The organism is Planomicrobium sp. CPCC 101110, from assembly GCF_007859395.1.
In the GTDB taxonomy this organism is placed as follows: domain Bacteria; phylum Bacillota; class Bacilli; order Bacillales_A; family Planococcaceae; genus Planococcus.
In genome coordinates, this window is sequence record NZ_VOHD01000009.1 from 228,301 (window position 1) to 284,886 (window position 56,586).

Consider the following 56,586-nt stretch of genomic DNA (forward strand, 5'->3'; position numbering starts at 1 on the left):
GCTGCCGCTTCCGCCACGATTTCAACCAATTCCGGACTTGGCTTGCTGCTGCGCGCTTCACCGACAATGTCCACTTCCACTTGCGTATCGTACATTGCAGCAGCGCCGTTCAAGACATTCAACGCTTGCGTGCGTATATAATCGTTGATTTCGGAAGTTTCCCCCCGCGTTTCAATTTTCAAAAGAGCGCGGGAAGGAATGATATTGCGCCCGCTTCCAGCTTGAAGCACTCCGACATTCACCCGGGAAGCGCCGTCCGCATGGCGAGGAATCCCATATAAACCGAGCACGGCAGTGGAAGCCGCCATCAAGGCATTTTTCCCTTCATGCGGACGGCCTCCCGCGTGTGAAGCTTTTCCTTTGAATACAACATCCATTTTTGTTGTGGCTAAAAATCCTGCATTGCCCGCAACAATCTCGCCTGCCGGCACACCAGTCCCCAAATGGGTCGCGATAAAGTAATCCACATCATCGACCACGCCTGCTTCTGTCATCGACTTGGCGCCGCGCGTCCCTTCTTCAGCCGGCTGAAAAATCAATTTGAAAGTCCCGCTAAACCGGTCTTTTTGCTGCATAAGAAGAGATGCAAGTCCTAGGCCGATGGCAGTGTGGCCGTCATGGCCGCATGCGTGCATCATATTGGCATTGACCGAGGCAAACCCTTCCGCGAACGGGATATGCCCTTCGCTCAACTCTTCCTGAATATCAAGGGCATCCATATCGACGCGAAACGCCACAACCGGCCCTGGCCTTCCGGTATCGAGAACTCCGACAACTCCAGTCATCCCGCCAGTCAATTTCGGAAGCCATTTTTCATCGGCGCCGTTCTCTTTTGCCCATTGCTGGTGTTTCTCCAATACCGTTGCATCCGGAACGCCCATGCGCGCTTCCGCCTCCATCACTTCACTGCCTGCCTTTACTTTATAGCCTAACTTTTCCAAATAGGCAGCGACAATAGAGGCAGTCCGCATTTCAAGAAACCCTGATTCTGCATATTTGTGGAAATCGCGTCTCCAAGTCTGTAGCTGCGGGCGCAATTCTTCAACCGCCTGCTGTAAATCCGTAGCCATTCAATCCCTTCTCTCTTTTATAGATATGGTGTAATTCCCGGTCCAAATGGTATTCCTGCATAGAAGAAAATCAGCAGTAAGATGATCCACGTAAGGAAAAATAGAAGCGAATACGGAATCATCAGTGAAATCAGTGTGCCAAGACCCGCTTTTGCATCATACTGCCGCATGAATGACAGAACAACGATGAAATAAGGGTTCAAAGGCGTTATGATGTTCGTTGATGAATCGGCTATCCGGTAAGCTACTTGAGTGAACGCCGGGTGATAGCCGAGTTGCATAAACAGCGGAACAAATACAGGAGCTTCCAGTGCCCATTTTGCAGAACCAGATGTAATCAAGAAGTTCAGCAAAGCAGTAAAAATACTATATCCGATGATTACTGTAATGCCAGTCATGTTTATGCTTGTCAAAAATTCTGCGCCGTTCACTGCAATCCAAGTCCCGATATTGGACCATGTGAAATAGGCGATAAATTGGGCAGCGGCGAAAATGAGCACAATATAGCCTGCCAAATCTTTTATGGATTCGGTCATGTATTTTGATATGTCACTTATCTGCTTGATAGCACCCGTAGTTGCTCCGTAAGCCACACCTAATACCAAGAAGAAAATTAAAATGATAGGGACTATGCCACTTAAAAATGGCGATGGTATCATGCCCCCTTCTTCATTGCGGAGCGGTGAATCCGGAAGCAGGATAAGAGCAAGCAGGGCACCAAGATATAGGAGTCCCGCAATTGCTGCATTGCGGAGCCCTTTGTTGGCTTTTGGATGTTCTTCCCCAACGTCCGCTTCAACCGCTTCCCCTTTGTATGTACCAAGTTTGGGTTCGATTATTTTCTCTGTTATAAGCCCGCCCACCAGGGTCAGGACAAACACAGAAACGATATTGAAATACCAGTTGTCAACCGGGGTTACAACCATGTTCGGGTCCAGGATCTGCGCCGCTTCTGTTGAGATGCCCGACAGAAGTGCATCTGTCCCGACAATCAAAAGGTTGGCAGTGAATCCGGCTCCCGCACTTGCGAATCCCGCTGCCAAACCCGCAAGAGGATGGCGGCCGATTCGATAGAAGACCATAGCGGCCAAAGGCGGAATCAAGATGGTGGCAGCATCAGAAGCGATATTTCCCATTATCCCTACAAAAACAATTGCATAAGTGATAATGGCCTTCGGCGCTTTTAATACTGATTTTTTAATCGCTGTTTCAAGAAGGCCGACTTTGTCGGCAAGCCCGATGCCAAGCATCATCGCTAACACTAGGCCGAGCGGTGCAAAGCCGGTGAAGTTTTCGAGCATCGATGTCAATATGAATTGAAGCCCTGCTCCCGACAGCAGATTTTGAATAGCCAAGTTTTCACCTGTTCCTGGGTGAATAACCGATGCATTAAACTGGGCAAAAATAAATGATGCAATCATGACAAGAACCGCTAAATAAACAAATAACATGAATGGATCCGGCAACTTATTTCCGATCCGTTCCACTCCATTCAATATGCGGATAAACATTCCTGGCTTCTTTGCATTTTCCATCTTCCAGCCTCCTCTTATTAATAAAATTTATAATAACATAAAAATTCTGTATTTTTATTGACAATATTCATTTTTTATAGAATTTTCTTTCAAGTTCGTTTGGCAAAGACCCATAAACTTTTGCTTTACCTATTGTCCATTGCAAAGAGACTATTTTAAACTAAAAACAGGAGGCGAAATTATGACAAAAAAAATGTTCGCAAGCGATAATAATTCCGGTATTCATCCCTCGATTCTAGAGGCGATTTCACAGGCCAACGACGGGCACGCGCCGGCGTATGGCGATGATTCTTTCACCTCAGATGCAGCAGCCAAGTTTCATGATCACTTCGGAAAGGAAAGCGATGTACTGTTCGCTTTCAACGGAACCGGCGCCAACGTCATCGGCCTAAAAGCGATGGTGCGCTCTCATCAAGCCATCATTTGCACGGAAGGGGCGCACATTCATGCAGACGAAGGCGGGGCTGCCGAAGGGTTTATCGGCGGCAAATTATTGACCGTCCCTTCAGTTGACGGCAAATTGACCGTCGCGCAAATAGAACAGCAGCTGCACCATATCGGTTCGCAGCACCGCAGCCAGCCAAAAGCCATCTCCATTTCCCAATGCACAGAACTCGGCACAGTGTACACAATCGATGAGATACAGCAGTTAACTTCGTTTGCTCATGCCAACGGCTTATATGTCCATATGGACGGTGCGCGAATCAGCAATGCTGCCGCTTTTCTTGGATGCAGTTTAAAAGAGATGACTGCGGATGCAGGCATTGACATGCTGTCGTTTGGCGGTACAAAAAACGGCATGATGGCCGGTGAAGCCATCGTGTGCTTGAACAAGCAATTCGCGCCGGATCTCAAATACATCCGCAAGCAAGGGATGCAGCTGGGGTCTAAAATGCGTTTTATTTCCGTTCAATTTGAGCGTTTGCTGCAGGGGGATCTATGGCTTGAAAACGCCGCCCACGCAAACCGCATGGCCCTTCGGCTTGCAGAAGGACTGCAAAAATTGCCGGGCATCGCACTCACGCAGCCAGTCGAATCCAACGCCGTCTTCGCTAGTGTTCCCGGTGAGCAGATTCAGCACTTGCAAAAATCTTACGCTTTCGCCATCTGGGATGCCAAGAAAAGCGAAATCCGTCTCGTCACTTCATTTGATACAACCGAAGAAGATGTAGATCTCTTTTTATCAGCGGCCCGAAAAGTATTTGCTTAATAAAAAACACTTCAGGCTCATCGCCCGAAGTGTTTTCTCAAATATTCAACTGTCATCATACGGCATGGTTCCGAAAGCGGTGATTTAGCGGGATGCACCAATTCACCGTACAGAAGATCATACAAAAACCGGACTTCCTCCCGGAAATGCCTATCCGTCTCTGCATCAAACACTTCCACTTTTATATAAATCGAACTTCCTTGTTCTACAAAATCAACGACAGTTACGTGATGGTTTTCAGCCATTCTTTTCTCCTTTGAACAAAGAATGCCCAAAAGCAGAGCTTTTGGGCTTCTCGTTATTAAAACAATCCGATCGCTTCTCCATTGGCCCCGACATCCATTTTCAAAGCTGCCGGCTGTTTCGGCAAGCCCGGCATCGTCATGATATCGCCTGTCAAACATACCAAGAAGCCTGCGCCAAGTTTCGGCATAATTTCCCGGATTGTAATGGTGAATCCTTCAGGCCGGCCTAATAATTTAGGCTTGTCTGATAACGAATACTGCGTTTTTGCCATGCAGATCGGCAATGTATCCCAACCATATTTCTTAATATCAACCAATTGTTTTTGTGCTTTGTCGGAAAGAAGAACATCCGCTCCACCGTATACCTTCTGGACGATAGCACGCAGCTTTTCTTCAACAGAATCGGTTTCATCATAAAGAAACGCAAAGTTTGTCGGCCGCTCCAGCTCCGCTTTTACAAGTTTCGCTAATTCCACGCCGCCTTTTCCGCCCTGCTCCCATACATTTGTCAACGCGATTGCCACACCGTGGTCTTTCGCCCAATTCATGATTTCCGCAACTTCTTCCGCTGTGTCAGTGACAAAACGGTTCAATGCTACGACCGGCTCTATGCCAAACTGGCGGATGGTGTCAACGTGCTTCGCCAAATTGACCATTCCTCGCCGGACTGCTTCGCTGTTCGCTCCGCCAAGCTGGTTTTTATCAATTCCGCCATGCATTTTCAAAGCGCGGACTGTCGCAACAATCACAACTGCATCGGGATTGAAGCCGCCTTTTCTCGACTTGATGTGCATAAATTTCTCAGCACCCAAATCAGCGCCAAATCCCGCTTCGGTTACAACTACATCAGCCAGCTGACGCGCTGTATTCGTTGCCATCAAGGAATTGCAGCCATGCGCAATGTTTGCGAACGGCCCTCCATGGATAATGGCGGGTGTCCCTTCGATCGTTTGCACCAAATTCGGCTTGAACGCATCTTTCAGGAGCAGGGCAAGCGCCCCTTCAACTCCTAAATCACGTACAAGCACCGGTTCTTTATCATACGTATAGCCGATTACCATTTGGGCAAGGCGTTCTTTCAAATCCTCCAGCGAGCTGGCCAAACACAGGACTGCCATAATCTCAGAAGCTACAGTTATGTCAAATCCATCTTGCCTTGGAACGCCTTGTGCCGGCCCTCCAAGACCAATCGTTACTTGTCGAAGCGCCCGGTCATTCATATCCAAAGCGCGTTTCCATGTGATTCGACGCGGATCAAGATTCAATGGGTTTCCTTGGTGCAGCTGATTATCGATAAATGCGGCAAGCGCATTGTTGGCTGAAGTAATGGCATGGATGTCGCCAGTAAAATGAAGGTTAATGTCTTCCATCGGCAATACTTGTGCAAAACCGCCGCCGGTCGCGCCTCCCTTGACTCCCATGACAGGCCCCAGAGAAGGTTCGCGCAGCGCTACAATCACTGATTCACCGAGCTGATTGAACGCATCAGCCAGTCCTACCGTCACTGTCGACTTCCCTTCCCCGGCCGGCGTCGGGCTAATCGCCGTGACAAGCACCACTTTCCCTGTTTTTTCAGCTGCCGGCAATAGGTCCACATTAATCTTCGCTTTGTATTTTCCGTATAACTCGAGAGCTTCTTCCGAAATTCCTGCCCGTTTCCCAATGTCTTGTATCGGTAAAATTTTCGCATCTTTCGCTATCGACAAATCCGTAAACGCCATCAATCGCCCAACTTTCAGTTTTTCTTTTTATTATAACGTGTCGGCCGCCAAATGAAAGAAAAACCGCCCTTCGCGGATGCGAAAGGCGGTTATTTTGTGAACTTTATTTTTTCTTTTCGATGACGACTTTGTCTTTGTCGCTGTCTTTTTTATCGTCTGCCTTAAATTCTTCAGTTACATCTTCTACGATTCCTTTTGTGGAATCTTTGAATTCTTTCAAGGTTTGGCCGACTGCTCTTCCCAATTGCGGCAATTTAGCTGGTCCAAAAATGATCAAAGCGATAACAAGAATTAAGATTAAACCTGGTACACCGATATTTGGCATGGGTTTCCCTCCTGAGGATCCGTTTATTTTGCAAGCTCTTCGTACTGTTTTAATGTCCGCTTATATGTCCAACTTGATACGAAGATGCTAATTTCAAACAATATAAATAGCGGAATGATGATCAATATATCTGAAACAAAATCAGGCGGTGAGATGACAACGCCGACTACAACCAATACGAAATACGCGACTTTCCTCATTTTCCGCAATGTATATGGAGTAACAATGCCTAATTTCGTCAAAAACATAATGACGACCGGCATCTCGAACACAATACCCACCGGAATGATCAAGTTGAACATAAACGTAAAATACTGGTTCATCCCGTACGTTTCTGTTGCGCCAATGGACTGGTTAACGTCCGACATGAAATTCAGCATCAATGGAAACAAAATAAAATAGCTGAAACTCACACCTGCTATGAACAACAGGAAAGATATCGGGATAAAAAGGAAAGTCCCTTTTGCTTCCTGTTCCGATAAACCCGGTTTCACAAATAGCCAGATTTGATGCAAAGCAATCGGCAATGTAATCAACAAGGCCAATATCAACGCACATTTGAAGTAGATCAAGATTCCATCTGTAAACCCGAATACGTTCCATTCTACATTAACTGCTGTCGGCTGCGATTTGATGTACTGCAATGTTCTGGCAGCAGTTGCAAAACCGACTCCCAAGGAAATGATAAATGCTGCCGCAATAATGATAAGCCGTTTCCTTAGCTCCGCTAAGTGTTCGACAACTGTTTCTTCCTTATCCATCTCTTTAACCACCTACTTCATTAACTCGGGAAACATGTCAATTCCAATAGCGAAAAAAACCATCATCTTTCGTCAAAAGGCTTGTATCATGTGGAACACAATGAACAAATTTTTGATTGTTGCTCATTCCACTTGTAATTATACTCCTCATGCACAATTTGTAAATCATATAGACATTCCTATTATTAAATTGTGAAGAGCTAGTGAACAAAGAAGACAAAATCCTTCTGTAACGAACTGCAACAGCAATCAGCCAAGCTCTTGGCAAGCTCCTGCTGAAAAAAAGAGCTGTAAAGCATTTGAAAACAAGCAATCCTCTGTGCAATGGAGTTTCTTCTATATAACCTGTTTCCATCAAAAGAAGGCGAACTCTCTTAACTGGGCGAGAATTGCCTTTTTTACTGCGCATCAAGATTCAAGATAACTTATCAACGGCTTGTTTATCAGAATTTTCTTCAGATCGGGATTCCGGTGCGGCTTCGTCCACGATTTCTTTTGCCGAGTTTTTAAACTCCCTCAACGTTAAGCCGACCGACCTGCCGAGCTGCGGCAATTTCGCCGGTCCGAATATGATCAAAGCGATAATCAAAATCAAGATTAAGCCTGGCACACCGATATTTGGCATGACTTATTCCTCCTTGCAAGCAGTGGCCTTTTCTTCTTTTCCTGGTTTCCACTGGAAAAGAAGGATTGACGTTTGTTTCTATTTGTTATTATACTCGTGAGTAGTATTTTGTAAATCATATATTTTAGGTTATTATTCTAAAAGGCAGGTGAATAAAATGACGCAACATAGCAACGAGGAATTGAGATTGATCAATCAATTGCTCTTAGCCATATTCCTAGTAACAGATTTTGGCTACTTCTTGTTTTTGAACCATCCCGTCTTTCCATGGTTTGCCTTAGCAGGATCGGCTGTAGGATTGACTATTATCGTATATTGCTGGTCTGGCACAAAGTATTGGCTGTTCAACACCATATTACTGCTAAGCACAGTGGTTTTCTCAGTAGTGTACAACTTCAATGTTATCCTTTAGATTTCCGGTTTAAAAAGAAGGCCTTCATTTCCGATGAAGGCCTTCTTTTTATTCGACATCTTTCATAACCTATAGGTTATACGTTTTTATATAAATTGGTATTATATTTTTTATTGCTATCGGAGTATAATTTCGTTTTGTATGTATGCTAGTTAATGCTCAAATTTTATATATCTGCTTTACACTGTTTTTCTCAGCTTTTTAACAAATCTGGAGGTTTTACTTATGGAAGAAACAGAAAACAAAGAAATTACCAAAAAAGGGACAACTAGACGAACCTTTTTGAAAAATACAGGAATGACAGTAGGCGGGATTGTATTAGGAGGGGCCGTCGGCAGTTTGTTTGGCGTCAATGCTGAAACCACATCAAAGTCACCATCCCATTCCTCATCTCCCGCATTAACAGTGAATCCAGCGGAAGCTTTAATGTTCTTCACACCCGAACAATATCAATTGACCCAAGCGGCTGCCGAACGTATTTATCCGAAAGATGAAAACGGGCCTGGCGCCATGGAATTGAATGCGGCAATCTATATCGATCACCAATTGGCAGGTTCGTGGGGCATCAACGCCAAAGAATACATGTCCGGTCCATTTTACGAAGCGGAAGAAACTCAAGGAAGCCAAATCCGGATTTTGCGCAAAGACCTATTTTTGCTGGGGTTGAAAGCTTTGGATGCATATAGCACCAAAAAATTCGACACAAGATTTGTCGACTTGGAAGCTGAACAGCAGGATCAGATCTTAACAGACTTCAGTGAAGATAAAGCCCCTAAAATCTCTTCAGTCAGATCAAGCAATTTCTTTAATTTATTGCGCACACTGACAATCGAAGGGGTGTACGCTGATCCTTTATACGGCGGCAACAAAAACATGGAGGGCTGGGCAATGCGGAAATTCCCTGGTTCCCGGATGAGTTATACCCAGGAAATCCAAAAAAAAGAATTTGTAAAATTGGATCCACAAGGCCTTAACAGCCATATGGGTCATTGATGATAGGAAGGATTGAAAACTAATGGCAAAAAAATTACCTAAAGTTCCCGTTGTCATCGTCGGCATGGGTTGGGCCGGCGGAATCGTAGCATCTGAACTTACAAAAGCAGGAATCAACGTGGTTGGACTGGAGCGCGGAAAAGAGAGAAAAACCGCCGACTATGCCATGGGACATGACGAATTGCGTTATCAGCACCGCGAGGAGTTGATGCAGGATCTTTCAAAAGAGACAATTACTAGCCGAAACAATGAAAAAATGCGTGCTCTTCCAATGCGTGATTACGGTACGTTTATCGTCGGAGATGGCGTTGGCGGTGCCGGCAGCCACTGGAATGGCCAAACTTACCGCTTCCTCCCATACGATTTTGAAATCAAAACCAAAACAGTCGAACGATACGGAGCAGATAAAATCAGCAAGGATATGCCGCTTCAGGACTGGGGCATCACATATGATGAGATTGAACCGTATTATGATACATTCGAGAAAATGGCTGGGATTTCCGGAGAAACCGTCGAAGGGTTTGGCTATGGCCCCCGCCAAAACCCATATCCGACCGGTCCTATGTTGAAAACACCAATCATGAAAATGTTTGAAACCGCGGCTAAAAACCTTGGCTATTCACCATATGTCATCCCATCCGGCAATTTATCTGAATCCTACAAGAATCCAGATGGCATTTCACGCGGCGCCTGCCAATACTGCGCATATTGTGAAAACTTCGGATGTGAGTACGGAGCAAAAGCCGATCCCGCCGTTACGGTCATTCCGGTAGCGCAGCAAACAGGAAACCTGGATCTTCGCACCCACTCGAATGTCATTGAAATTTTAAACAATGGCTCCAAAGCGACTGGCGTCCTCTATGTAGATACGATTACCGGCGAAGAATTCGAGCAGCCGGCGGAAGTTGTCGTTATAGCAAGTTACGTATTCAACAATGTAAGACTGTTGTTGAACTCCGGTTTAGGCCGCCCTTATGATTCAGCCACTCAAACCGGGGTAATCGGCAAAAACTACTGCTATCAAGTAAGCTCAGCTTCATCGATGTTGTTCTTTGAAGATAAAGAATTCAACTTGTACGGTGGAGCCGGAGCGCTTGGCATCGAAATTCCTGATTATGTCGGAGACGCTTTTGACCATACCAATGAAAAGTTCCTTCATGGCGCCGGCATTCGCGTAACCCAATATGGCAACCGCCCGATTGCCAATAATGTGGTTCCAGGCGATACGCCAAAATGGGGGGCGGAATTCAAAAAAGCTTCTATTAAATATGCAAATAGCTATTTCCCGGTCAAATCTCAAGGGGCGAGCATGCCCTATCGCTACAATTACCTGGATTTGGATCCTGCTTATAAGGATGCTTACGGCAAGCCGTTATTGCGCATGACTTTCGATTATACAGAACAAGACAAAGAACTGGTCAAATTCATGGCCAAAAAGACCCGTGAAATTGCGGAGGAAATCGGAGCTGATATTATTCAGACCAATGACGTCCAAAATGATTTCAATGTCAACAAAGATACGAACACCCATAACACAGGAGGCGTTATTATGGGCGCAGATCCGGAAACGTCTGCAGTCAACACTTACCTTCAAATGTGGGATGCAGAAAATGTTTTTGTGGTGGGAGCATCTGCCTTCCCTCACAACAGCTCGTTCAATCCGACTGCTACGCTTGGCGCCCTTTCTTACCGGGCATCGGAAGGGATACAAGTGTTCCTGGAAAAAGGCGGCTCTCTTGTTTAATCAGTTATCAGATTTCTTTGCTGCAGGTTTATAGAACCTGCAGTTTTTTTATATTCCCCTGTTCCATCTAGAAAGCCTTTTGCTCGCTGCTGGTTTACTTGTTTGCGAAACCCGGCTCATATCGACTACAATAGGAGAATTGGTTCTATGTTTCGAAAGGGGTAGCCCGCATGGATTTGTTGCAATTAAAGTATTTTCAAGAGGTGGCAAAGCATCAGCACTTAACGAAAGCCGCACAGGAATTGAATGTTTCACAACCCGCTTTAAGCAAAATGATTTCTAAACTGGAACAGCGCTTGGGCTATCAGTTGTTTGATCGCACCGGACGCCAAATCAGGTTGAATAAACTAGGGAAAGCCTATTTGAAAATAGTAGAGAATGTCTTTTTGGAGCTGCAAAAAGGGGAAAAAGAACTTGCGTTTTTAACCGAAAAACAAAACGAGCTCATCTCAGTAGCGGTAACCATTCCAACGATTCTGCCCCAATTGCTGGGGGGATTTCTGGAACATCGCCCCAAAGCACGATTCCGCCAGTACCAAGCTTTCGCCGACCGGATGAAGACGCAGCTTGAGACAGGAGAAATCGATGTCGGCATCTCGACTTTCCCTATCGAAGGAGACAATATCGAATGGTATCCCATCATAGAAGAAGAAGTTCTGCTGGCGGTTCCATTGTCCCATCCATTAGCTGAGCGAAAAAGCATCTACTTGCATGAAGTGGAGAATGATCCATTCATTGTCATGCCTCCCGGCTACGGATTCCGGCAGATGACGGAAAACTTTTGTGCTGAAGCAGGCTTTTATCCGGATTTTGCTTTTGAGGGAGACGAAACCGGGGTCACTTATGAACTCGTAGAAAAAGGGCTGGGCATCGCCTTTAGCCCTTCAATGATCAGAAGCCAGCGCCTCTCTTCTTTGAAGCTGGCCGAACTCAGTATTATTGAACCTAAATGCACGCGTTCCGTCGGATTAATATGGCATAAAGAACGGACCCAAACCAAAACTGCACAAGAATTCATTGCATATACCATCAACTTTTTAGAAAAAGCGAAAAACAGCTTAGAGAAACATTGAATGGCCTCAAGGATTTCCCCGTCAAACCCCATTGTCTTCCGCAAGGGTAAGTTCGGGGAAATCCTTTTCAATTACTTCGAACATATCGTTTTCTGCCAAGTATTCGAACAGCTCTTCTTCTCCAGCTTTGAAGAATTTACGAAAATCTTCGGGGTTGTGGAATTCAACGATATACTTTTTTCTTCTATTTTTCGCAATCACATAAACATCCATATCATGATACTTTCTCACGGTGTGCAAATTTTGGTTTTCAATGATTGATGCGGCATCCATTTTATCCAAATGTGTATAGAGGAAAGCCTCTGAACGTTTTTGCTCCGCTGAGATAAAACTCATTTTCTCATGATGCTTATTGATAAAGCGCTCTGTCAACTGTTGATGGAAAGAGATAGTTCCCCATTCCACTTTGTCCCTGTGTTTTTCAATAAATCTTTCTGATAACACCTGTACCCGGGTAATTTCGTGCCAATCCACCTGGTGCTGATGCCGATCAATCAATTGCATGGGCAATCGCTGGAACTTTGATAGGCAACTCCATGACAGCTTTTCTTGGTGACGTTCCATAAATGCAGGCGACAACCCTTTGCCATTGGCCAATTGATTTTTCATCGAGATAATTGTCCAATATTCATGCTCGTCAAATGGCGTTCCTTCCTTTTCGTATAAGGTTTTCTGGCGCCTGCTCCAATTTTCATCATCCGTTTGCCATTTTTCAGCTGCAGCAAACTCTTCGATAAACCCTTCCGAAACTTTCTGATGCCGCATAACTTCTTTCCAATACAAGCGGCCGCTAAAGTCCCGGATAAACGGTTCAGGCAGCACCTGAAATTCAGAAACCAACCTCCAGTTTATTTGGTCACTATTTTCCCTCAAAAAGCTTTCTGACAGTTCTTCATCTTTACAGATAGCATTCCACGATACGGAACGCTTGTCTCTATACCCTTTCTCTTCAAGCAATTCCGCCAAAGAATCAATCATAATTCACACTCTCTTTTCCAATAGATGTCATTGCTTTTTTATTCCCTCTATAAAAACGATAAAACGGATAATTTTTTCGTTTGCCCAAAAAGTTTCGTTTTCTTGCTTTTTCATTCCTGAAATGTTGATATATCAATTCTTAGATGTATACTTCGAGTAGAGGTGATGGAATGATAAAAAAGCAAAAAACGGCCTGGGTCCCAGTTGTTTATTGGAAAGCCATCACGGAAAACGATAGAGCATTTGATGACCAATTTTTCTATGGTGTGCAAACAACCGGTATTTTTTGCCGCCCTTCCTGCAAATCCCGCTTGCCCAACAAAGAAAACGTCCGTATTTTCAAAAATGCCTTTATCGCGCTTGAACAAGGTTACCGTCCTTGCAAACGGTGCAAACCAGATGGATTGAAGCTGCCGGCGGAAGAATGGAGCCAGCACATCAAGGAATGGCTGGATACCCATTATACTGAAAACGTTACGCTTGATATACTTGCAGACATTTTTCATGGCAGCCCTTATCATTTACAGCGGTCGTTCAAGAAATCGACAGGGCTGTCGCCTTTGTCCTATCTTCAACAAAAGCGCTTGGAAAAAGCCGCACAAGATCTTTTAGCGACCAATCGTCCTGTCGCTGATATCGGGGAAAGCGTCGGCTTTGCGAACCCCTCTTACTTTATTACACTTTTCAAAAAGAAAGCCGGCCAAACACCGGCCCAATTCCGAAAAGGAGTGAACTATAGTGAACCCAAACGAACAAACGATTGAGTGGACAGTTCTGAAACACGGTCAATGGGAGCTATATGTGGCGAAAACAAATAAAGGACTCTGTTATATCGGATCGCCAGGCAGCTCTTTTGATGAGTTCAAGGTGTATTTTTCCAAACGCTATCCTGATTTCACCCTTGCCGAGAACCCTGAAGCGCTGACGCCTTACGTCCAAGAACTGGTGAATTATTTCAGCGGTACTAAACAGGCTTTCTCATTGCCCATCGATGTTAAAGGGACGCCTTTCCAGGAAGAGATTTGGCGGGCTTTGCAGACAATCCCTTATGGGGAAACAGTTTCCTATTCGGAAATTGCTGCACTCATCAACCGTCCTTCGGCTGCCCGGGCAGTCGGAAGTGCCATAGGGGCCAATCCGCTCCTGATCCTGGTGCCTTGCCATCGGGTGATCGGAAAAAACGGAGCCATCACCGGCTATCGGGGAGGCATGGACCTTAAGCGGTTCCTGCTGGATTTAGAGCTTCAAAAAACATGAAAGAAAACCCGCCAAAGCTTGGGTGTTCCATGCTTTGGCGGGTTTTTCTTTATGTTGTTTTACTTGTGATCCGCTAGAATGCCATTCAGGATAAAATCAGTATACATATCTGCCAATTCAGCTGCCGAAAGGGCGCCTTCCGGATTGAACCATTGGTAGCTCCAGTTGGTGACTCCGAGAATCGCGAAGGTGATCATCTTTGGATGCAAGCTATTGCGGAATTCACCGGCTTCAATGCCCTCTTCAATCACCTGTTCAATGTTCTCCCGGAATTCGCCGCGCTTCGCCCGTATCGTCGCCGCATTTTCATCCGATAAATGGCGGATTTCCCGATAATATACCCGGCCAATCGCTCCTTGGGTTTCAATGTCATGAATAAGCAATTCCACGACTTTTACAAGTTTTCCCCGGTTTGTCGGTTCGGTTTCCAGCACCGTCTTTTGTCTTCCCAGCAAATCATCGATATAGCGGAGATGTATATCCATAAGCAGGGCTTCTTTGCTTTTAAAATGATAATAGAAAGAGCCTTTGGTCACGCCTAGCGCGTCAACGATGTCTTGGACGGATGTCGCACTAAACCCCTTTTCCACAAACAGGTCGGTGCTTTGCTTCATCAATTCCGCTTTCATGGAGAGCCACTGCCTTTCTCTTTTTCTTGACGGCCTTTTTTGTCCATTATACCCTTTCCGATCTCGCCATTCTTCGCCAGAACAGCAAAAAGAACATGCCAAGCTCCAAGAAATAATACACCAATAGTGCAGCCGGCATGCACAACCATTGAACAATTCCTCTTTTCCGGACCCAAACCAAAATAACGACAGCGTCCCCTATTCTTCTTGGATTCAGTCCATACCTCTTTTTAACGCCCTTCAATCAGTTGTTTCGACTGTATAGAAAAAGAAGGCCGCTATTATAAGCCGCCTTCTCCATTTCACACAACCGCTGACGTGTTTGATACTTTTTCATAGACATAGGCACCGTTTTCAATGCGGCTCAATTTGACTGCATCTCCGATCGCTACGTCTTCTTGAATGCGTGCTGTAACTTTCGCATTCGCTTCATCCAAATCGACCAGCACGACATTATAAGGTGCAATGTCCGCAAATTCCGCGGGAGCGATATGGATTTTCGTGTAGCTGTATACCGTCCCGTTACCGGATACTTCTTTTTCCTCATGCTTGCTTTCTCTGCATGTTGGACAGGCGTGTTTTTTTGTAATGGAATCTGTGCCGCAGCATGAATAGATTTTCATATCCCTTACACCCTCTCTAAAATATGAACAGTTGAATACGATCCTGTTCCACCTAGATTTTGCGCAAGCGCCAAACGCGGATTGTCCGCCACTTGGTTGGCTGCATTGCCGCGCAGCTGACGCACCAATTGATAGAGTTGCGCGATGCCGGTGGCTCCGATTGGATGGCCGCGCGATAACAGCCCGCCGCTTGTATTGACCGGCTTATCTCCCGTCACTTTTGTGCGGCCTTCCTCAACTGCTTTCCATCCTTCCAAACGGTTAAAGAAACCGAGTTCTTCTGTGGCGATGATTTCGGTCATCGAGAAACAGTCGTGTATTTCAATAACATCAATATCTTCCGGCCCTACCCCTGCTTTTTCATACGCTAAGCGTCCTGATTCGCCAATTGCCGGAATCGACAGCAAGTCCACCGCGTCCTGCATTTGCGTTGGTCCCGAAACTTGCGCGGAAGAACGGACATGGATCGGTGACTTTTTACGGGAAATGACGATGGCCGCAGCTCCATCGGTCATCGGTGAACAATCGAACAGGCCAAGCGGATCCGTGATCATACGAGCCGCCAAAATCTCCTCCAGACTCGTCGGCTTTGGAAATTGCGCCAACGGATTCCGAACGCCATTCTCCCGGTTTTTCAATGCCACGCGAGCCAAATGCTCTTTCGAAGCCCCTGTTTCATAAAAGTACCGGTTCGCCAGCACTCCAAAAAAACCAGGGAATGTCAGCCCCGCGTGTTTTTCTGTAGAAGTTGTATCCATTGCGGAATTGATCGCTTGAGTAACATCCGGCGTAGAAGCGTGTTTCATTTTTTCCACTCCGGCAACTAGGACGGTTTCATATTCCCCGCTTAAGACCGCCAGTATCCCTTGGCGAAAAGCGATTCCGCCTGAAGCACAGGCGCCTTCCACTTTTGTGGATGGGATATAGCCAAGACCAAGATCATTTGCAATAAGTGCCCCTAGAATTTCCTGGTTGGAAATGCTGCCCCCCATGAAGTTCCCAACAAATACCGCGTCAATTTTCGGCCGCCCCGCATCATTCAACGCTTCTGTGCTGGCTTCCAGCAATAATTCCTTCAGAGAAGAATCCAACTTCCCAAACTTCGTCATCCCAATACCGTGGACGTATACATTCGTCATTTGCTCACCTCCACATGCTGCTGTTTCATTTCACGCTTCAAGATTTTGCCGTAGGAACTCTTCGGCAGCTCTTCTACAATAGAAATTTCTTTCGGCTTTTTGAAGCTGGCCAGATTTTCCTTGCATAACCCGATGAGCTGCTCTACAGTCACTTCTTCTTTTCCGTTCGGCACGACAAAAGCGATCACATTTTCGCCCCATTTGTCGTCAGGCACACCGATGACACAGGTTTCTTTGACGCCTTTGTGCAGATTCAGCACTTCTTCCACTTCACGAGGGTAGATGTTGACGCCGCCGGAAATGATGACATCTTTTTTCCGGTCAACAATATGCACATACCCCTGTTCATCCCGCCAGCCTAAATCTCCTGTATGTAGCCAACCGTCTTGCAGCGTTTCGCTGGTCGCTTTTTCGTTATTCCAATAGCCTTTCATCACAAGCGAACCTTTTGCAATGATTTCGCCGACTTGGCCATGAGCCACTTCTTTATTTTCATCGTCCACTATTTTCACATCAACAAACATGCCGATTCTTCCGCACGAATCCAGGCGATGGGAGATTTCATTTCGCGGCATCATTGTGATGCACATCGGCGCTTCCACTTGCCCGTAGGTCTCCACAAAAATATTGCCGGCCTTCTCAATTGCTTCCTGCAGCTTGCTTGCCGCAATCGGTGATCCCGCCATATTAATCGATCTAACAGTAGCCAATTTGGAAGCATCAAATCCCGGGTGCTGAATCATCAGATTGACCATCGTCGGGACTAGGAATAAAACGGACACTTTGTCTTCTGCCAAATGATCCAAAAACTCTTCCGGCTCGAATTTGCTGTAGACAACTTGCGTCAATCCGTACAGCCAGGAAACATGGCTTAAGAAGTTGGAACCGTGGGTTAACGGCGCAACATGGCCGACAATGTCTTCATAACCCACTTCACATACTTGAGCTAGCGACAAGGCGCCAGCAATCATATTCCGATGCGACAGCATAACCCCTTTTGGATTTCCTGTAGTTCCAGAAGTGTACATGATCGCAAACAAATCGTCTTCGCCCACAGCTTCAAGAAACGCTTGCCCCTTGAATTGCTCAATTGCCGCTTCATATGGCTGGCCAATGTAAAGCACTGGCACATCCATTTCCACTGCATCGATCAATAATTGGTCACCAATCAAAATGCTTAGTCCGGCATCGTCAACCATGTATTGGTGCTCTTTCGGATGAAGGCGGTAGTTAAGAGGAACTTTAACCATTCCAGCTAATGCCACAGCGATATCCAACTCGATATGCTCCAGGCGGTTTGACATCAATACGCCAATGCGGTCGCCCTTTTGGAACCCTAGATCCTTGAAGTAAGCTGTTAGTGCTTTAGCGCGTCCGATAAATTCTTTATACGTGAATGAACGCCTTTCATCTTTTACAGCCATCTTTTCCGGATAAGCATCTGCTGACTTTAACGCTAATTGCCCTAAAGTTTCCATTTACTCTTCACTCCTTTTTGTAAACTGGAAAACAGGCAGCCCCCAATGAGGATCTTTCCCTCTCTGCATTTCAACTTCGTCCAAAGGGAAGATGATATATTCAATGGTAACTGCTACAGGATTCTCACCCGGCAGAAAATGGCCGCCATTAATCTGGCGGTCGCAATCAATCATCATGCCATGAAAATGGACATCCAGTTTTCCGTCTTCACCATAGCCCACAAAGCCCGTTCCAGACAGCAGTTCCACAGCTGAAGCGGATTTTATCTTTTCTGAATATCTTACTGTGCCTTCAATATCGCCCCGCTCCATTTGAACGAACGTCGCATATTTCAATGATCCAAAACACTGGAAATGAGCCGCTTCTATATTGAAATGGCTGCATATTTCTTTGATTCCCCCAAACAAGTCAACATCCTTCATCAAACGTCCGACAATTCGGTGAGATCGCCCATCATATACCGCTTGGATGCGAGCGGGATCTAACATTCCCTCTTCCTGTCCAGCAAATTGGTGAGTGGCTTCATCATACGCCGTCTGAATTCGAATGTTATCCAATACTAACCCCTCCGTCGACCTTCAGAATCTGGGAAGTTGTATAGCTGGCTTCTTTCGATGCAAAATAAAGAACGGCATTTGCTATATCACTCGGCTCTCCCATTCGGTCGATGACCTGATTGCTTGTATCGTACGGAACCCCTGCAGTAATTGCCGTCGCTGTCGCTCCAGGCGCCACAGAATTGCATGTGATGCCGTACTTGCCGACTTCTTTTGCCACCCATTTGGTTAAAGCAATGACGCCGCCTTTTGATGCCGCATATGCCGGGCCTGAACGCCCATTTTTCTCATCGCCCCCGGATACCACACCGCCGTTTATCCCTGAAACGGAACTGATATTAACAATGCGGCCATATCCCGCCTCTTTCATATGCGGAAAAATGACAGCTTGTATAAAAAGGAAAGTTGCCTTCAAATTGGTATCCAAATCCCGCTCCCACATATCAAGCGTCATGTCTTCAAGATCCAAACGGCTGCAAGTTCCGGCGTTATTTACTAAAACATGGACTTCTTCAAATTTCTCAATTGTCCGGTTTACCACGGCCTTCACAAAATCGGGATCGCGGATATCCCCTAAACACTCCAAATGATCCGCTCCGCCCAAAAGTTCAATTGTTTTTTCACACGAATTCAAATCCACCAGGACCACTTTCGCGCCTTCCCGCGCAAATTGAACAGACACTTCCTGCCCGATGCCACTTGCCGCTCCTGTTACAATTGCCACTTCATTTTGCATTCTCATATATCTTCAGCTCCCTATTTCACATTTAATAGATCCGGCAAGAAGGTTGATAATGCCGGGATGTAAGTAACCAGCATCAAGACAACGATTGCGGCGATTACAAAAGGAACAACTCCTCTTGAAATTTCCACGATGTTTGTTTTCGAGATTCCTGCCGCTACGTATAAATTCAAGCCAACTGGCGGCGTGAACAATCCGATTGCTAAGTTTACTGTCATAATGACACCGAATACGGTCGGATCCACTTCAAGGAAAATAATGAGTGGCAGTAGAATAGGCACGAAAATGTAATAAGCTGAAATTGCATCGATAAATGCGCCCGCAATCAACAGCAGTACATTGATCAACAGCAAGATCAAGATCGGATTGCTCGTCAACCCCATTATGCTATCCGAAAGATCCCGTGCAATTTGTTCGGTTGTAATAATATAAGCAAACACGGATGCCGCGCTGACTATGATCATCACCACAGCTGTCTGAATCGCCGCTTCCACAAAAATTTTGTAGATTTTCTGAAAAGTATCTTTGCGGTTTACTGCAATACCGACGAGCAGACCGTAAACAACCGCTACCACGGCAGCTTCTGTCGGCGTAAAAAACCCACCATAAATTCCACCTAAAATAATTACCGGAATCATCAGTCCGGGGAGGGCTCCAACAAAAGCGTCCCATTGCTCTTTCTTAGTCGCTTTACGGATTTCCAAGCCTTCCGGAAGGATGAATTCCCCCTTTTTCTCTTGTCTTGCACGAACAATCATTGCCGCGATGATAAAGGCGATCCCCATAAGAATCCCTGGAACCACGCCGGCAGCAAATAGCCGGTTGATCGTAACCGGAATTTGATCGCCTGCCACAACCGCAAAAACGATGAACGCGATGCTTGGCGGAATGACGATTCCAATTGCCCCGGAACTTGCCACCAAAGCGCCTGCTGTTTCTTTTTTGTAGCCATTCTTGACCATCGACGGAATAAGAATCCCTCCGATTGCGGCCACTGTTGCTGGGCCTGACCCTGAAATCGCCGCGAAGAAAATCGCAACAATTACCGTTACAAGAACAATTCCGCTTTTGCGGTGCCCGACTAGTGCTTGAGCAAAATCAATAAGGCGCTTGGAAATCCCCACCTGCTCCATAATGACGCCCGCCAGGATGAAAAAAGGAATCGCCAGCAATGTAAATTTCGCTACACTTGTATACATAATATCTGTGACCATTTCCAGTCCGAAAACGCCGCTCGAGACTACAAGAACCACAAGCGATGCAACGCCCAGTGCAATGGCAATCGGCACCCGCAAAAATACTAGGGCAAAGAATGTTCCAAACAAGGACACAGCCGTCATGCTAGCCCATCTCCTTCCAATGCAGAACGTTTCAGTATCTTCTGCTTTTCTTCACGGGCAGTTTGATTTACCAGCTTGATTTCCTCCACACAAACCTGGACAGTGCGGATGACGCATAATAAGGCGCCGATTGGCAGCGCCATAGACAGTGCCCATTGCGGCCAGCCTAGAGCAGGTGTTTTTTGCCCCATATCCATCTGGAACATAACCATTTGAAGCCCATACCACAGCAAAACACCAAACAAAGTCAGCCCCATCAATGCAGAAAAGATGATTAAAGCTTTTTTCAATCCGTTGTTCATATGATCGAATATTAAAGTAAAGCCGAGGTGTGCATATCTGCGCACACCTGCAGCCGTTCCCACAAACGTCAGGAGAACAAATAAGTTGATGGTGATTTCTTCAGTAAAAGAAAGAGACAAACTCGCTATATTCCGGGAAACGATATTGGCGAACGTTATGATTGTCATAATCAGGAAAGCAACAAACAAAATGACTTCTTCGATGTAAGTTAAAACTTTCATTAAGAACAACCTCCTTATTCACCTTGGAAAGCTTTTAGCAAATCCGCACCCCAAATATCTGTATACTTATCGTAGATTGGCTGCGAAGCTTCTTTGAATTGAGCAAGTTCTTCTGCAGTTGGCGTATAAAGCTGCATACCAGCCGCTTCTAAATCAGCAATTTGCTTTTCTTCTTTCTCACGCGCGATTTTCACTTGGTACTCCGCCGCTTCTTTTCCTAGACGGTCAAACAATTCTTTGTCTTCATCACTCATTGATTCGTATAGTTCCTTGTTCATGCCCAGCACTAGAGGGTCATATGAATAGTTCCACATTGTCATGTATTTTTGAACTTCCTGCAGTTTAGAAGAAGAGATAACGTCAACCGGGTTTTCTTGTCCATCAATCGTCCCTTGCTGCAAGGCTGTAAATACTTCTGAGAACGTCATAGTTTGTGGATCTGCCCCCAGCTCCCGGTAAAGGTCTGTGTACATCGTTATACCAGGGATACGGATTTTCAAACCAGCCAAATCTTCAGGCGTTTTCACTTCCAGTTTATTGTTCGTCAGCTGCCGGAAACCGTTCTGGCCAAACCCTAAAGCATGGACGCCTTTTTCATCGAGGATGTCTTTTAGCATTTCTCCGCCTTCGCCATTGAATACCGGATCCACTTCTTCAACACCTTCGAACAAGAAAGGTGCGCTTGCCACCCCAAAGCGATCATCCAAAACCGAGTAGATAATAGTTGAGTTGAAAGTCAAATCGATCGAACCTTTTGCCAAGCTTTCAACCGCTTTTGCAGAATCGCCGCCCGATAGTTGCTCATTGGCAAAAAGTTCAATATTGATGCGGCCGTCCGATTCTTCAGCGATATCTTTCTTCAACTTCTCAGCCGCTTCATACCAAGTAGATGAATCGGATACTGTTACTGACATTTTCAAATCATATTCTTTGTCTTCGGCATTTGCGCCGCTTTCTGTCTGAGAACCACATGCCCCTAAAATTAATGCTGCCGATAACCCTACCGCCGCTAAATTGAATTTTTTCTTCAACATTCGATCCACCCCTAATTTTGGTTTTTTTGAATTGCGTCATATAAAAAGTCGACAATATGGACAGCTTGCATTTCCCCCTGTAATCCTTCTCGCTGAATTCCCACCTGCATTTGCATCAAACATCCTGGATTGGATGTCACCACCTTTGATGGGCGCAGCTCCTGCACTCCTTTCATTTTCTGTTCCAAGATTTTTTTTGCCATTTCCGGTTGAAGCAAATTGTAAATTCCAGCTGACCCGCAACAACTGCCGGCATCGATTAATTCTTTATATTCATAGCCCGGTGCGTCCTGCAAAAGCGACCGGGGCTCTAAAAACACTTTGTTGACATTGCGTAAATGACAGGAATCTTGATAAGTGACAATTGCGTTCTCTTCGGACTTCAAAGCTTTTAGCCGCGCATTCATGCCAAGCTTCACGAAGATGGATGAAATATCGAGCATCTTTTCAGAAAATCGGGCCGCTTTTTCTGCATAATGCGGATCGTGTTTCAAATGCTTTTCGTATTCGCTTAAAAAAGCCCCACAGCCGCCGGCATTATTGACAATGTAATCAAAATTGTCAGAGTCGAAGGCATCTATGTTTGCCCGGGCGTTTCTTAGGCCCTTATCCATTTCTCCACTATGGCCATGCAAAGCGCCGCAGCATTGCTGCTCTTTCGGAACGACCACTTCCACCCCTAGCCATTCAAGCAGTTCGATGGTCTTGCGGTTCGTTTCCTGAAACAGTGTATCCATCAGGCAGCCGGTGAAGAAAGCCACTCTTGTCGTTGCCGGTTTCAAGGAAGGAGATTTCTTTTTCTTGGTCTCGACTTTAGGCAATACACCTTCCATTTCTTTCATGAATGGCGGAAACAGGCTCAAAAACCCAATTTTCCGGGTTGCTGCCTGCAAACCCGATCGCTGATAAAACTGCACGAGCTTTACGGTTGCCGCCATTTTCTTTTGATCTGCAAAAACTCCATCAAAGCTGGCTTTCCGGATAACTTTTTCCATCAAGTCTTTCGGTTTTGCTTGTTGAATGGCTACCCGGGTTTCCTCAATCAGCACCCCGTATTGAACTCCCGCTGGACAAGCCGGCTCACACGCCCGGCAGCCAAGACACATATCAAAAGCGTCTTCGACCGAGCCGTCCCATACTACATCTCCATCGCGCATCGCTTTCATAAGAGCGATGCGCCCCCGAGGGGAATGTGTTTCGTCCTGATTTGTCGCCAGATAAGTCGGACAAGCCGGCAAACAGAAACCGCATCTCATGCAATCCATCAAATATTCTTCGTTGACATGTTCTTTGAAAGATTCCTGCATGTGCTGTTGTAATTCACTAACCATTGTGAATCACCAGCCTCATTTTTGTTTCTTTCGCAAACAGCTTTCCTGGGTTCATGATATTAAGAGGATCAATCGAACTTTTGATTGCCTTCATAAGGTCGATGCCGCTTGTTCCAAGCTTCCATTCCAAGTAAGGGGCTTTCATCTCCCCTACGCCATGTTCTCCAGTAATCGTCCCGCCAAGTTCAAGAGCGACATGGAAAATTTCAGCCAGCGCTTGTTCAACGCGTTCCATTTCTTCTTTATCCCGTACATCCGTTAAGCAAGTGGGATGTAAATTGCCATCTCCCGCATGTCCAAAAGTGGTGATTTGGACATTGTGCTTTTCGGCTATATCCTGGATGGCCCTGACCATTTTTGCGATTTCAGAACGCGGAACCGTTGCATCTTCCAAGATGGTAGTAGGCCGCTTTCGGGCGAGTGCAGAAAGCGCTGCCCGCCTGCCTGTTTTCAGGATCTCTGCTTCTTCGTTTGAAGAAGCCATGCTTGTGGAGGTAGCCCCTTCTTTTTTTGCGATGGCGATCATCGTCTGTATGTCCCGCTCAACTTGTTCGGCATTGCCATCTTGTTCCATCAAGAGCATGGCCTCTGCATCCCGGGGCAATCCGATTTTCATAAAATCTTCAACAGCGCCGATTGTTCCTTTGTCCATAAATTCCAAGGTCACTGGTATGATCTTATGGGCGATAATTGAAGAAACGGTTCTAGCCGCATCTTCGAGTGAGTTGAAATATGCTATGCCTGTTTTTTTCGAGATGGGCAACGGAATCAGCTTTAATGTGATTTCCGTAATAATGCCGAGCGTCCCTTCCGCTCCCACAAGCAAGGACATCAAATCATACCCAGCCACATCTTTCGCCAGCTTGCCGCCCAACTTCAATACTTCACCATTCGGGAGCACGACGGTAAGCGCTTTCACATAATCTTTTGTGACGCCGTATTTCAATCCCCTCAACCCTCCGGAGTTCTCACTTACATTCCCGCCGATTGTGGAAATTTTCATAGAGCTGGGATCTGGCGGATAAAACAGATTATGCCTTTCAACAAAGTTGCTCAAATCTTGGGTAATGACCCCTGGCTGAACGGTAACTGTCAGATTTTCTTCGTCCAATTCCAGGATTTTATTCATATTGTTGAACAAAAGTACAATGCCGCCTTGCGTAGGCACAGTCCCCGCAGCTAGATTGGTTCCAGAACCCCGGGAAACTATCGGTATTCTTTCACTGGCGCAAATTTTAACGATTTGCTTGATTTCTTCCGTGCTTTTGGGAGAAAGAACCATATCGGGTTTTGCTTGAAAATTTGCTGTTGCATCATAGGAATAGGCCAACAATTGGGCTTGGGAATGTTTTATATTGGATTCACCTACTATTGAGGTGAACGGTTTTGCCAGTTTTGCATCCACGGCTTCTACCTCTCTTTCGTGTTAACGCTTTCATTTATATTAATATTCAAACTCTTCTGAAACTATGTGTGCACAAAACAAAGTTTTTCAGTATTCGTTCTTATTTTTTGTATAAAAACACAAAAAAAACACTCTAATACTAGAGTGTCATTTCTTCCTATATAAGCGCAATGCTGTGTAAATAACAGCTATATCTTCACTATTAGTGAGTTTTAATCCTAAAATCGATTCGATTTTGCTTAGTCTGTAATTTAATGTGTTTTTATGGATATGCAGTTCATCCGCCACTTCTTGAAGCGATGTCTTTTTTTGGATCCATACTTCCAGATTATGCAACAGCTCTTCTTCTTCAAGGAGCGGCGCGATTGTCCGCCTCAGATATTCTTCCTGCACTTTTTGTGGAATAGAATAATACAGCAATTCCAGTTTCAAATCTTCTTCAAAGACCATTCGGCTTTGGCGCCTCGAAATAGCAACTGCCATTTCAGCCTGCTTGAAGGATTCCTTCATGTTGTAAAAACCGGCGGCTTTGCCAACGCCGATCGGCAGCTTTCTTTTTGTCTTCTTTTGCAGTTTTGCAGAAATGCTAAGTAACCCTTCGCATAATCGCTCTTTTGGGATGTTCGGCAAAATCAGCACAAGCTTTTCCAATCCCCATCGGACAATTTTCAAATCAGGATGAACCGTTTGGATCCGCAACAGATTTTCAACATCTGCGATTTCCAGCTGCCGATCTGTTTGAATCACGGCCACTCGCTCATAAAGCGAACTGTCGATGTTCAATACCTTTGCCCGATCTTCAATAGCTTCGTCAGTCGACTCGGTTGTGATCAAATCAAAAAAGAAGAACTCGATTTCCCGGATATCCCGCTCTTTTTCTTGGCGCGACATAAAGTCAGTGATAAATAGCTCTGCAACTTTTCTAACCAATTTTGCGTACTTTTCCACTTCAGCCGGCTTCCCTGTAATCCCTATAACGCCAATTGGCGTATTGGCAATAATAATCGGCATTACGATGCCTGGCCTGACTCCCCTTAATTTTTCGCACATCTCTTTTGTCATGTTGATTTCGACTTGGTTTTTCATCGAGAGGGAAGCCCCTTCATGGAAGGTATTCAACCGCACCGGATCCGTACTCGCTATCACAAACCCATTTTTATCTGTCACTAATACGTTCTTGTCAATCAAGGAAGAAAGTTCTTCCACAATTCGTGTTCCGAGTATTTGAAAGTCGAACATCACACCACCCCCATAATTCACTATAAACTATCCGCTGGCCTATTTTTATAACTTTTTGTGACAGCAGCAAAAATAGTTGAATCGCCTTCCTCCTCCTTGAAGGAAATCCGAAAATAAAATATCCCTCTTGTTTTCTAATTAATAGAATCAAGAAGGACGGAGCTTGCTGGAGTTTTATTTGTTCTTTTTGACAATTGCTACCGTACAGCGGGAAACGCAGATCAAATTTTCTTCTTCGTCTATAATTCTGATATCCCATACCATTGTTGTCCTTCCTTTATGCAAAGGGACACCGATGGCTGTCACAAGACCACTGCTCTTTCCCCGTACATGGTTAGCATTGATCTCAAGGCCGACAGCCAGCTCATTCTCCTGGTCAATCAGATTCCATGTTCCGATGCTTGCTACAGACTCCGCCAGCACAACAGACGCTCCGCCGTGAAGCTGGCCGAATGGCTGATGGGTGGCAGCATGAACAGGCATCGTCGCCATCACCCGGTCCGCCTGCACTTCCACAAACTCAATACCCAATACACCTGCAATCGTTTCTTCCACTGGCTTCATGTTCATTTCCAGTTTCACCGCCTCCTAATGGGTCTATCAGATTTCCTATTGCAAGTTTCCGCATGAACTCTAAGATTCGCCGCCGCTTGTTTCCGCAGACAGTTCCCGAAGCAGGAACTTTTGAATTTTCCCGCTGGCATTGCGCGGCAACTCGTCAACGAACCGGTATTTTCTCGGGCGTTTATAGCCAGCCAACTTGTTGTTGCCTTTGCAGAACTCCTCCAGTTCCTTTTCTGTCAGATCCGGGGTTTTCGATACAACAAATGCTAATACGCTTTCTCCCCACTTCGCATCTGGAAAGCCCAACACCGCCACGTCGTCGACTGCAGGATGCTCATGCAGTATATCTTCCACTTCACGCGGGTAGATATTTTCTCCGCCGCTGATAATCATGTCGTCCACCCGGTCCGCCACATATAAATAGCCTTCTTCATCCAGGTAGCCGAGATCGCTTGAATGGTACCATCCTTTATACATGGCTTTCTCGGTGGCTTCAGCGCGGTTGAAATATCCTTCCATCATGCACGGCCCTTTGACGATAATCTCCCCGACTTCTCCCGGCTTCACCAAATCGTCCGGCTCGGAAGGTCCGGCTTCGTTCGGACGGACAATGCGGATTTCATGATTGTAAGCCGCTTTGCCTGCAGAACCCGCTTTTGTCAGCTGTTCATCCTCAGCCAGGAATGTAATGGCTGGGCCCATCTCCGTTTGCCCGTATGCTTGGATCAAATCAACGCCAAGCACTTCTTTTACCTCCTTCACCAGGACCGGGGCCATCGGGGCGGCTCCGTACAATCCGCGCTGCAAAGACTTCGCTTTCTCTCCTGCACTTTCTTGCTGCGCCATCATGCTCCACATCGTCGGCACTGCGAACATGACTGTCACTTTTTCTTTTTGGATTGCATCCAGGGCGGCTGCAGGATTGAATTGGTGCATGATGACACTGGATGCGCCGGAATGGACTCTTGGAATGATGCAGCAATGCAGTTCTGCACAATGGAACATTGGGGCGATGACAAGCCCGACATCATCTTTGCTGTATTTGATCACCGCAGTACAGATAAGGCTTTGTTCAGCCATATCCCTGTGCCGGTGAATGACGCCTTTCGGCCGTCCTGTAGTTCCGCTAGTATACATGATGGCATATGTATCCATCTCATTCACTTCTGCTTCTGCCAGTTCCGCATTGGAGCTAGCCACTTGTTCATGATAACTTTTCGCATATTGGGGTATGTCGCCATCGATAGCCCAAAATTGGACGGCTGAAAATTGATCATGGATGGCAGAAATGGGATCGCCCAGCAGCTCTTCAAACACCACAACTTTCGGGTCAGCATCCCTTAAAATGTACGCCACTTCTTCTGATTTCAGCCGAAAATTGATCGGATTGAAAATAGCGCCGATTTTTGCGCATGCAAACAAGGTAGTTGCCAACTCCTCAGTATTGAACAGAAACGTCGATACCCGATCCCCTTTTTCAACGCCTGCTGCAACCAAAGCGTTCGCTGTACGGTGCACTATGTCTTTCCACTCCCGATAGGTCAAGCGTTGGTTTTTCCTTAAATCCACTAATGCTTCTTTCTCCGGAAATTTGCTCACTGTCTGATCAAAAATGCTCCCCAGTGTTGCGTACATATTCTCGACCTCCCAAATAATGAATGAACATTCACCCTATTTCCGTATATTATAAAGTCAGATTAAATAAAACATTTAAAAAACTTTAAAAATAATTATATAGTCCTGTTTTAATAGTAATCTTTAATATCTTTTAGTCATTTGGTGAAAAAGGAAATTATACGGAATTCCTTTCGTTCCAAGATATCAAAGATGAAATAACAAAAAAGACTTGAGCAAAAGTGTATCACTCAAATCTTTCCTATTATTTCCTATATTTAGATTTATATTAATCTGTATATATCATTCATATGACATTAATGTAAATCATATTGCCTATTTTGATATGGTTAGTTAGAATAAGACATGCTCACGCTTTGAGTAGCGAGTGCCTATTTTTACTATTTATTTTGAAAAGGAGAGAAAAAATGAAAAAAATCGCTTTTTCAGTCCTCGCGACAGGGTCTTTAGCCTTATTTTTCGGAGTGTCGGATACTGAGGCAAGTACTTATACCATCAAGTCGGGGGATAGCCTTTGGAAGATCGCTAATGAAAATAATGTTTCTGTCTCTAGCCTTAAGCAATGGAATAACTTAGCATCTGATCTCGTATATCCTAATCAAAAATTAACGTTATCCGCCCCGAAAGCGGCAACCGCTTCAACGGCAGAAAATAAAACAAGCGCCACTAAAAGGACCGTTTCTTCTAATACATACATAGTAAAATCTGGAGACACCTTATCAAAAATTGCTTTGCAATTCAAGACAAGTGTTAGCACGCTGCAAAAAGCGAATGCCATTTCAGGTTCCATGATCTATGTTGGACAGAAGCTTACAGTGAACGGCACAGCGACCATTCCTGCCAAAGCAGCAACTGCTCCCGCAGCAAAAACACCTGTTGCTTCATCAGCAACCACCAGCTCTACTTATAAAGTAGCAAGCGGCGATACATTGTCTGCTATCGCTAAAAAGACAGGTGTTTCCGTTACACAACTTATGAATTGGAATAATTTATCTTCCAGCCTTATCCGTGTGGGGCAAGTGCTTAAAATCGAGAAGTCTGCTTCTTCCAGCAAACCAAGCACGACAGCCGTTTCAACTCCGGCTCCATCTGCTTCACCAACTGGAACCTACAAAGTAGCAAGCGGCGACACATTATCCGCCATCGCTCACCGCCATGGTGTCTCGGTCACACAAATTATGAACTGGAACAACTTGACTTCCAGCCTGATCCGCGTCGGTCAAACGCTCAAAGTTGAAAATTCTCTAGTAGCAACACAGCCAAGCACGACTCCGGTCTCTGCTCCTGTAACTGCTCCGACAAATTCAAGCACCGTCAACACAATCATTTCTACTGCTACATCACTGCAAGGCATTCCTTATGTTTGGGGTGGTTCAACTACACGAGGGTTTGACTGCAGCGGCTATATCTATTATGTATACAACAAAGCGGGTGTAAGTGTACCGCGTACAAATACGACTGGACTTGATGCTCGCTCCTATGATGTAAGCAAGCCTCAAGTCGGTGATTTGGTCTTCTTCAGTAATACCTACCGCCCAGGCATTTCACATGTCGGAATTTACATCGGCAACAATCAGTTTATCCATGCAGGCGGCGACCGCGTTCAAATTACCAGTTTGAACGACAGCTACTGGGGCAAGCATTTCGATAGCTTCAAACGCTTGTACGCTATGGACTAAGTTGGATACACAAAAATCACACCCACTGCATTCGGCAAAATGCAGTGGGTTTTTTATGTATTTCATTTTGAATATACCCTTATTTTCCCTTATTAAACTGACAAAAGGAAAATTTTATAAGAAATTATTTATTAAATAGCTGTTCAAATTATGCCCATTTATTGATAAGGATTCTTTATTTATAATCATTATCATTAAGTATTGATTTTTAAATGAAAAGTGTTATCATTGTTATTGCAGCATCATAACCAAAAATTGAGAATGAGGTGTTCAATCAATGAGTACAGATAAAAGAGCTCTAACTACCAGCTGGGGTGCCCCAGTCGGAGACAACCAAAATTCACAGACAGCTGGACAGCGCGGCCCTGTCCTATTGCAAGATGTTCATCTTCTTGAGAAATTGGCGCATTTTAACAGAGAACGGGTTCCTGAACGCGTAGTACATGCAAAAGGCGCAGGCGCACACGGTTATTTTGAAGTCACAAATGATGTAACCAAATACACTAAGGCTGCTTTCTTGTCAGAAGTCGGCAAAAAGACGGACATGTTCGCACGCTTTTCAACAGTAGCTGGGGAAAACGGCTCTGCAGATACAGTTCGCGACCCACGTGGATTTGCGCTGAAGTTCTATACCGAAGAAGGAAACTATGATTTAGTCGGCAATAACACACCGATTTTCTTTATCCAAGATGCGATTAAATTCCCTGACTTTATCCATACACAAAAACGCGATCCAAAAACTCACTTGAAAAACCCTAACGCAGTGTGGGACTTCTGGTCATTGTCACCTGAATCTTTGCACCAAGTTACATATTTAATGGGCGACCGCGGAATTCCTGCTACACTCCGCCATATGCATGGTTTCGGAAGCCATACATTCAAATGGACAAACGCTGCGGGCGAGTCTGTTTGGGTAAAATACCATATGCTGACTGAACAAGGCATCAAAAACATCACTCAAGATGTTGCTGATAAAATTGCCGGTGAAAATCCAGACTTCCATACGGAAGATTTGTTCAACGCTATCGAAGATGGGGATTTCCCTGCTTGGAAAATGTACGTTCAAATCATGCCATTGGAAGATGCAAATACGTATCGCTTTGATCCATTTGACGTAACAAAAACCTGGTCCCACAAAGACTACCCGTTGATCGAAGTTGGCCGCATGGTGCTTAACCGCAACCCGGAGAACTATTTTGCAGAAGTTGAACAAGCTACATTCTCACCTGGCACACTAGTTCCTGGCATCGATGTGTCACCTGACAAAATGCTTCAAGGCCGTCTGTTCGCATACCACGATGCCCACCGTTACCGTGTAGGGGCCAATCACCAAATGCTGCCGATCAATGCAGCGAAGAACCAAGTGAACAACTACCAGCGCGACGGCCAAATGAACTTTGGCAAAAATGGGGGCGGTTCTGTATACTACGAGCCGAACAGCTTTAGCGGCCCGACCGAAACAGCTTCCGCGAAACCGGCTCCGCTTGAAATTTCAGGTGTTGCAGATTCAGTTCCATACTTTAAAGAAGACTATTACACACAGCCCGGCGACCTTTACCGCCTACAAAGCGCGGAAGAACAAGCGCGCCTTGTTGCTACGTTCATTGGCGGATTAAGTGCAGTAACTGTCGAGGAGATCAAACTTCGCCAAATCGGCCACTTGTACAAAGCAGATCCGGAATTCGGAACCCGCGTGGCAGAAGGTCTTGGCCTGACGGTTCCTGGCCTGACTGAAACTTTATAATTCTTAATAGCGTTTTGATATTCTCATTTAGCAACCGCCTTATAAAAAGGCGGCTGCTTTTTTTTGCAACAAAAAAGAGGATGCTATAGCACCCCCTCTTCTCGTCCCTTTATAGCTTATTCCCAATTTCTTCAGCCAATTTTTTTCCGTTTTGGATGCAGGCACCGATGCCCACGCCATAATAGGAAGCACCTGCAAGCTTGATGTTCGGTACTGCGGAAGCCATCTTTTCTTCCAACCTGTTAATAGCGGACTTGTGATGCATATGATAATTTGGCATCAAGTTTTTCCAGTTTGTCACTTGTACAACAGAGGGTTTTGCTTTTATTTTCAAACTTTTTTCGATATCGCTCAAGGCGGCATCCACCAGTTCCGCTTCCGATAAACCTTTCAGTTTGGGATATGATGGATGCGAGCTCTTATAGAACAAACGGACAAGCAAATTGTGCTTTGGGGATGTATGCGCCCATTTCCTGCTCGTCCAAGTACATGCATTGCATTGCAAATCACTTTCCTGTGAGACGATAAACCCAGTGCCATCAGCAGGGAGTTTGGCATCTGGAATATCGAAGCCTAGATAAATGCTAATCAATGTAGAATCCAGCAATTGATCGAATTCCAGATCTAACTCCTGGAGCCCAAGCAATTTTTGTGCAGCAGCGTGCGGCGTAGCTAAAACAATGTAATCGGCGGCAAGTTCCTCCCCGTTTTCAAGTTCTATACTATAACGGCCATCCTGCTTTGAAATCCGCTTTGTAGCGATGCCTTTTCGAATAACTGCGGCCTCCAGGCTTTCTTCCAGCCGGTCTATCAGTACACCCATGCCCTGATCAAATGAAATGAATTTTTTGTTGGCTGCGCCTTGGAACCGTTGTTTGTTTTCTCCTAATCCTTTGATGATGCTGCCGTATTTGTTTTTATAATCGACGAGATATGGCAAAGTCGAAGCAAGCGTCAATTCATATATATCACCCGAATAAACGCCGGACAGCACTGGGGCAATCTGATTCCTAACGAGCTCCTCGCCCAGAAATTCCTCAAGAAATTCGCCGATCGAGCTATTGCGGGTGTAGCTTTCATTGGGGGTTTCAAAGTCGCGCAACGCCGCTTTTTTCCCTTCTTCTGAAACAAGTGTCGAGCTGAACAGTGCTTCTTCGTTCATCGGGATGCCAAAGACGGTATCTGCTGGAATCGCGTGGAGCTCGTTATTGGCATATAAATATGAAATGCCGGTGCCATTATAGACAATGCGGTCCTCCAAACCCAAATCTTGAATGAGCGGCATCACGCTTTCATTCCTCGCCACAATGGAATCAGCCCCCGTTTCCATGATAAATTCTCCGTCTTGTACGGTTCGGATTTTCCCCCCCAGCTCCCTTTGCTGTTCAATGAGAACCAGCTCCAGGTCATGGCTCTGTTCTTGTTTTATCTTCTGCAAATAATGCATGGCGGAGAGGCCTGTAATGCCCCCACCTATAACAACAACTGTTTTCATCCACATTCACTCCTTATTGTTGCCTCTATTTTACCAACAATCATGTGACATAGAGAGAAGATATTTTGTCAGTTTGGGCACGCTTTTATTGCTATTCCCTGTTGAGACTGGTTTTATTAAAGAAACAGATTTTTTTAAAGGAGAGACCAGAATGTTGAATGCAGTGGATCAAAATATTGTCAGCAGAAGAACCATCAAAGCTTTCAAACAGGATCCTGTTGATGTGGAAGAAATCATCGAGTTGTTGAATATTGCAAAATGGGCACCAAACCATAAAATCAATGAACCGTGGCGTTTTCAATTGTATGCAGGCGCCGGAAAAGAAAAGTTTGTCCAAGCTTATGTGGATGCTATGCCGACCGCAGAAGGGGAAGTTTCGCAAAAAGTATTGAATAAGGCGCAGTACTTCCGGGATATTCCGCTGCATCTGGTAGTGATCATGCCGGAAGACCCGCGCCAAAGAAGATGGGATGAAGATTACGGCGCCATTTCTTCTCTTATCCAGAATTTCCAGCTGGCAGCCTGGGAACGCGGAATCGGGATGATTTGGCGGTCGAACGATTGGATTTATGATCCGAAGTTCCGGGAAGCGATCGGGGTGGTGCCTGGCGAAAAAATCGTCGCTACGCTGATGATCGGTTATCCGAAACACGTGCCGGAAAAACGGCCTCGGACCGATATCCGCGAAAAATTGATAGTCATTGATGAATGAATGCACTAAAAAAGATGGCGCGAACCCGCGCCATCTTTTTGTTATTTCAATAAGGACAAAGCTCCTACCGCTCCTGAGTACTCCCCGTTTTCGAGAAATAATGGTACAGCGCCGCGCAATACGGTGTAGCTGTTTACTACTTCTTTCAGCAGCGGATTTTGGTAGAAAGACGATCCAATGTAGATGATGGTCGAAAAGCCGCATTGTTTAGCGGCATGGACACTGACTGTACTGACAGTTTCGCCCACTAAGCCGATAACAGTCGCCAGCAGCTCTTCTTTTGACAGGTCCCCTGCAACACCGAAAAGGTTATTGCCGAAATTGCTTGCCGTCAATTCCCCGGAAATTGGCGGTTCTTTTCCTTCATATATATGTTTTACTTTCAAATCAATTCGATCTCTCGATCCGGCGCTTGCCATTCTTACAATATCGCCGTAATCAGTCACACCGGTCAGCAAATGCGATAAACCGAGCAAAGTCCCGCCGCCGACACCGGTTCCACCAATACGCTCTTGGCGATTGTTTTCGATGCAATGAATGGATGTCCCTGTCCCCACATTCGTGACTATATACGCCTCTTCGCTGCGCCCCATACGCTCCAGCAAAAATCTCACACCAAGATGAGTGGCTTCAAACTCGACAATTTCCTTAGCCTCTTTGTCCAACAAAGCAAGAAGCACTCCAGCTTTTCCACCTGTTACACAAACTTGGCTGCCGTATTCGTTCACCCAAGAAGCCACTTTCTCCATTTCGGCAACCGGGAACTTTGCGAATTGGAGCGTATCATTTTCGGCGTAAGCCACTTTGATCAGTGTCCCGCCCGCATCTATTCCGAAAATCATTTTTGCACCTGCTCTTTCTCGTGTTTTCTAATAAGAAACACCAGCTTGTCTAATCCCGCAAACTCCCACTTTGAGAAGTGATCGGAAAGCCTCATCGACTTCACAAGCACTCAACTGGGAATAAAAAATCCTAACTGAATTCCTTTTGTCTTTATGCACACAAAAGGAATTTTATCACATTAATTTGCCTTATGGCATATTTTTCGACCTACTTCCATATTTTCGAAATTACTACTAGAAATGGCCTAGTTTTTATTTTACAATAAATTCAGTATATTCTACCAATTAAGGAATAAGGACGGGCTTTTCCTCTAAATTACCTAAAAGGAGACTGATTTATGGAGATGAGTATGGATAATAAGCGGTTGCCGATTATCATGTGCCTAACTTTTGTTCTTGGTTTTTCATGTGCCTCTTTATTTGCCAGATATGAGTTTTTATATGTAATGGTAACAGTCCTAATCATTGAAGTATTCCTCTTTGACGAAAATCGGAAGTTGAATATGTGGAAGTATATCACTGCCAACCTCCTTTTACTTTTTTCCATATTCTCATTGTTCACTTTTATGTAATAGTATAGGTACGATCTGCAATACTATCGCTTTGAAAGAAGAAGCATGGAAAAAGGAAGCGTTGTTTTAATGAACGGAGTCTTCAATTCTGGAAAGACTCCTTTGCCGAAGGAAACCGTCCGTTTGCTGCCCGATCATTTCCATCTAAATATTACAGCCAAATAAATACATAATAGAAGCCACCTCTCCTAGTTTTAAAGGAAGGCGGCTTCTATTATTGAGGCTGTTTATTGATTGGTCAAATAGACGTCCGTCAGCAAATCATTGCTCATCGGATGCGGCTCATAGCCCTCTACGTAATCTGCCTGAGCTAACGGCGGCGTGGTATATGCCAGCATGACCCATGGAGCATCTTGCTGGAAAAGCTGCTGCGCTTGTTTGTACAATTCAATTCGTTTATCCTGGTCAATTGTTTCGCGCGCTTCTGTAATCAACGACGTGAATTCATCGCTCTTATAAAATGCAATATTTTGGGCCGGCTTTTCCGTATTGGTTTTGCTTAAGTTCGGATACAGGAAGTTGTCCGGATCGGCCATAACGCCTGTCCAGCCGTACATCGCCATGCTGTGCTTCCCTTGTTTTGTATCGTCCAAGTAAGTTGCCCATTCCGAAGAAACGATCTCGGCTGTGATGCCGACTTCGGCCAAGTCCGATTGGATGGCTTCTGCTATTTTCACCGGCTCCGGCATATATGGGCGCGGGTTGCTCATCGTATGCAACTCTGTTTCAAAACCGTTCTCGTAGCCTGCTTCTGCTAATAATTTTTTCGCTTCTTCTACATTGTATTCGTATGGGGCCAACGTGTCGTCATGTCCCCATAACGAAGGAGGCAGCGGGCTTGTAGCGGTGTCCGCAAGGCCGTTATAGAAGGCATTTACGATTTCTTCCTTGTTGATGGCCATATTGATCGCTTGGCGCACTTTCGGGTCGTCAAACGGCTCCTTTTCTGTATTGAAGGCCATATAGCCGATATTGAAACTTGGGCGTTTCAGCAGCTCCAGCCCCTGCGTTTCTTCAACTGCATTCGTATCGGTCGCATTCATACCGTCCAATATATCGATTTCCCCAGTTTGCAGGGCATTCAGCCTAGCGGAGTTTTCCGGTATTACCTGGAAGATGACAGTGTCTAAGTATGGTTTTCCTTCCATCCAATAATCCGGATTCTTAGCCAGTGTAATGGTGTTGTTCCGGCTCCATTCTTCAAACATGAAAGGTCCTGTCCCAACCGGATGCTCATTTACGTCGCCTTCGTATTGCTCAATTGCCGCAGGGCTCGCAATTCCAAACATGGAGATGGCGAGGTAGCTTAAGAAAGGGGCGGTTTTTCGTTTCAACTTGATTTCAAGCTCGTGTGTTCCGGTCGCCTTTACATGTTCGATCAAATGGTTTTCGTCCCCTTTAAACCCTCCGTACAAAAATGGATAGTAAGGAAAATCCCCTTTATGATATGGGTTTTCCGGATCCATCCAGCGTTCAAAGTTGAATACCACAGCCTCTGCATTAAAATCTGTTCCATCATGGAACTTGACGCCTTCACGCAGCTCGAATGTCCAGGTTAGCCCGTCTTCACTTGAACTGTATTTGGTTGCCAATTTCGGCTGCAGCTCCAGGTTTTGGTCATATTCCAGCAGTGTTTCAAAAATATTATGCGTTACGCGTATGGATTCCCCGTCAGTTACGTTAATGGGATCCAGACTGACAGCGTCGGCTCCACGCCCATAAACGAGTGTACCGCCCTGTTTATCTTCTTCCGAAGTTGCACCACCGCTTTCGGCAGGAGTTGCTTCGTCCCCTCCTGAACAAGCTGATAATATTAAAGTTACAACAAGTATCAAGTGCAGCAGGTTTACTGTTCCCATCTTCATTTCCATTCCTCCTTTTCGGTTTTCGAAATATTTATAATTATACGAAAGCTTAAGGAGATAAGCTATAACATAATCAAAATTTTATTATTTTCTAATGCCCTTTTATTTTTTCCTGATACGGGTATAAAAGAAACAACTGTACTGACGCTTGCGCTCGATATTAGACTCTTACAAAGAATGGAGCCTGTCTATGCCTCATGCGACTATAGAAAAATCTGTTTCTCTGTATTATGAAACTTATGGCACCGGATTGCCGATCGTGTTCATCCATCCACCGGTCATCGGCCAACGTGTTTTCAAGCACCAGAAAAGGCTTTCCGAACATTACCAGACCATCTTTTACGACCTTCGCGGCCACGGCCGGAGTTCAAAAGGAGAGGCTCCCTTATCCATCCTTCTTCTGGCCAATGATTTGAAAAAGTTGCTTGACGAAATCGGTGTAGAAAAAGCCGTCATCTGCGGTTTTTCCAATGGCGGGACCATCGCGCAGGAATTCGCTTTGCTGTATCCGGAACGAACCTCCGCTTTAATCCTAAGCGGAGGCTATCCTCGGGTGAACAGCCCGAACTTATATGGCTTGATCCGTTTTGCTATGCTGATGGCAAAGTTGCGGAAAGTTCCTTTCCTCGCTAAGCTCCAAGCCAAGACTCATAAATATTTTAAAGAAGATGAGCAGGATTTTTTCGCCTATGGAAAAAATGCAGATGCCGAAAAGGTTTATGAGTATTGCCAGGCGGGCCTCCACTATAATGCAAGCGGCTCCCTTTATCATTTGAAGATGCCTGTCTTATTGGTATATGGTTCGTTTGAGTTAACTATGCACCATTACCGGAAAGATTTTGAAAAAGTCGTTCCCCAAACCCAAGTTGAATATATAAAATGGGCTTCCCATCGAGTGCCGCCGCGTCATTTCCCTCAGTTCAACGGAGCCGTTTATAAATTTTTACAAAAACAAAACAAGCCATCTGCCCTGTCGTAAAAGGGAGATGGCTTGTTTTCTTTACACAGATTAAAGTTGTCTGAAGCCGCCGGTATTGGCCCGGACTTTGACTTCGGAATATTTTCTGACGTCGCTTTCTTTTGAAAGCAGCGTGCCGACTACTCCACCGATAAAGCCAAGTGGGATTGAGACAATCGCCGGGTTTGTCAGCGGGAAAATTGGTGTGCCTGTGATAATGGCTGCTCCCGCTTCCGGATTCATAACACTCGGGCTGATCGATACAAGAACCAGGGCAGAGATTAAACCTGTAAAAATAGCCGCCATTGCTCCTGTTGTATTGAACTTTTTCCAAAAAATCGTGTAGACGATAACAGGCAGGTTCGCACTTGCCGCAATACAAAATGCCAATGATACCAGAAATGCCACATTCAAGCTTTGTGCAAAAACTGCCAATAAAATCGACAATGCGGCGACTCCAACCGATGCATAACGGGCTGCCAGCATTTGCTGGCGCTCTGTGGCCTTTCCTTTTTTAATAATTTGCCCATAAATGTCGTGGGCAAACGCTGAAGCTCCTGATAGCACTAAGCCTGCTACAACCGCTAAGATAGTAGCAAAAGCGACCGCAGAAATGAATGACATCAAAATATCTCCGCCCAGCGCCTGAGCCAGCAGCGGTGCAGCCATGTTCCCTGCAGCATTTGTGCTGATGATCGTTTCTGAACCAACAAAAGCAGCAGCACCGAATCCAAGGAAAATTGTCATGACGTAGAAAATCCCGACAATCCAAGTTGCCCACATAACGGAACTTCTCGCAGTTTTTGCATCCCTCACTGTAAAGAAGCGCATTAGAATATGCGGCAAACCTGCTGTACCTAGTACTAATGCAAGCATTAGGGAAATGGTATCCAATGGAATCTTATACCTGACTCCAGGGTTCAAGAAAGCTTCCCCATGCGGAGTAGCCGTTTTCACTTGGGCGAACATTTCAAGGATACTGAAATCGAAACGCTGAAGCACCAAGAACGATAAAATTACCGTACCGACCATCAGGAGGACGGCTTTAATGATTTGAACCCAGCTTGTAGCCGTCATGCCTCCAAAAAGAACATAAATTGTCATCATTATCCCAACCAGCAAAACCGCCCATAGATATTCGATCCCGAATAATAATTGAATAAGTGCGCCTGCTCCTACAAGCTGGGCAATCATGTAGAAAATAACAATTGTGATGGAACTTAGCGCCGCTGCTCCGCGCACTTTCTTCGCATTAAAACGGGCATTGATCATGTCCGCCAAGGTGAATTTCCCCAGGTTGCGAAGAGGCTCGGCCACAACGAACAATACAACCAAATAGGCTACTAGATATCCAATGGAAAACAGAAATCCATCAAAACCGAACAACGCAATAGATCCTGCAATCCCTAAGAATGAAGCGGCCGACAAATAATCCCCCGCAATCGCCATGCCGTTTTGCCAGCCTGTCAATCCGCCGCCAGCCGTATAAAAATCGCTGGTAGTGTTCGTACGCTTTGCAGCAAAATAAGTAATGACAAGGGTCATCGCCACGATAATTAAAAAGATAATGATTACTGTAGCATTCATCGATTTTCCTCCTTGTCATAATTGAATTCTTTTAAAGTTTTTGTAGCCATATCGTCGAATTTCTCCGCCCTTTTCATGTAAACGGTTACAAGAATCCATGTCATAGCGAATAATCCGAAAGCAAATACCCACACCCATGTGATATCCCCTACGAAAGCTTGATCCAGCCAATCGGTATAGGAAATAACAAAATTGAAAAGCAGATACAAACCTAAAAACAAGGCAATGACCGGTATCAAGAACGCCTTTTTCTTTTTCATCAAGTCTCTGAATCCAGCCGATGCTTCAATCGCATCAAAATCCGGCAGATTTTCTTTTCCAGCTTCCCCTTTAACAGTACCGCTCCCTTCACCGCGATTTTTCCCTTTAGCCTGAACGGCACGCGCTTTGCCTCCTGCAACGGTTTTCGCCAATAGTAACACCCCTCTTTTGATTTAATTTTCTGAATCTAAAAACAATTAAAACATGTATAATTTTACAAGTCAATAAAATAAGATACCGTTCGGTATGATAATTTCCCTTGTGCTTATTTTGGTTCTTCTGTAATAAAAAATGCTCCCCTTCATTAAATAATTGAAGAGGAGCCTTTTTATTTGTCAAACTGCCAACTGCCGCATCTTGCTCATTTTACCAAAGGCCCAGCAATTTCCACCAAAGCCCTCCAGCGCCTATCCATACCACAATGTGGATGACGGAGATGATAAACCCAAGCATCCACCATTTCTGCTGGCTGACGTAGCCGCTTCCGAAAAAGACCGGCGCAGGACCAGCCCCATAATGGGTCAGACAGCCAAACAAGTTGCTGAAGAACGCCAGAATCAAAGCGGAAAGAAGAGGCGGTGCCCCGGCCGCTACGATAACTGTTAAAAACGCCGCGTACATGGCACTGACATGCGCAGTATTGCTCGCGAAAAAGTAATGGGAATAAAAATAGACGATTGCCAATACAATCAAAGCAGTCATCCATGATAATTGGCTTGCAGATTCCTGCATCAACCCGCTGAACCAAGGAATCATCCCCAATTCGTTCAAGTAGGTTGCCATCATAACCAGTACAGCAAACCAGACAAGTGTATCCCATGCCCCTTGTTCTTTTTTAATGTCCGACCAAGTAAGAACTTGCGTCAGCAAAAGAACACATAGGCCTACAAATGCACTGGTAGTGGCGCTAATATCAAAACGGGCGCCAAAGATCCAAAGAACGAGCAACAAGACGAACACGCCTATCATAAACTTTTCTTCCCGTTTAAGCGGACCCATTTCTTTCAATTTGCGTCCGGCGATATCTGCAGCTTCCGGCGTCTCTTTCAACTCCGGCGGATAAAGCTTGTAAATGACCAAAGGAATAATAAAAAGGCTAATCAGGCCAGGCACAATTGCCGCCAGCGCCCATCCGCCCCATGTAATAGTTACACCTGTAATGTCTTGCGTGATTTGAACCGCTAATGGATTGGCAGCCATCGCAGTTACAAACATAGCAGAAGTGATCATATCGCCTTGGAAGGAAACTTTCGTCAAAAAGGCTCCGACTCTGCGCTCCGTTCCATCGCCTACCCGTGAATCGTATGTTTCGGAAAGTGAACGGATGATCGGAAAAATAATGCCGCCGGCGCGTGCTGTATTGGATGGCATTGCAGGTGCCAGGATAAGATCACTGAAAAGCATTGAATAAGACAATCCCAATGTTTTTTTCCCGAAAAGCCGGACAAAAATATAGGCGATTCTAGTCCCGAGCCCTGTTTTGATAAACCCGCGGGAAATAAAGAACGCGATAACAATCAACCAAATTGTGGTGTTTTGAAAACCGCTCAATGATTCTTCCAGCGTCAAGGTTTTCGTCAAGACGATAAGCGTTAAAGCAATGATAGCTGTACTGCCCATCGGCACCGGCTTAATAACCAAAGCTACTATAGTTGCCACAAAAATGCCGAATAAATGCCAAGCTTCTTCATTCAGCGCGGAAGGCGCTGGTATAAACCACAATGCGAGGCCGATCGCCACGCAAATTAAAAGGGAGCGCCAATTTACTTCTCCCTGTTTTTTCTCTGTAGGCACTGCTGTCTTCCCCCTCTATAATCTGTCAACTTCTTGATAAAGAAGCAAAGATTTATGAACTCCATAAACCCTTATAGATTATACGCCTCCCCTATTGCCATGTCCAAAGAATTGTTCAACCTTTTCTAAGGCATCTAGTTCAAGCAAACCGTTTCCTTCTGCGGTTTTCGGATAGCCAAGCGGCACAGTCCGCCGAACAAGCTGAGCGTACAATTCCGCTTCTGTCAATTTTCGGACATATTCCTTTTCCGCAATGGTTTTGATCAATGCCAATGCACCCGAAATATGGGGCGTCGCCATCGATGTTCCCGACAAACTGGCATACTGGCCGTTCAGATAAGCGGATTGTATATTGACTCCTGGTGCAACAAGATCAATTTCATCATTTGTATTGCTGAATGAAGCAATTTTTCGGTTAAAATCAATAGCCCCTACTTGAATAACTTCCCTGTAAGCGCCAGGATAAGCTAATTCGTCGGTATCCGGGCTGTCATCTCCTTCATTGCCGGCAGCGCAGACAACCGGAATTCCCGCAGCCACTGCGCGCTTGATCGCTTCATGAAGCTCCGGCACATCATCCGGGCCCCCTAGGGACATGGAAATAACAGTGGTCTTCTCGCCGTTCGGCCCTGTCCAATCAATGGCATAATGGATGCCTTCGATAATGCCTGCATAATCACCGCTGCCTTGGGCGTCCAGCACTTTTAAAATGAGCAGTTGCGCTTCAGGCGCCACTCCCGCTATACCGCCCTCCCTTAAAGAAGCGGCAGCCGTGCCGGCAACATGGGTGCCATGGCCATTATTGTCTTCGAAATTCGCTTCATCATCATTATAGTCTGGCGTGAAATTCCGTCCGGCAACAATCCGGGCCTCCAAATCGGGATGATTGGATTGGCAACCGGTGTCAAGAATTGCAATAACATTGCCTTTTCCATTATCCGCTTTCTCCCAAACTTCCGGGGCCTTGATCATCCGGACTCCTTCCGGAATTTGCGGGGCCACAGCCGTTATTTCTTCAATCCGATAAGGAATAAGATGGATTCTGTTCATTTTTCCCCCTCCTTGATTTGAAGCAAAATCTTTTGCTTCTTTTCTTACCCTTCTCTTCCCGGTTTTTCTTTTTCTGAAAACTTTTTATGGATATCTGGCAATTATTAACACTGAATGGCATGATAAGAATTAAAAAGGATGGAAGTGGAGGGCTTGCGATGGCCATACATTATGAAAACGGTTTGCCTGAAAAAGAAGCTTTTTTCTCTTTGTTTGAAACAACCGGCTGGAATGCTAAATACAGCTTTACAGCGAACGAATTGGAGATAGCCGTCAGCAACAGCTATTTTATAGTCTGCGCCTATAGCGGCGCAAAGCTGGTCGGTACCGGACGCATCATCTCAGATGGAATTTACCAGACTTTGATTGGTGATATGATTGTCCACCCGGATTATCAAAACCAAGGCATTGGAAGTGAAATACTGGCCGCGCTTATCGCAAAATGCCAAAAAGACGGCATGAAGCAGATCCAATTGACGAGCGCTAAAGGAAAAATGGGGTTTTACAAAAAGTTCGGTTTTGAAGCACGTCCCGCCGATGCAGCCGGCATGCAAAAACACCTATAATTCCTCATATGCTCATGCACCTTCTATAAATTATACTTATTTAAGGTCAAACAATTACGAGAGAGCAAAAGTACAGTAATCCCGTTGTTTACAGTTGCCTCCCGCCTGTGCGCGACTGCTGCATCCCTTGGCAAATCGCAATGCTCCTGCCTTACGGGCGCGCTATTTGTATGATGAAGAAAAGTGGCGTTAAACCGTCTATAAAAGATTCTTTGCTTTCAGGTTTTTAATTGCCGTTACAGTTCACCAAAGCAACTGGAAAAGAGGAAACAGAAGATGAAGAAGAAATGGATGATTTACGGAGCAAGCGGCTATACAGGGGATTTGATCGCGCATGAAGCGGCAAAACGCGGCATGTCGCCTGTTCTGGGTGGCCGCAGCGAAGAAAATCTTTTGCCTCTCGCCATCAAATTGAAATTGGAAGTTCGGGAATTCCCGATTGATGCCCATGCTTACAAATTTCTTGAAGACATTGATTTGGTGCTTCACTGTGCAGGGCCTTTCAGCAACACAAGCGCCCCTATGATCGAGGCCTGCATCTCAGCTAAAACGCATTATTTGGATATCACAGGCGAAATCACCGTGTTCGAGCATACACAAGCAAAAAACCGCCCGGCAAAAGAGCAGGGCGTCATTTTATGTTCCGGCGTGGGATTTGATGTCATTCCAACCGACTGCATTGCGCTAAAACTAAAAGAACTGCTGCCGGACGCCACTCATCTGTCTCTCGGCTTCGATTCGGATTCCGGGATATCGCCAGGGACCATGAAAACAATAATTCAGGGGCTTGGCTCAGGAAGCGCCGAAAGACGGAACGGAGCGTTGGTTCCAGTGCCGCTTGGAAGCCAGCGCCGCACCATCGACTTTGGCCGGGGCGCTCGATCCGCAATGGGCATCCCATGGGGTGATGTATCGACGGCATTCCATACAACCGGCATCCCGAACATTTCCACCTGGATTCCAATGGCGAAGCACCGAATTACGGGGGCGCGCTTGCTTGCCGGATTTGGTCCAGCCCTTGCCTCTTCTTTCATGCAAAAAAAATTAGCGGCTTGGGTCGACCGACATATCAGCGGCCCTGATGAAACGCTGCGGTCCAGTGCCCCCGCTTATGTGTGGGGAGAAGCGCGGAATGCCGCAGGCAAAGTGAAGACTGTCCGGATCCAGACCGCCAATGTGTATGACCTCACGATATACGGTTCGCTTGCTGTAGTGGAAAAATTGCTTAGCGCCCATTACGGAGGCGGAAGTTTTACACCTGCCGGCCTTTTCGGTCCCCATCTGATTGAAGAGCTGCCCGGATCCGGAAACTTTCAAATCGATTAAAAAAGCTGGCCCGCCTGTTTTGGCGGGTCAGCTTTTTAGCAGTTGCATCCGTTGGTTGAACAAAGTCGGATAAGATAAAAACCCGAGCATTACACTGGTGACAGCAGCAGTCGTCAATAGTAAAAACATGATAAGCAATTGAAACTGCACTGCTTGGATCGGATCTGCACCAGCAATTATTTGGCCGCTCATCATTCCCGGCAACTGGACAAGCCCTACCGTTTTTTGGCTTTCGATCGTCGGAATCATGCTCGCTTTGATGGAATGCATCAACTGATTATGTATTGCTTGTTTTGGCGTTCCTCCGAGCGACAGGATGAGTTCCGTTTTATCCTGATGCGTTTCGACTTCCGCAGTAAAGCGATTCAGAAATAAGATCGCCAGGACCATGGAGTTTCCTATGACCATCCCGCTGATTGAGATGATATATTGGGCAGTTGGCGGCGTAATTCCGAAACCAAGCAGCACACTTTGCGTCAGCACCTCCACAAACACGAGCGTTACAGCGACTTTCCATATGATGCCTTTGATTGCGGCGCCTTTTTTTTGGGCGTTATGCGTTGCTGCAACAATCATCAACGTGACCATCAAAAAAATATACAGCAAACTTTCAGAATCAAAGACAAATTTTAAAATATAGCCGACCGCTAACAGCTGAACAATAGAACGCGCCGTCGCGATTACGGTATCCCTTTCCAATCCGAGGTGCAACGTTTTTGAAAGCAGGAGCGGCAAAGCAACAAAAATCAATGTAAGCGATAATGTCCAATAACTCATACCGCCCCTCCTTTCACAAAACGTCTGACTTTTTCCGTAGCAGGCGATTTCAAAAGATCGCTTTCGCCGGTTTCAATCACTTCGCCTTCCATCATTACCCATGTGAAATCACCGATATCCAAAGCTTGCTGCAAATTGTGGGTAATCCAAATCATAGTGGTCCGGTATTTGCGGTTGATGGCTACAATAAGTTCTTCTATTTCCTTCAATGAGGTCCGATCCAATGACGAAGTGATTTCGTCGAGCAATAATATAGCTGGCTGGTTTACGAGTGTCCGCGCGATGGAAACTTTCTGCCGCTGGCCGCCTGACAGGTCACTGACATTCCGGTGGAGAAACTCTTCTTCTAGTCCAACATCATGCAATAACTGCAGCGCCGCATCTTCGGAAAGCTTTTTGTTTTGCAGTTCCATCGGCAAGGCTAAATTGCCATAAACGGTACCGCTGACCATCGGGGCGCTTTGGAGTGCAATCCCGACCAAGCGGCGCAATTCTGTCGGTTCATAGCTTTCGATCAGCTGTCCTTTTACATACAATTCACCCAGAGCGGGCGACAACAACCCGTTGCATAATTTCAACAAGGTGGTTTTTCCGGCGCCGGATGGCCCGACCAATGTCGTTATTTTTCCCTCCGGGAACGAACCTGTAACACTTTTTAATATTTTATTGCCGTCAATGGCATAGCTTACATGATTGAAATGCACAGCCGGTTTGTAATCGATAGACATGTCGCCACTTCCTTCTATAACAACAAAACGGCACACCAGTAAGCGTGTACCGCTTTTTTATAATTATCCTTCTTCCATTTTCCGCGCAGCAAATTCATCATTCATCTTCAAGAAATATTCGCCGCCTTCAGTGATGTTTTTCATGCGCGCAATGATGTCGCGGAACATCTTTTCTTCTTCCATTTGCTCTTCGATAAACCAATCCAGAAAAGATGCGGTGGCATGTTCCTGCAAGTCAGCTGCCAATGTAACTAGCGCATAAATATGACTGGTCACATCTTTTTCTTGGGCCAGGGAGCTTTCAAGCACGTCCATGGTATCTGCATAATGGTTCTTCGGTTCTGCCAATGCTTGCAATACCGGTTTTTCATCCATCGTGACCAGGAAATGATAAAATTTCATTGCATGAAAATGCTCTTCTTGCGCTTGCACTAAATAGAAATTGGCGAAGCCATGGTACCCTTTTTTCGAAAAATGGGCTGCCATTGCAGTATACGAATGCGCTGCTTGTAATTCGTTATTAAACTGGTCATTCAAAGCCAAGGTCAACTTTGCCGGTAACATGCGTATTCCTCCTCTTTCTTATTTAGAATCATTCTAATGTAGCCAATATAGCACACTAAGCTTTCAATTGCAAAATTAGTACGCAGCATAGAAAGCGCCGTTTTATGAGTTGTTCCCTTTTAAATCTGTTGGATTCAAAAAAAATAAAACCCATAAGAAAGAATAATTGATTACTTTTAGTAAGTAGTTGTAGTATGATAACTATACAAAATAGAATATTCATTTTAGGGGGAAATCCGAATGGAAACCATGAAACTAGAACCAAAGGTTTTTGAAGTGTTGAAAGATAAAATCCAAATGATTCCATCCGACGAAGGCGCCATTTACCTGGTCGGGCCAATCCGCCTGCCAGTCAATCTATATGATGAAACGGTTATCTTCAACTGGTATTGCTGGCTTAATTACGATGAAGTGACCGAAGACTACGGGCGCATCATCGAAAAGCTTTCTTCATCCAATTTGGCTGAATATCAGCAATCCAGCGTGCTTGTTTATGGGGACTTCGAACAAGCGGATGATGCTTTGATCCGTATGCACTCGATTTGCCATACGGGCGATATTTTCGGCAGCAAGCGCTGTGACTGCGGCTTTCAGCTGAAACAATCGATGAAGCAAATTGTGGAGTCAGGCACAGGCGCCCTCTTCTATTTGGCAAATCATGAAGGGCGCGGCATTGGCCTTTTCAGCAAAGCCATGGCCTATGTTCTCCAGGAAAACGGCTATGATACGGTGGAAGCGAATGAAAGCCTGGGCTTTGTCGATGATTCGAGAAATTACGGGGATGCCATTGCCGTTTTGAAAAGCTTGCGTTCAAAACCTGTCACTCTTATCACCAACAATCCCAAAAAACTGGCTGCACTAGAAGAGGCTGGTTTGCCGCTTAGCGGAAGAACTTCCCTATGGGGCGATGAATCCGAATTCAATACAAATTACCTGCAGACTAAGATCAGCCGCTCAGGCCATATAAAGAACGAGGAGGCTTCCGTCCATGTCGCACCATGAATTTTACATGGATCTGGCTTTAACGAATGCCCAGACAATGAAAGGCCAAACCGATCCGAACCCGCTTGTCGGCTCTGTCATTGTCAACGATCAGCGGATTGTCGGAATTGGCGCCCATTTGAAAGCAGGGGAGCCGCACGCTGAAATCCATGCAATTCGTATGGCCGGGGACTTGGCGCATGGCGGAACAATTTACGTTACACTTGAACCTTGCTCCCACTATGGACGGACAGGGCCATGCGCCCAAGCCATTATAGACGCCGGCATCCGCAAAGTCATCATCGCCACTTTGGATCCCAATCCGCTTGTTTCCGGAAACGGCGTTAAGATGCTCGAAAATGCTGGAATTGAAGTAATTGCAGGAATCCGCGAAGAAGAGTCGAGAAAAATGAATGAAGTATTCAACAAGTTCATCGTTGAAAAGCGGCCTTTCGTGACCTTGAAGGCTGCTTCTACGCTCGACGGTAAAATCGCTACTCGCACCCTTGACAGCAAATGGATCACTTCACCGGATGCCCGCCAGGATGTACACCAGCTGAGAAGCGAAAACATGGCCATTCTGGTAGGTGTCGGAACTGTCATTGAAGACGACCCGGAATTGACCGCCCGCATTCCAAATGGCCGCAATCCGCTTCGTATTGTACTGGATTCGGCTTTGCGCATACCAATGGAAGCGAAGGTGTTGAATGACGGATTAGCAGAGACTTGGATTTTCACGAGCCGGAAATACAACCGGCAAAAGCGGCAACAGCTTGAAGCCCGGGGGATTTCCATTTTTGAAACAAGCGGAGAAATTCGGGTGGACGTGCAGGACATGCTCCGCATGCTCGGAGAAAAATCCATCTCCTCCCTTTTCATTGAAGGCGGCGGCACCATCAATTCGGCATTTCTTGAGCAAGGCTTGATCGATAAGGTTGTGCTGTACTTTGCTCCAAAGCTGATCGGCGGAAAAGATGCGCCTACCTTCCTCGAAGGAACCGGGTTCGGCTTGATGAAAGACGCAGTGGAATTAGCAGGCGGAGAATTCACAAAAGTCGGGAAGGATTTCCGGTTTACGGGCTATCCTGAAAAACGGGGAGAAGACAAATGAAATTCGGCTTTGATATAGACGATACATTGATCGGATTGCGTGAATACGCATTCAACCTATACCAAAAAAAGCTTGGGCAATCGGTGCCAATGGATGTGTTCCATGCCCTGGATCGTGTGGAAATACACGAAGCGTTCGGGCTGACAGACCAAGAAGGCGCAGAGATGTGGAAACAATCGCTGGAAGAAATTTATTACACCGAATGTCCCCCTTATCCTGGGGCCATCGATTTTTTGCAGCAGCTTGAAAAAGAAGGGCATGAAATTTACTATATAACTGCACGAAGCGCCAAGCATGGCGAAAACACGAAGAAATGGATGAAGCGGCAAGGTTTCCCGGTACGCGATGACCGTTTTTTCTGCGGCATGAAAGATGCCGAGAAAGCAGAAATCATCAAGAAACTGCAATTGGACTATTATGTGGATGATAAACCCGCAGTTATCGATACGTTGGCTGGCGGCCCGGTCAATGTGCTGGTGAAAGACCAATCGTATAACCGCCATATGGACTTGCCCCGCATCAAACACTGGGCCGATTTGAAAAATTTGATCAATAATTAACTTGGAGAGGCTTTTTCACTTTCAAAAAAGGGCCGATTGAAACTGCTGTTGAAGAGTCCATGTTTTTCCAGGGCCGACAATCAATAGAAAAAAGCGGCTCCTTTGTCCGGAGCCGCTTTTTATTATTCCAGCTTGTGGTTTTCATTCAAACCGCTCGTGCTGAAAGCATCGTCGATATTATCAAACCGCTCTAGCCTTGTCACTTTGCCATCTCTGATTTCCATGAACGTATAAACGATAACATGCCCATCCTGGTTTTCCCAAACCGCTTCTTGTTCATACACAACGCGTTGGCCGGCAGCATAGCGGGTGATTGTGTGCAGGTTCACGCCTGTATTTTCCATCCATTGGACAAGCAAATCATGGCCAAACCCCGCTCCTCTCGGACCTATCAGTTCGATGTTGGGATCAGATACCTCAAGAACGCCTTCTACATCTTGCGCATTCACTTTTTCAACCCATACATCTGCCGTTTCAATCACGTTGCTCATGAAAAGCTCTCCTTTCGTCTCTATCAATAATCAGCGTTTTTCAACCTTTTGAAAGCGGTGACGAAATGCCCGGGATCTGTATACACTTTATAGGCAAGGACACCGCGATGGGTATGCAAATACAGCAGATTCGCTTCATCGGAAAAAGAACGGTAAGACATGTCCCACACGTTGGCCAAATGGAAATGCGACGCTGAAGCGGTCACTGTGTCCTCATATAAATGGAGAGCGTGTTCGGTATGGACGATTTTCATTTCACCGGCTTCAATTGAGCGTTCTGTATCAATGTACGTAATTGATGCCAATAAATTTGAATTGTCCATTTCACTGCCTCCTTGCATTCTGTTTTCTGCAGTTTACCTCAAGGCACAAGGCGATAACAAGCGAAACGCGAATTCCTTGCCGCGTCATTTCTCGGGATCAAAGTATTCGTTTGATAAATCGCCGTTGACGCCAATCGCTGCGGCGCTTCCTTCCCCTGCCGCAATAACAAGCTGCGAAGGGACGATAAGCGAAGCGTCTCCTGCAGCATAGACATTCCAGACATTCGTCCGGCCATATTCATCTGTTTTGATGCCCCCATAACTATTTTGTTCACAGCCAAGTTCATCAGCGAAAGAAGTGGAATGGCTCCAAAGCGGAGTCGTGAAGCCGCCGACTCGATCGATCAATGTACCATCTTCAAGCCTGACGCTGCGCAATTGCCCGTTTTCCCCTTCCAAGCCGCTAAGAATATCTTCGTAAACTTTGATGCCCTTCTTAAGAAGACTCTCTTTTTCTTCTTCTTCGAGCCTTCCGATTCCATTAGTGAAGACCGCTAGATCACGGCTCCAGTTGTATACTTTCTTGGCGAGAGCGTAAACGTTCTTGTCTGCAATAACAGCAAGCGGCTGATCCTTCAGTTCCCATCCGTCGCAGTACGGGCAGCTATACAAACTCGTGCCGTAAAATTTCTCGATATCCGGAATGTTCGGGAGTTTTTCTTTCACTCCCGCCGCCAGGATTATTTTAGTGCTATGGAACGTCTCCCCTTCGGACGTTGTCAATTGATAATGCGTTTCGCTTAAGCGTTCAATGCGCTCGATTCTCTTTTTCTTCAGTTCTACACAATCGTATTTCTTTATATCTTGCCGAGCCAAATGCTTAAGTTCCTCTGGTTGGATGCCGTCCCGCGTAATAAACCCATGTGATTCCCGTGTAACCAAGTTGCGGCCATTATCATCATCAAAAAGAACGGTTTTCCGTCTGGATCTTCCCAAAACCAAAGCTGCATTCAAGCCCGCAGGCCCGCCTCCAATAATTGCGCAATCGTATATCATAGCATCCATCCTTCGCGTAAATCGGTTACCTCAAATCTTCCCGCTCTGCTAGCCCATTAAACAAGAACAGCAGCACTCTTCCCATCTTTTTTGAATAGCCCCCAAAAAAGCCGCCCCCTTTAGGGAGCGGCTTCGTATTATACTTGTTTTGCCAATAATCCGGTCAGCACTTCACCAAAAAATGCATTTTCTTCCGGCGTTCCCACCGATACACGGATGTGTTCCGGCAAGCCCCACGTTTTACCGTAACGGACAATAACACCCTTTGACATCAACTCTTTATAAATCTTCTCGCCTTCCGGCCCCACATGCGCGAGCACAAAATTGCCCATGCTCTTTGTATACGATAATCCAAGGCTGTCGAAGATTTTATACAGCTGTTCTCTTCCTGCTTTATTGACCGACTGCGATGCGCGGACATGTTCAGTGTCGCCGATAGCTGCAGTGGCGGCGATCTGGGCAAGACTGTTGACGTTGAACGGTTCCTTCACTTTCAAGATTGCTTGAATGATGAATTCCGGTGCGATTCCGTACCCGACGCGCACACCGGCAATCCCGTATATTTTGGAAAAGGTCTGAAGGGTCAGCACAGGATAACCCGCTTGGATAAATTCAATGCCGTTCGTATAATCCTCATCTTCAGCGAAATGGCTATACGCAGCGTCAAAGACAATAAGCGCCGCTCCATTTACCGCTCTCACCAATTTTTCAATATCCGCTTTTGCTATATAAGTCCCTGTCGGATTGTTTGGTGTACAAATATAGATCAATTTCGTTTTTTCCGTTATCGCCGCGATCAACGCATCGACGTCGTATTGGAAATCTTCCGCAAATGGGACAGGAACAACAGCAGCCCCCATAATATGAGCTCCGAAATCATATTCACTAAACGACGGCGAAGGAACAATCACTTCGTCTCCCGGCTCAAGAAACGCTTCGGAAATCAAGGTGATCAATTCATCCGCTCCATTAGTCGGAATAATTTGCTGCGAGGCAACGTTGTATTCTTCGGCAATGGCCTGCTTCAACTTAGAGGCATCTGCATCGGGATAGCGGTTCAATTCCGCCAAGCCGTTTCGGATCGCTTCGAGCGCTTTAGGAGAAGGCCCGAGTGGATTCTCGTTCGAAGCAAGCTTGATGACGCGTTCCAATCCCAATTCTTTCTGCACTTCCCAAATCGGCTTGCCCGGTGAATAAGGTTCGATTGCGCCTAGCGTTTTGCGCGGTTTGATGTTATTTGTCTGTCCCATAATGATTCCTCCAGAAAACTTGATTTATTTGTTGATAAAAAAGTATGAATATTTGGTTTCATAGGTAATTATAACAGGCAAAAGTTCCAAATCAATGCAGCAAATCGACTTCTTTGGCATTTCCCTCATAAAACCCTCACCAACTGTCACAGTTTTCACTTTATACTCGCTTGCTTTATGCCGTTCTTTTCCGCTGGCGATTGACCAAGTAGATACTTGTTACAATCAAGGCCAATCCGATAGCCAATGTATAAGTGACCGGCTCGTGCATAAAGGCCGTTCCTGTCAAAACTGCAATCAATGGCACCAGGAAAGTGAACGCTGCCACTTTGCTTGCTTCCCCCTTATTGATCAAGTGAAAATAAATAACGAATGCAATCGGGATACCGAATGTTGACCCAAAGCCCAAACCGATAAGATATGAAAAGTTCCAAGTGATGTCCCCCCAACTTTCCAGCCAAGTCCCGATAGCCGTTAAAATAGCGCCTCCGATAACGAATTGCAGCGAAACCATCCACATCGAGTCGACGGTTCCGCTCATTTTTTTAACAAAAACAACTCCGAGAGCCCAACTGATTGCCGCAAGCAACGCGAGAATTATGCCTGTGATTGAAAGCGCACCGCCAAAGCTATCGGCGCTTATCACAACAATACCAAGAAAACCGGCAAACAAACCGGTTATTTTGAGGGCCGTCATTGATTCTCCCAGCCAAAGCCAGGCAAACACTCCAATCAATACCGGCTGAAAATAAATCAGTACCGAAAACAAGCCGCCAGGCAAGTAATCGAGCCCCATTGTTTGCAGTCCATAAAAAAGCACCGCATTCAATAACGCAGAAATACAATAAGCACGCCAATTTTCGCGCCACCGGATGCGCTTCCATGAAGGCAGCAGCACAAGCCCAAGCATAATGCCGCCCAGAAGCGACCGCATCCCCGCAAATAAAATGGGTGGCGTAAAATCGAGCGCCACTTTATAAATAGACCAGCTGATTCCCCAAATCACAACTAAAAACAGCAGCAAGCCCATTGCACGTGTAAAAATTTTTTCCATTTCAAAGCCTCCTGCATATAATAGGTTCTATTATACAGCCCCACTATATTATTTGTATCGCCTTTCCAAGTATGGTTAACTGAAACGAGACAAATGAAGAGGAGATTTTGCATGATAAATAAAATGAAATTCACTTTAGCCCCTTTTCTCTTATTGTTGACGCTTGGGGCATGTTCAGATAAGGAAGAAGCTGCATCAACAGAAGAAACTGCTCCGGAAACCGAAGTGCAGCAGGATGCCGCAGCAGAGCAGCCCGCTTCAAAAATGGAGCTGCCGGCCAGCGATGAAGTGGCAGTAGTCGTCAACGGCGAAGAAATTAAAGGCAATATCTATAACAGTGTTGCCCGCCAGTTGGAATCTTCACTTGCTACGCAAGGCCAGGATACAAGCAGTGCTGAAACTGCGGAACAAGTGAAATCCCAGGCGGTTACAGTGATCGTCGGCAACAAGCTCATCATCCAGGATGCCGAAAAAAAGGGCCATAAAGCGGATGAAACTGTTTTAAAAGAGCGTCTTGAAGAAATGAAGGGCAACTTCGAAAGCGAAGAAGCCATGAACGAAACACTGAAATCGACTGGCTATACAATGGAAGATTTGGAAAACCAGCTTCGCGAACAGCTCGTCTACGAAAGCTATGTGGCGAAAGAAATTGAAAGCGGCAAAGTAACGGATGCCGAAGTGCAAGAAGCATACGATGGCTTTGTTGAATCGTCGGAACAAGAAGCTCCAGCGTTTGAGGAAATGGAACCGACCATCCGCCAGTCCCTTGAACAGCAAAAAACGCAGGATGCGGTATTTGAACGCATTGAAGAATTAAAAAAAGATGCGAAAATCGAAGTGAAAGTTTAAACAAAAATCCCCAGCGCAATGCTGGGGATTTTTGTTTATAGCTTATCTGCGCAAAATGCCAGCACTTCCGCCTCTTCATCGTCTTCCAGGCCAAATTCAAGCACGCCGCGCGACAGTTTGTCGGTAAAGTTATAATGGGCAATGCGCGCTCCGTTGTCGTCTGTTGCCAAAATGACGCGCAGCTCAAGGCCGCCCGCTGTATATAACTCGTCGTCTTCATCTACTTCGATGTCCAGTAAAAATTCATAGCGCTTGCCGACTATGATGCCTGTCGGGTCTTTTAGTTCTTCAAAAATATAATTCGTGATTTCCATTGTTACACCTCCACCCCCTTATTTTAGCCTGTCTCCTTTTTTTTGGATAGCAAAAGGATGAAAACCTCATATGTTTGATAGCTAAATGGAAGGGAATTATAAAAAAGTCGAACATACAAAGGAGTGGGCATACATGAACGTACTGGTAATTGGCGCGAATGGGCAAGTGGGACAGAAGGTTGTAAAGGCATTGGCCGATTCACAGCATGAAGCGACAGCCATGGTCCGCAAAGAAGAACAAATGGAAAACTTGAAAAAATTGGGTGCTTCCCGGGTTGTTCTTGGCAATCTCGAAGAAGATTTCAGCGATGCATACGAAGGTGTGGATGCCGTCATTTTTGCGGCTGGTTCCGGCGGCTCGACAGGCGCAGACAAAACACTGACAATCGATTTATGGGGCGCCGTCAAAGCCGCGAAGTATGCAGAAGAAAAAGGCGTGAAGCGCTTTGTGCAACTTAGTTCCATGGGCTCCGATAATCCGGATGCCGGCGGCGAGAAAATGAAGCCGTACCTTGTGGCCAAGCGGACAGCCGACGACTTGCTGCAAACAACTGACCTTGACTATACCATTGTCCGGCCTGGCGCACTTGCAAATGAAGATGCAGTCGGCAAAGTCGAAATAGCTGAAGATGGATTCCCTTCTATGGAAGGGCGGTCCATCACCCGCGCAGATGTTGCGGCGCTTCTTGTCGATGTACTCGACAAGAGCAATACCTATTACAGAACTTTCGAAGTGCTGCAAGGCGACACAGTTATCGAAGACGCATTGAAATCGTTGTAACTGCCAGAACACCTGGGCAAAGAAAAAAGAGCGAATGGATTTTCGCTCTTTTTTATGTTACGATAGGCAATACGATAATTAGAGGACGTGATAAACATGATTAATATTCAATTGCCAAAAGCGGACGTGACGATTACTCAGCGCAAACAAGAAATCAATGGCGACGAAGCGGTCATCAAACCGATTTACGGCTTCATCGATTTGCACGAAATTCCGCGCGACAAGGGCGGCATCATCCAGTTTTTCAACCACAGCGGCGAGCTATTGTTTGTCGGGAAAGCCCGCAAACTTCGCCAACGTGTGAAAAAGCACTTGGAAGATACCGTTTCGCCATTGAAAAACCACCGCGAAGAAATTCACCGCATTTCGGTAACGATTGTTGAAGATCCAATGGAACGCGATATTTACGAGACTTACGTGATCAATACGCAAAAAGCGAAATACAACGTAGACAAAGTGTTCTACAAAGACTGAAAAAGGCACCCTCGGGTGTCTTTTTTATTTAGCCAGCCATTTCTCGAAATAATGGAAACTATGCCCCGCCGGGTGGTCTTCAATTTTGCCGAATTCGCGGAAGCCCATTTTTCTATAGAAGCCTGGAGCCTGGAAGCTGAACGTTTCCACAATCATTAACCGGCAATTCATTGAACGGGCATAAGCCTCTATTTGCTCCATCAATTGCCTGGCAATCCCCTGTTTCCGCTCGGCCTCATCCACCCACAAAAAATCGATGTGCATATGCTGCCAATAGATTGTGCCGGTAACACCGCCAATAATCTCTCCCGCATCGTTCCGCGCAATAAAGCTCATTTGTTCTTTCGGAGATTTCACCGCATCCGATAAGCTAGCCATATTGTGTTCAATGACTTTTGAACGGATGAATTCCCGGTTTTCCTGGATTTCCTGTTTAGTGATTTCCACTTCTTCTCCTCCTTTTTATAAGCCCTTCTATTCTCTCATTTGTTCTTCAGCTTGTGAACGATGCTTTGAATTTAGGTTTTAGCGGGTCGCGCAGAAGGGAATAATAACTTAACAAATTCTGTATATTGGGGGAAATTAAATGTTGGCTCATGCAAAAGAATCATCCACCGAGCGATGTGAAAACGAGTATGCTGCTTTACGCCGCGCCGTTCTCTGCCCTCCGCGTTTTATGGAAATCAAAGAAG

General features: G+C 45.7%; 60 protein-coding genes (2 of these 60 cut by a window edge). 20 read left to right on the plus strand and 40 right to left on the minus strand.

The window, feature by feature from the left end; genetic code table 11:
• Both FQV30_RS15135 and FQV30_RS15140 read right to left on the minus strand, forming a co-directional pair.
• On the minus strand, window positions 1-1,070 hold the 5' portion of the coding sequence (locus FQV30_RS15135; RefSeq protein ID WP_146500985.1) for a M20 family metallo-hydrolase. 232 nt of this gene lie to the left of the window's left edge; 1,070 of the gene's 1,302 nt are visible here — the first part of the coding sequence; it begins with the start codon at window positions 1,068-1,070; the stop codon falls past the left edge of the window.
• Between the two features lie 17 nt (window positions 1,071-1,087).
• Window positions 1,088-2,605, minus strand: a complete 1,518-nt coding sequence (locus FQV30_RS15140) for an AbgT family transporter (protein ID WP_146500986.1) — start codon at window positions 2,603-2,605, stop codon at window positions 1,088-1,090.
• 181 nt (window positions 2,606-2,786) lie between these two features.
• Between FQV30_RS15140 and FQV30_RS15145 the strand changes: the two genes are divergently transcribed.
• Window positions 2,787-3,815, plus strand: coding sequence for a threonine aldolase family protein (locus FQV30_RS15145; RefSeq protein ID WP_146500987.1), 1,029 nt, complete (start codon window positions 2,787-2,789; stop codon window positions 3,813-3,815).
• Window positions 3,816-3,832: 17 nt separating this feature from the next.
• Here the strand turns inward: FQV30_RS15145 and FQV30_RS15150 are convergent, their stop codons facing one another.
• The 5 genes from FQV30_RS15150 to tatA (FQV30_RS15170) all read right to left on the minus strand — a co-directional run bounded on the left by FQV30_RS15150 (window position 3,833) and on the right by tatA (FQV30_RS15170) (window position 7,492).
• Complete coding sequence (locus FQV30_RS15150) at window positions 3,833-4,060, minus strand: hypothetical protein (protein WP_146500988.1); 228 nt, start codon at window positions 4,058-4,060, stop codon at window positions 3,833-3,835.
• Window positions 4,061-4,116: 56 nt separating this feature from the next.
• The gene (locus tag FQV30_RS15155) at window positions 4,117-5,781 is read right to left on the minus strand and encodes a formate--tetrahydrofolate ligase (protein WP_146500989.1); all 1,665 of its coding nucleotides are present in this window, start codon (window positions 5,779-5,781) and stop codon (window positions 4,117-4,119) included.
• A 103-nt stretch (window positions 5,782-5,884) separates the two neighbouring features.
• Window positions 5,885-6,106, minus strand: a complete 222-nt coding sequence (gene tatA / locus FQV30_RS15160; protein ID WP_146500990.1) for a twin-arginine translocase TatA/TatE family subunit — start codon at window positions 6,104-6,106, stop codon at window positions 5,885-5,887.
• 23 nt (window positions 6,107-6,129) lie between these two features.
• The gene (tatC, locus tag FQV30_RS15165; RefSeq protein WP_146500991.1) at window positions 6,130-6,867 is read right to left on the minus strand and encodes a twin-arginine translocase subunit TatC; all 738 of its coding nucleotides are present in this window, start codon (window positions 6,865-6,867) and stop codon (window positions 6,130-6,132) included.
• 415 nt (window positions 6,868-7,282) lie between these two features.
• Window positions 7,283-7,492, minus strand: coding sequence for a twin-arginine translocase TatA/TatE family subunit (gene tatA / locus FQV30_RS15170; protein ID WP_146500992.1), 210 nt, complete (start codon window positions 7,490-7,492; stop codon window positions 7,283-7,285).
• Window positions 7,493-7,649: 157 nt separating this feature from the next.
• Here tatA (FQV30_RS15170) and FQV30_RS15175 point away from each other — a divergent pair, with 157 nt between their 5' ends.
• From FQV30_RS15175 to FQV30_RS15190, 4 genes are all read left to right on the plus strand, one after another.
• Window positions 7,650-7,904 (plus strand): hypothetical protein, encoded by a 255-nt coding sequence (locus tag FQV30_RS15175; RefSeq protein ID WP_146500993.1) that lies wholly within the window; start codon window positions 7,650-7,652, stop codon window positions 7,902-7,904.
• A gap of 225 nt (window positions 7,905-8,129) precedes the next feature.
• The gene (locus FQV30_RS15180) at window positions 8,130-8,897 is read left to right on the plus strand and encodes a gluconate 2-dehydrogenase subunit 3 family protein (RefSeq protein ID WP_146500994.1); all 768 of its coding nucleotides are present in this window, start codon (window positions 8,130-8,132) and stop codon (window positions 8,895-8,897) included.
• A gap of 22 nt (window positions 8,898-8,919) precedes the next feature.
• On the plus strand, window positions 8,920-10,641 hold the full coding sequence (locus FQV30_RS15185; RefSeq protein ID WP_146500995.1) for a GMC family oxidoreductase: 1,722 nt from the start codon (window positions 8,920-8,922) through the stop codon (window positions 10,639-10,641).
• A 170-nt stretch (window positions 10,642-10,811) separates the two neighbouring features.
• On the plus strand, window positions 10,812-11,714 hold the full coding sequence (locus FQV30_RS15190; RefSeq protein ID WP_146500996.1) for a LysR family transcriptional regulator: 903 nt from the start codon (window positions 10,812-10,814) through the stop codon (window positions 11,712-11,714).
• A 21-nt stretch (window positions 11,715-11,735) separates the two neighbouring features.
• Here the strand turns inward: FQV30_RS15190 and FQV30_RS15195 are convergent, their stop codons facing one another.
• Window positions 11,736-12,692 (minus strand): hypothetical protein, encoded by a 957-nt coding sequence (locus FQV30_RS15195; protein ID WP_146500997.1) that lies wholly within the window; start codon window positions 12,690-12,692, stop codon window positions 11,736-11,738.
• A 170-nt stretch (window positions 12,693-12,862) separates the two neighbouring features.
• Between FQV30_RS15195 and FQV30_RS15200 the strand changes: the two genes are divergently transcribed.
• Both FQV30_RS15200 and FQV30_RS15205 read left to right on the plus strand, forming a co-directional pair.
• The gene (locus tag FQV30_RS15200; RefSeq protein WP_146500998.1) at window positions 12,863-13,456 is read left to right on the plus strand and encodes a bifunctional transcriptional activator/DNA repair enzyme AdaA; all 594 of its coding nucleotides are present in this window, start codon (window positions 12,863-12,865) and stop codon (window positions 13,454-13,456) included.
• Window positions 13,428-13,949 carry a methylated-DNA--[protein]-cysteine S-methyltransferase gene (locus tag FQV30_RS15205; protein WP_146500999.1) on the plus strand — a complete coding sequence of 174 codons (522 nt, stop codon included), beginning with the start codon at window positions 13,428-13,430 and terminating at the stop codon, window positions 13,947-13,949. The genes FQV30_RS15200 and FQV30_RS15205 overlap by 29 nt, the downstream gene beginning before the upstream one ends.
• 59 nt (window positions 13,950-14,008) lie before the next feature.
• Here the strand turns inward: FQV30_RS15205 and FQV30_RS15210 are convergent, their stop codons facing one another.
• The 15 genes from FQV30_RS15210 to FQV30_RS15275 form a co-directional block, all read right to left on the minus strand.
• Entirely contained in the window at window positions 14,009-14,578 is a 570-nt protein-coding gene (locus FQV30_RS15210; protein ID WP_146501000.1) for a TetR/AcrR family transcriptional regulator, read from the minus strand.
• The gene (locus tag FQV30_RS18030) at window positions 14,575-14,727 is read right to left on the minus strand and encodes a hypothetical protein (protein ID WP_186725679.1); all 153 of its coding nucleotides are present in this window, start codon (window positions 14,725-14,727) and stop codon (window positions 14,575-14,577) included. Before FQV30_RS18030 ends, FQV30_RS15210 begins: the two co-directional genes overlap by 4 nt.
• Window positions 14,728-14,880: 153 nt before the next feature.
• Entirely contained in the window at window positions 14,881-15,201 is a 321-nt protein-coding gene (locus tag FQV30_RS15215) for a Zn-ribbon domain-containing OB-fold protein (RefSeq protein ID WP_146501001.1), read from the minus strand.
• A gap of 5 nt (window positions 15,202-15,206) precedes the next feature.
• Entirely contained in the window at window positions 15,207-16,340 is a 1,134-nt protein-coding gene (locus tag FQV30_RS15220; RefSeq protein WP_146501002.1) for a thiolase C-terminal domain-containing protein, read from the minus strand.
• Complete coding sequence (locus tag FQV30_RS15225; protein WP_146501003.1) at window positions 16,337-17,818, minus strand: class I adenylate-forming enzyme family protein; 1,482 nt, start codon at window positions 17,816-17,818, stop codon at window positions 16,337-16,339. The genes FQV30_RS15220 and FQV30_RS15225 overlap by 4 nt, the downstream gene beginning before the upstream one ends.
• Window positions 17,819-18,376, minus strand: a complete 558-nt coding sequence (locus FQV30_RS15230; RefSeq protein ID WP_255473488.1) for a PPC domain-containing DNA-binding protein — start codon at window positions 18,374-18,376, stop codon at window positions 17,819-17,821.
• Window positions 18,369-19,118, minus strand: a complete 750-nt coding sequence (locus FQV30_RS15235; RefSeq protein ID WP_146501004.1) for an SDR family NAD(P)-dependent oxidoreductase — start codon at window positions 19,116-19,118, stop codon at window positions 18,369-18,371. The genes FQV30_RS15230 and FQV30_RS15235 overlap by 8 nt, the downstream gene beginning before the upstream one ends.
• 14 nt (window positions 19,119-19,132) lie before the next feature.
• Window positions 19,133-20,458, minus strand: coding sequence for a TRAP transporter large permease (locus FQV30_RS15240; RefSeq protein WP_146501005.1), 1,326 nt, complete (start codon window positions 20,456-20,458; stop codon window positions 19,133-19,135).
• On the minus strand, window positions 20,455-20,982 hold the full coding sequence (locus tag FQV30_RS15245) for a TRAP transporter small permease (RefSeq protein ID WP_146501006.1): 528 nt from the start codon (window positions 20,980-20,982) through the stop codon (window positions 20,455-20,457). The genes FQV30_RS15240 and FQV30_RS15245 overlap by 4 nt, the downstream gene beginning before the upstream one ends.
• Before the next feature lie 14 nt (window positions 20,983-20,996).
• A complete protein-coding gene (locus FQV30_RS15250) occupies window positions 20,997-22,016 on the minus strand; it encodes a DctP family TRAP transporter solute-binding subunit (RefSeq protein WP_146501007.1) in 1,020 nt (339 codons plus the stop codon).
• A gap of 11 nt (window positions 22,017-22,027) precedes the next feature.
• A complete protein-coding gene (locus tag FQV30_RS15255) occupies window positions 22,028-23,347 on the minus strand; it encodes a (Fe-S)-binding protein (protein ID WP_146501008.1) in 1,320 nt (439 codons plus the stop codon).
• Window positions 23,340-24,752, minus strand: a complete 1,413-nt coding sequence (locus FQV30_RS15260; RefSeq protein ID WP_146501009.1) for an FAD-binding oxidoreductase — start codon at window positions 24,750-24,752, stop codon at window positions 23,340-23,342. The genes FQV30_RS15255 and FQV30_RS15260 overlap by 8 nt, the downstream gene beginning before the upstream one ends.
• A 147-nt stretch (window positions 24,753-24,899) precedes the next feature.
• The gene (locus FQV30_RS15265) at window positions 24,900-25,991 is read right to left on the minus strand and encodes a CdaR family transcriptional regulator (RefSeq protein WP_146501010.1); all 1,092 of its coding nucleotides are present in this window, start codon (window positions 25,989-25,991) and stop codon (window positions 24,900-24,902) included.
• 174 nt (window positions 25,992-26,165) lie between these two features.
• Window positions 26,166-26,561, minus strand: coding sequence for a hotdog fold thioesterase (locus FQV30_RS15270; RefSeq protein ID WP_146501011.1), 396 nt, complete (start codon window positions 26,559-26,561; stop codon window positions 26,166-26,168).
• Between the two features lie 63 nt (window positions 26,562-26,624).
• Window positions 26,625-28,190 carry a fatty acid--CoA ligase gene (locus tag FQV30_RS15275; RefSeq protein WP_146501012.1) on the minus strand — a complete coding sequence of 522 codons (1,566 nt, stop codon included), beginning with the start codon at window positions 28,188-28,190 and terminating at the stop codon, window positions 26,625-26,627.
• Between the two features lie 407 nt (window positions 28,191-28,597).
• Here FQV30_RS15275 and FQV30_RS15280 point away from each other — a divergent pair, with 407 nt between their 5' ends.
• Entirely contained in the window at window positions 28,598-29,869 is a 1,272-nt protein-coding gene (locus tag FQV30_RS15280; RefSeq protein WP_146501106.1) for a C40 family peptidase, read from the plus strand.
• A gap of 277 nt (window positions 29,870-30,146) precedes the next feature.
• A complete protein-coding gene (katA, locus tag FQV30_RS15285) occupies window positions 30,147-31,613 on the plus strand; it encodes a catalase KatA (RefSeq protein WP_146501013.1) in 1,467 nt (488 codons plus the stop codon).
• A 109-nt stretch (window positions 31,614-31,722) separates the two neighbouring features.
• Here the strand turns inward: katA and FQV30_RS15290 are convergent, their stop codons facing one another.
• Window positions 31,723-33,108, minus strand: a complete 1,386-nt coding sequence (locus tag FQV30_RS15290; RefSeq protein ID WP_146501014.1) for a protoporphyrinogen oxidase — start codon at window positions 33,106-33,108, stop codon at window positions 31,723-31,725.
• 151 nt (window positions 33,109-33,259) lie between these two features.
• Between FQV30_RS15290 and FQV30_RS15295 the strand changes: the two genes are divergently transcribed.
• Entirely contained in the window at window positions 33,260-33,820 is a 561-nt protein-coding gene (locus tag FQV30_RS15295) for a nitroreductase family protein (RefSeq protein WP_146501015.1), read from the plus strand.
• Between the two features lie 41 nt (window positions 33,821-33,861).
• Here the strand turns inward: FQV30_RS15295 and coaW are convergent, their stop codons facing one another.
• On the minus strand, window positions 33,862-34,662 hold the full coding sequence (gene coaW, locus FQV30_RS15300) for a type II pantothenate kinase (protein ID WP_146501016.1): 801 nt from the start codon (window positions 34,660-34,662) through the stop codon (window positions 33,862-33,864).
• A gap of 799 nt (window positions 34,663-35,461) precedes the next feature.
• Window positions 35,462-37,099, minus strand: a complete 1,638-nt coding sequence (locus tag FQV30_RS15305; protein ID WP_146501017.1) for an ABC transporter substrate-binding protein — start codon at window positions 37,097-37,099, stop codon at window positions 35,462-35,464.
• Window positions 37,100-37,289: 190 nt separating this feature from the next.
• Between FQV30_RS15305 and FQV30_RS15310 the strand changes: the two genes are divergently transcribed.
• Window positions 37,290-38,078, plus strand: a complete 789-nt coding sequence (locus tag FQV30_RS15310) for an alpha/beta fold hydrolase (protein ID WP_146501018.1) — start codon at window positions 37,290-37,292, stop codon at window positions 38,076-38,078.
• Between the two features lie 30 nt (window positions 38,079-38,108).
• Here FQV30_RS15310 and FQV30_RS15315 read toward each other — a convergent pair whose 3' ends face one another.
• The 4 genes from FQV30_RS15315 to FQV30_RS15330 all read right to left on the minus strand — a co-directional run bounded on the left by FQV30_RS15315 (window position 38,109) and on the right by FQV30_RS15330 (window position 42,749).
• Window positions 38,109-39,644 (minus strand): solute symporter family protein, encoded by a 1,536-nt coding sequence (locus FQV30_RS15315; RefSeq protein ID WP_146501019.1) that lies wholly within the window; start codon window positions 39,642-39,644, stop codon window positions 38,109-38,111.
• Entirely contained in the window at window positions 39,641-40,057 is a 417-nt protein-coding gene (locus FQV30_RS18260) for a DUF485 domain-containing protein (protein WP_255473490.1), read from the minus strand. The genes FQV30_RS15315 and FQV30_RS18260 overlap by 4 nt, the downstream gene beginning before the upstream one ends.
• Before the next feature lie 214 nt (window positions 40,058-40,271).
• The gene (locus FQV30_RS15325) at window positions 40,272-41,699 is read right to left on the minus strand and encodes an anion permease (RefSeq protein ID WP_146501020.1); all 1,428 of its coding nucleotides are present in this window, start codon (window positions 41,697-41,699) and stop codon (window positions 40,272-40,274) included.
• A 78-nt stretch (window positions 41,700-41,777) separates the two neighbouring features.
• Window positions 41,778-42,749, minus strand: a complete 972-nt coding sequence (locus FQV30_RS15330) for a S8 family peptidase (protein ID WP_146501021.1) — start codon at window positions 42,747-42,749, stop codon at window positions 41,778-41,780.
• A gap of 158 nt (window positions 42,750-42,907) precedes the next feature.
• Between FQV30_RS15330 and FQV30_RS15335 the strand changes: the two genes are divergently transcribed.
• Together FQV30_RS15335 and FQV30_RS15340 are read left to right on the plus strand one after the other, a co-directional pair.
• Complete coding sequence (locus tag FQV30_RS15335; protein ID WP_146501022.1) at window positions 42,908-43,315, plus strand: GNAT family N-acetyltransferase; 408 nt, start codon at window positions 42,908-42,910, stop codon at window positions 43,313-43,315.
• Between the two features lie 276 nt (window positions 43,316-43,591).
• Window positions 43,592-44,641 (plus strand): saccharopine dehydrogenase family protein, encoded by a 1,050-nt coding sequence (locus tag FQV30_RS15340; RefSeq protein ID WP_146501023.1) that lies wholly within the window; start codon window positions 43,592-43,594, stop codon window positions 44,639-44,641.
• Window positions 44,642-44,668: 27 nt separating this feature from the next.
• Here FQV30_RS15340 and FQV30_RS15345 read toward each other — a convergent pair whose 3' ends face one another.
• The 3 genes from FQV30_RS15345 to FQV30_RS15355 all read right to left on the minus strand — a co-directional run bounded on the left by FQV30_RS15345 (window position 44,669) and on the right by FQV30_RS15355 (window position 46,710).
• Window positions 44,669-45,418: an ABC transporter permease gene (locus FQV30_RS15345; protein ID WP_146501024.1), complete on the minus strand. Its 750-nt coding sequence runs from the start codon at window positions 45,416-45,418 to the stop codon at window positions 44,669-44,671.
• Window positions 45,415-46,146 (minus strand): ABC transporter ATP-binding protein, encoded by a 732-nt coding sequence (locus tag FQV30_RS15350; protein WP_146501025.1) that lies wholly within the window; start codon window positions 46,144-46,146, stop codon window positions 45,415-45,417. Before FQV30_RS15350 ends, FQV30_RS15345 begins: the two co-directional genes overlap by 4 nt.
• Window positions 46,147-46,209: 63 nt before the next feature.
• Window positions 46,210-46,710, minus strand: coding sequence for a ferritin (locus FQV30_RS15355; RefSeq protein WP_146501026.1), 501 nt, complete (start codon window positions 46,708-46,710; stop codon window positions 46,210-46,212).
• Window positions 46,711-46,950: 240 nt separating this feature from the next.
• Here FQV30_RS15355 and FQV30_RS15360 point away from each other — a divergent pair, with 240 nt between their 5' ends.
• The 3 genes from FQV30_RS15360 to FQV30_RS15370 are packed head-to-tail and all read left to right on the plus strand — an operon-like array spanning window position 46,951 to window position 49,362.
• Window positions 46,951-47,712, plus strand: coding sequence for a GTP cyclohydrolase II (locus tag FQV30_RS15360; RefSeq protein ID WP_146501027.1), 762 nt, complete (start codon window positions 46,951-46,953; stop codon window positions 47,710-47,712).
• Window positions 47,699-48,802: a bifunctional diaminohydroxyphosphoribosylaminopyrimidine deaminase/5-amino-6-(5-phosphoribosylamino)uracil reductase RibD gene (gene ribD / locus FQV30_RS15365; RefSeq protein ID WP_146501028.1), complete on the plus strand. Its 1,104-nt coding sequence runs from the start codon at window positions 47,699-47,701 to the stop codon at window positions 48,800-48,802. Before FQV30_RS15360 ends, ribD begins: the two co-directional genes overlap by 14 nt.
• On the plus strand, window positions 48,799-49,362 hold the full coding sequence (locus tag FQV30_RS15370; RefSeq protein WP_146501029.1) for a 5' nucleotidase, NT5C type: 564 nt from the start codon (window positions 48,799-48,801) through the stop codon (window positions 49,360-49,362). The genes ribD and FQV30_RS15370 overlap by 4 nt, the downstream gene beginning before the upstream one ends.
• 122 nt (window positions 49,363-49,484) lie before the next feature.
• Here FQV30_RS15370 and FQV30_RS15375 read toward each other — a convergent pair whose 3' ends face one another.
• The 5 genes from FQV30_RS15375 to FQV30_RS15395 form a co-directional block, all read right to left on the minus strand.
• Window positions 49,485-49,853 carry a nuclear transport factor 2-like protein gene (locus tag FQV30_RS15375; protein ID WP_146501030.1) on the minus strand — a complete coding sequence of 123 codons (369 nt, stop codon included), beginning with the start codon at window positions 49,851-49,853 and terminating at the stop codon, window positions 49,485-49,487.
• A 23-nt stretch (window positions 49,854-49,876) separates the two neighbouring features.
• Complete coding sequence (locus FQV30_RS15380) at window positions 49,877-50,176, minus strand: hypothetical protein (RefSeq protein WP_146501031.1); 300 nt, start codon at window positions 50,174-50,176, stop codon at window positions 49,877-49,879.
• Between the two features lie 84 nt (window positions 50,177-50,260).
• Window positions 50,261-51,172: an NAD(P)/FAD-dependent oxidoreductase gene (locus FQV30_RS15385; protein ID WP_146501032.1), complete on the minus strand. Its 912-nt coding sequence runs from the start codon at window positions 51,170-51,172 to the stop codon at window positions 50,261-50,263.
• A gap of 137 nt (window positions 51,173-51,309) precedes the next feature.
• Window positions 51,310-52,422 carry a histidinol-phosphate transaminase gene (gene hisC, locus FQV30_RS15390; protein ID WP_146501033.1) on the minus strand — a complete coding sequence of 371 codons (1,113 nt, stop codon included), beginning with the start codon at window positions 52,420-52,422 and terminating at the stop codon, window positions 51,310-51,312.
• Window positions 52,423-52,597: 175 nt separating this feature from the next.
• On the minus strand, window positions 52,598-53,476 hold the full coding sequence (locus FQV30_RS15395) for a DMT family transporter (RefSeq protein ID WP_146501034.1): 879 nt from the start codon (window positions 53,474-53,476) through the stop codon (window positions 52,598-52,600).
• Between the two features lie 111 nt (window positions 53,477-53,587).
• Between FQV30_RS15395 and FQV30_RS15400 the strand changes: the two genes are divergently transcribed.
• A complete protein-coding gene (locus FQV30_RS15400) occupies window positions 53,588-54,325 on the plus strand; it encodes a SurA N-terminal domain-containing protein (RefSeq protein WP_146501035.1) in 738 nt (245 codons plus the stop codon).
• A 35-nt stretch (window positions 54,326-54,360) separates the two neighbouring features.
• On the opposite strand, the gene FQV30_RS15405 is transcribed toward FQV30_RS15400, so the two are convergent.
• A complete protein-coding gene (locus tag FQV30_RS15405) occupies window positions 54,361-54,639 on the minus strand; it encodes a DUF6509 family protein (protein ID WP_146501036.1) in 279 nt (92 codons plus the stop codon).
• Between the two features lie 133 nt (window positions 54,640-54,772).
• Between FQV30_RS15405 and FQV30_RS15410 the strand changes: the two genes are divergently transcribed.
• Together FQV30_RS15410 and FQV30_RS15415 are read left to right on the plus strand one after the other, a co-directional pair.
• Window positions 54,773-55,420 carry an SDR family oxidoreductase gene (locus FQV30_RS15410; protein WP_146501037.1) on the plus strand — a complete coding sequence of 216 codons (648 nt, stop codon included), beginning with the start codon at window positions 54,773-54,775 and terminating at the stop codon, window positions 55,418-55,420.
• Between the two features lie 90 nt (window positions 55,421-55,510).
• The gene (locus tag FQV30_RS15415) at window positions 55,511-55,894 is read left to right on the plus strand and encodes a nucleotide excision repair endonuclease (RefSeq protein WP_255473502.1); all 384 of its coding nucleotides are present in this window, start codon (window positions 55,511-55,513) and stop codon (window positions 55,892-55,894) included.
• A gap of 24 nt (window positions 55,895-55,918) precedes the next feature.
• On the opposite strand, the gene FQV30_RS15420 is transcribed toward FQV30_RS15415, so the two are convergent.
• Window positions 55,919-56,341, minus strand: coding sequence for a GNAT family N-acetyltransferase (locus FQV30_RS15420; RefSeq protein ID WP_146501039.1), 423 nt, complete (start codon window positions 56,339-56,341; stop codon window positions 55,919-55,921).
• A gap of 139 nt (window positions 56,342-56,480) precedes the next feature.
• Between FQV30_RS15420 and FQV30_RS15425 the strand changes: the two genes are divergently transcribed.
• Window positions 56,481-56,586: the beginning of a dimethylarginine dimethylaminohydrolase family protein gene (locus FQV30_RS15425; protein WP_146501040.1), read on the plus strand. 749 nt of this gene lie beyond the right edge of the window; only the first 106 of its 855 coding nucleotides appear in the window; the start codon lies at window positions 56,481-56,483; the stop codon falls past the right edge of the window.

Excerpts from the sequence above, each read along its gene's own strand:
- FQV30_RS15140 (WP_146500986.1), bottom strand. The coding sequence starts at position 2,605 with ATGGAAAATGCAAAGAAGCCAGGAATGTTTATCCGCATATTGAATGGA.
- FQV30_RS15145 (WP_146500987.1), top strand. The coding sequence starts at position 2,787 with ATGACAAAAAAAATGTTCGCAAGCGATAATAATTCCGGTATTCATCCC.
- FQV30_RS15150 (WP_146500988.1), bottom strand. The coding sequence starts at position 4,060 with ATGGCTGAAAACCATCACGTAACTGTCGTTGATTTTGTAGAACAAGGA.
- FQV30_RS15155 (WP_146500989.1), bottom strand. The coding sequence starts at position 5,781 with ATGGCGTTTACGGATTTGTCGATAGCGAAAGATGCGAAAATTTTACCG.
- tatA (WP_146500990.1), bottom strand. The coding sequence starts at position 6,106 with ATGCCAAATATCGGTGTACCAGGTTTAATCTTAATTCTTGTTATCGCT.
- tatC (WP_146500991.1), bottom strand. The coding sequence starts at position 6,867 with ATGGATAAGGAAGAAACAGTTGTCGAACACTTAGCGGAGCTAAGGAAA.
- tatA (WP_146500992.1), bottom strand. The coding sequence starts at position 7,492 with ATGCCAAATATCGGTGTGCCAGGCTTAATCTTGATTTTGATTATCGCT.
- FQV30_RS15175 (WP_146500993.1), top strand. The coding sequence starts at position 7,650 with ATGACGCAACATAGCAACGAGGAATTGAGATTGATCAATCAATTGCTC.
- FQV30_RS15180 (WP_146500994.1), top strand. The coding sequence starts at position 8,130 with ATGGAAGAAACAGAAAACAAAGAAATTACCAAAAAAGGGACAACTAGA.
- FQV30_RS15185 (WP_146500995.1), top strand. The coding sequence starts at position 8,920 with ATGGCAAAAAAATTACCTAAAGTTCCCGTTGTCATCGTCGGCATGGGT.
- FQV30_RS15190 (WP_146500996.1), top strand. The coding sequence starts at position 10,812 with ATGGATTTGTTGCAATTAAAGTATTTTCAAGAGGTGGCAAAGCATCAG.
- FQV30_RS15195 (WP_146500997.1), bottom strand. The coding sequence starts at position 12,692 with ATGATTGATTCTTTGGCGGAATTGCTTGAAGAGAAAGGGTATAGAGAC.
- FQV30_RS15200 (WP_146500998.1), top strand. The coding sequence starts at position 12,863 with ATGATAAAAAAGCAAAAAACGGCCTGGGTCCCAGTTGTTTATTGGAAA.
- FQV30_RS15210 (WP_146501000.1), bottom strand. The coding sequence starts at position 14,578 with ATGAAAGCGGAATTGATGAAGCAAAGCACCGACCTGTTTGTGGAAAAG.
- FQV30_RS18030 (WP_186725679.1), bottom strand. The coding sequence starts at position 14,727 with ATGGTTGTGCATGCCGGCTGCACTATTGGTGTATTATTTCTTGGAGCT.
- FQV30_RS15215 (WP_146501001.1), bottom strand. The coding sequence starts at position 15,201 with ATGAAAATCTATTCATGCTGCGGCACAGATTCCATTACAAAAAAACAC.
- FQV30_RS15220 (WP_146501002.1), bottom strand. The coding sequence starts at position 16,340 with ATGACGAATGTATACGTCCACGGTATTGGGATGACGAAGTTTGGGAAG.
- FQV30_RS15225 (WP_146501003.1), bottom strand. The coding sequence starts at position 17,818 with ATGGAAACTTTAGGGCAATTAGCGTTAAAGTCAGCAGATGCTTATCCG.
- FQV30_RS15235 (WP_146501004.1), bottom strand. The coding sequence starts at position 19,118 with ATGAGAATGCAAAATGAAGTGGCAATTGTAACAGGAGCGGCAAGTGGC.
- FQV30_RS15240 (WP_146501005.1), bottom strand. The coding sequence starts at position 20,458 with ATGACGGCTGTGTCCTTGTTTGGAACATTCTTTGCCCTAGTATTTTTG.
- FQV30_RS15245 (WP_146501006.1), bottom strand. The coding sequence starts at position 20,982 with ATGAAAGTTTTAACTTACATCGAAGAAGTCATTTTGTTTGTTGCTTTC.
- FQV30_RS15250 (WP_146501007.1), bottom strand. The coding sequence starts at position 22,016 with ATGTTGAAGAAAAAATTCAATTTAGCGGCGGTAGGGTTATCGGCAGCA.
- FQV30_RS15255 (WP_146501008.1), bottom strand. The coding sequence starts at position 23,347 with ATGGTTAGTGAATTACAACAGCACATGCAGGAATCTTTCAAAGAACAT.
- FQV30_RS15265 (WP_146501010.1), bottom strand. The coding sequence starts at position 25,991 with ATGTTCGACTTTCAAATACTCGGAACACGAATTGTGGAAGAACTTTCT.
- FQV30_RS15270 (WP_146501011.1), bottom strand. The coding sequence starts at position 26,561 with ATGAACATGAAGCCAGTGGAAGAAACGATTGCAGGTGTATTGGGTATT.
- FQV30_RS15275 (WP_146501012.1), bottom strand. The coding sequence starts at position 28,190 with ATGTACGCAACACTGGGGAGCATTTTTGATCAGACAGTGAGCAAATTT.
- FQV30_RS15280 (WP_146501106.1), top strand. The coding sequence starts at position 28,598 with ATGAAAAAAATCGCTTTTTCAGTCCTCGCGACAGGGTCTTTAGCCTTA.
- katA (WP_146501013.1), top strand. The coding sequence starts at position 30,147 with ATGAGTACAGATAAAAGAGCTCTAACTACCAGCTGGGGTGCCCCAGTC.
- FQV30_RS15290 (WP_146501014.1), bottom strand. The coding sequence starts at position 33,108 with ATGAAAACAGTTGTTGTTATAGGTGGGGGCATTACAGGCCTCTCCGCC.
- FQV30_RS15295 (WP_146501015.1), top strand. The coding sequence starts at position 33,260 with ATGTTGAATGCAGTGGATCAAAATATTGTCAGCAGAAGAACCATCAAA.
- coaW (WP_146501016.1), bottom strand. The coding sequence starts at position 34,662 with ATGATTTTCGGAATAGATGCGGGCGGGACACTGATCAAAGTGGCTTAC.
- FQV30_RS15305 (WP_146501017.1), bottom strand. The coding sequence starts at position 37,099 with ATGAAGATGGGAACAGTAAACCTGCTGCACTTGATACTTGTTGTAACT.
- FQV30_RS15310 (WP_146501018.1), top strand. The coding sequence starts at position 37,290 with ATGCCTCATGCGACTATAGAAAAATCTGTTTCTCTGTATTATGAAACT.
- FQV30_RS15315 (WP_146501019.1), bottom strand. The coding sequence starts at position 39,644 with ATGAATGCTACAGTAATCATTATCTTTTTAATTATCGTGGCGATGACC.
- FQV30_RS15330 (WP_146501021.1), bottom strand. The coding sequence starts at position 42,749 with ATGAACAGAATCCATCTTATTCCTTATCGGATTGAAGAAATAACGGCT.
- FQV30_RS15335 (WP_146501022.1), top strand. The coding sequence starts at position 42,908 with ATGGCCATACATTATGAAAACGGTTTGCCTGAAAAAGAAGCTTTTTTC.
- FQV30_RS15340 (WP_146501023.1), top strand. The coding sequence starts at position 43,592 with ATGAAGAAGAAATGGATGATTTACGGAGCAAGCGGCTATACAGGGGAT.
- FQV30_RS15345 (WP_146501024.1), bottom strand. The coding sequence starts at position 45,418 with ATGAGTTATTGGACATTATCGCTTACATTGATTTTTGTTGCTTTGCCG.
- FQV30_RS15350 (WP_146501025.1), bottom strand. The coding sequence starts at position 46,146 with ATGTCTATCGATTACAAACCGGCTGTGCATTTCAATCATGTAAGCTAT.
- FQV30_RS15355 (WP_146501026.1), bottom strand. The coding sequence starts at position 46,710 with ATGTTACCGGCAAAGTTGACCTTGGCTTTGAATGACCAGTTTAATAAC.
- FQV30_RS15360 (WP_146501027.1), top strand. The coding sequence starts at position 46,951 with ATGGAAACCATGAAACTAGAACCAAAGGTTTTTGAAGTGTTGAAAGAT.
- ribD (WP_146501028.1), top strand. The coding sequence starts at position 47,699 with ATGTCGCACCATGAATTTTACATGGATCTGGCTTTAACGAATGCCCAG.
- FQV30_RS15370 (WP_146501029.1), top strand. The coding sequence starts at position 48,799 with ATGAAATTCGGCTTTGATATAGACGATACATTGATCGGATTGCGTGAA.
- FQV30_RS15375 (WP_146501030.1), bottom strand. The coding sequence starts at position 49,853 with ATGAGCAACGTGATTGAAACGGCAGATGTATGGGTTGAAAAAGTGAAT.
- FQV30_RS15380 (WP_146501031.1), bottom strand. The coding sequence starts at position 50,176 with ATGGACAATTCAAATTTATTGGCATCAATTACGTACATTGATACAGAA.
- FQV30_RS15385 (WP_146501032.1), bottom strand. The coding sequence starts at position 51,172 with ATGATATACGATTGCGCAATTATTGGAGGCGGGCCTGCGGGCTTGAAT.
- hisC (WP_146501033.1), bottom strand. The coding sequence starts at position 52,422 with ATGGGACAGACAAATAACATCAAACCGCGCAAAACGCTAGGCGCAATC.
- FQV30_RS15395 (WP_146501034.1), bottom strand. The coding sequence starts at position 53,476 with ATGGAAAAAATTTTTACACGTGCAATGGGCTTGCTGCTGTTTTTAGTT.
- FQV30_RS15400 (WP_146501035.1), top strand. The coding sequence starts at position 53,588 with ATGATAAATAAAATGAAATTCACTTTAGCCCCTTTTCTCTTATTGTTG.
- FQV30_RS15405 (WP_146501036.1), bottom strand. The coding sequence starts at position 54,639 with ATGGAAATCACGAATTATATTTTTGAAGAACTAAAAGACCCGACAGGC.
- FQV30_RS15410 (WP_146501037.1), top strand. The coding sequence starts at position 54,773 with ATGAACGTACTGGTAATTGGCGCGAATGGGCAAGTGGGACAGAAGGTT.